Here is a 57,671-nt window from a genome sequence, read left to right as displayed (position 1 = left end):
AGGCGGCAAGGTAGTCCGAGAACCGCTCGCGAACGCCTTCGGGTGTCAGGCCGTAGTCTGCCAGGTCATAGTCGTGCGCACCGTGCGCGCCGGGCCGGTGCGTTTGGGCCCACTGCCTGACCGATCGCCGGGTCGCGTCGGTGAAACTCAGTCCGAGGAGCTCATAGCTTGCCTGTAGGGTGCGTACCGGATCGGTTTGCAAATCCGCGAACGACACATCCGCGAATCGGTCGTCGCCCGCCCGGCTGCGGAAACCCATCGCTCGCCGAACCGCTTCGACCCAGCTGTCGACCTGCTCGGCGCCCAGCTCCGCGGCGTCGTTGTGGTCGCTGCTCCAGCTGCGCACGTACCGGATCAGGCTGCATACCGACGCCATCACCTTGGCCGGATCGCGATGGCTCCACAGGAATTTCGCGTTCGGATAGGCCTCGACGAGCGCGTCGAGCGCGAACATGTGCACCGGCGTCTTGAGGTGCCACAGATCCGGTGGGCAATGCCATTGCAACACTTTGAGCACCCGGCGGTGAAAGGTATAGGTCTCGCGCATGTCACAGTCCATCAGCCACGCCAAATACCCGGGTGCGCGAACGGCGCCGTCGAAATGGAAGGTACGGAAGCTCATTCCCATCAGGTCCTGGCATTCCGTCGGGGCCGTTGGCTCCGAGTTGTACAGCGCTTTCATCAACGGAAACATCTCGTCGAGCATCTTGAGGCCGGCCTCGGCCTGGGCGATCCGCGGATCGGTGTGTTGGGTGGCCGCATCCGGTGGCGGGGTGGGTGCTTGAGATTCCCACATCCGTAGCGACCGGAACTGAGGGTCTGCAGCCACCAGTTGGCTCAGCGCGGTGGTCCCCGTGCGTGGTAAGCCGATCACAAAAACCGGGCCGCCGATCACCTCCTCGTCGATCTCCGGATGCTGGGTGTAGGTGTCCTCGATCTTGAGGCGCTGGATGAGGGCGTTGCTGATGGTGGCATGCTGGATTACCCTGCCCGTCTCGTTGAGATCCGCCTCGGTGTTCAACGCCTCGACGATGCGCTCGAGTCCCTCCCGATAGTACGGCGAGCCGAAATCCTCGAGACCGGTTGCGGCGCAGGCGCCGTCTTCCAACTCGTCAGCGTCGAACGTCATGGTCCGAACCTTTCGCGCACGGCGCGGCGGCGCGCCGCGAGGATGAATTTCCGCGCTTGGGAGGTGATCGTTGCTGTGTCCGATGGCAACTCCGCAGCCAGGTCGTCGAACGGCACCACCCGCGTCGCCGGTGTGGGGGCGGACTTGGTCCGCACGCAGCGCAGGATGATCGGACCGTTGCTGTATCCGGCGGTGTCGAGCCAGTTCGCGACACCGGGGTCACGAGCACACAGCACCACACGCACCAATCCGTCAGAATCCGCGACAGCCTGATGGGCGTTCAGGCTCGACTGGTGGCGCCCGTAGTGAATAGTCTCCCACCACGGGTTGCCGATCGAGAAGCTCCAGTAAATCCCTTCGGGCGGTTCAACTTCGACGATGAGTGCTTCATCGGGGCGCAGCTCCCACCGACCGATTACCGGCTTGTTCTCCGCGGCCGCGCCGATATCGCTGCGGTCGATCGGCGGCAGGAAACCGTTGGGTGGCGGTGCGGCACCGAACTGCAGAAAAAACGCCAGGTTGTCATGGACGAAGTCGCCGAGGGCGACCAACTGCCGCGACAGCGCCACGTCCGCGTCGACCGACGGGGCGGCCGTGCCCACCGCGTCGCCGAGGCGTTCGATGTGCAGCGATGATGCCACCTCGGCATCCCAGTCATAGAAGAAATGCCGCACCGTCAGTGTTGGATGGTCACCTTCGATGCGCATCCAATTCCCCGACCGCTCATCGGCTGACAGCACGACCTCAAAGTTTCCGTCGGCGTCCACGTCGAGCTCATCCACCAGCGCGTTCGCAGTTGCCACGATGCCATTCATCGTCTGCAGCCCGACGTAGCGTGCGGTGCCGCGATTCCCGAACAGTCGGTAACTCTCCGCCCCGCTGAGCACGGCGCGGGTGTATATGCAGTCCGGACACTCCATTCCCCAGGTCACCAGGTCATCGGTGCTGGTGCGTTGCACGCAGAGGTCCGGATCCGGATCAAACCGCAACACCTCGTCGATACCTGCGGTAAGCAACACGAGCAGGTGCCGCATACCCGCGGCGAGATCGACTCGATTTCGGTTCGCCGGGTCGGATTCGACAATCTGCGCGGCCTCGTGGAGCCGGGCCAACAGATGCGACCACGCCTGGGACAGCTCGAGGTTGCCGGGCTCGCGCGGCGAGGGCGACAGGGCCGCCTCGGCGATCGCGAACGGCAACCACGCCAGCGGCTTCGTTGCATCGCTCACGTTTCGGTCGGCCCTCTGCGGTCAGTGCCGGGGCACTCTAGGTGAAAACACGGATTTCGGTTAATGTGACGACTATTGCAGCAGAGGGTCGGAAACGTCAACGCCCCGTTCGCAAAAACCGCGGCGCACCGCACGGCATGGCCGAACGAGCCGCTCGAAGCGGCAGGTCGGCAGGCGCGCGAGCGCAAATCCTGACGGGGCCGCGCCAGGCGCGCTGCTGGAAACCGAGCGTGATCTCGAGGGCCACCCTGCCGTAGGTTTGGACCGTGACGCCCACCTTCGCCGACCTCGCCAAGTCGCAATACCTCCTGCTGACCACATTCACCAAGGACGGCCGGCCCAAGCCCACGCCGATCTGGGCCGCCGCCGATGCGGATCGTCTCCTGGTGATCACCCAGGAAAAGTCATGGAAGGTCAAGCGGATCCGCAACTCACCCCGTGTCATGCTGGCCACCTGCACAATGGGGGGCAAAGCGACCAGTGAGGCCGTCGAGGGCACCGCGGCCGTCCTCGACAAGTCGCAGACGCCCGCCGTCTACGACGCGATCGGAAAGCGGTACGGCATCGTCGGCAAGGTGTTCAACTTCGTCAGCAAGCTGCGTGGCGGTATGGACAACAATGTCGGCCTCGAGCTGCGAGTGGCCCCGGCCTGACCGATGGGCACGGTCTTGATTCCGATCCCCGACCGTGACTTCGACCCGACCGAGGTCGCGGTCAGTTGGCGAGTCCTGACCCGAAACGGCCACCGCGTGGTCTTTGCGACCGAAGCCGGCCGACCCGGGCGCGCGGACGACATCATGGTGACCGGCCGGGGATTGGACGTCTGGTCAAAACTGCCGGTGCTAGGTTCCGTCCCGGCGGTGGGGTTGGTGCTGCGCGCGAATCGGGAGGGGCGCAATGCCTACCGAGACATGCTGCAGTCGGCGGATTTTCAGCACCCGACGGCGTGGGCGCAAACCACCCTCGATGGCATCGATGCGTTGCTGTTGCCCGGCGGGCACCGCGCCCGCGGAATGCGCGGCTACATCGACAGCGACCTATTGCATCGGCTGGTCGTCGAGGCGTTCGAGCGCGGGGTGGTCGTGGCCGCGATTTGTCATGGCGTGTTACTGGCGGCCCGCAGCGTCGATCCCCGCACGGCCCGCTCCGTGCTCTATGGGCGCAGGACCACGGCCCTGACGTGGGCCATGGAGCGGCTGGCCTGGCGGCTCACCCGATTCACCCGAATGTGGGATCGCGACTACTACCGGACCCACACAGAAGCGCCCGGGCAGCCGGCCGGCTACATGTCGGTGCAGTCGGAAGTGACCCGCGCGCTTGAGCGTCCGACCGATTTCTGTGACGTCGTCCGCGGGTCCCCGCACTGGTGGCTCAAGTCTTCCGGCCTGGTGCGGGACACCGCGACCGACTCGCGGCCGGCGTTCGTCGTCGACGATGGCGACTATTTGTCGGCGCGGTGGCCGGGGGATACGCACACTTTCGCGACCGCGCTGTCGCGGAAGTTGAACGAATCCGGTTAGACGGCAAGGGTATTCCGCTCGCCCTGTCGCAGAAGCCCGGCTTTCGGCTACGCCGTCGCCCCCAGGTGCTCGCCGAAGAACGCGAAGACGCGGTCCCAGGCGTCCTCGGTGGCCGCGTGGTCGTAGCCGAACCCCGCGATCCGGGCCAGCGGCTGGCCCGGCAGGTCGTTGGCGAAGCTGTGCCCGACGCCGGGGTAGACCTTGATGTCGGCGGTGATGTTGTTGCGCGCGGTGACCTCCCGCAGGCGCTCCGGCGCGCCGCGGCCCAGGGGATCGCGGCCGCCGAAGCTGGCCACGATCGGGCACGCCCCGTCCAGCGTCTCGCTGAGGTGGCGGGGCAGGGGAGTGCCGTAGAACGGAGCCGACGCGCCGAATCCCCTGGGCGACATGACAAGCGCGTACTGACCGCCCATGCAGAACCCGGCGATGCCGACACGCCCGCTGCACTCCGGCATGGCCAGCAGGTGGTCGCGGGTGGCCAGGATGTCGTCGAGGGCGCGCCCCCGCTGGGTCATCAACTCCCGCATCACGCGGCTGATGCAGCGGATCCGGCCGCCGCGGGCGTACAGGTTCGGCGTGACCGCCAGGTAGCCCGCCCGGGCGATGCGGTCGTTGGTCGCCTGCTTGTCCGGTCCGTAGCCGATCAGGTCGTGGATCACCACCACACCCGGCCACGGCCCCGTTCCCGCCGGGGTGTTCAGCAGCGCATCGATCGGCCCGTCGGGGGTGTTGATCTGAATCGTTGTCATAGCGTCATCTAACTGCAGCGTCGGCGGGCGCCACCAGGGGAACTCGGGGCCTGGCCGCGAACGTTGGCGTGACATGGTTTGGCGGCTGTTTCTCCTTTATGCCCTCGTCGAGCTCACGGTGGTCGTCGCGCTGGTGTCGACGGTCGGGTGGGGCTGGACCCTGCTGGTGCTGTTGGCCACCGCCCTGCTCGGGTGGGGCATCCTGGCGCCCATGGCCGGCTCACACCTGATCCACCGGATCGGGCAGTTGCGCTCCGGGTTGAGTGAAAGACGGACGCTGGCGAGTGACGGCGCCATGCTCACGCTGGCCATGGGACTGGTCATGGTGCCCGGCATGGTCACCACCGCGCTGGGCCTGCTGCTGCTGGTCCCGTCGGTGCGCGCGGTCGCGGCCCCCGCTCTGGCGTCGTTTGCCATCCGCGGCCTGCGCGGGCGCGTCCCGCTGGTCACCTACGCGACCGCGTTCACGACCGCGCCCCGGCGCGGTGACTTCGGGGACCGTCGCGACTACATCGACGGCGAGGTTATCGACGTGTACGACGCCGAGCCGCCCGCCCTGCCGAATCGCTCGCCGGACCGACCCTGACGGGTGGCCCACGTAGTTTTGGCCTGTGAGCCTGATCGAGACGAGCGCCGAGACCACCCTGTTGGTCAACGGGCGGGTGCACAGCCCGGCGCACCCCGACGCGACCGCGATGGCGGTGCGCGGCGACGTGGTCGTCTGGCTGGGCAGCGACGACGTCGGCCGCGGCCAGTTCCCGGGCGCCGGTGTCGAAGACCTGCAGGGCGCCTTCGTTGGGCCCGGCTTCGTGGACAGCCACGTCCACGTCAGCGCGATGGGGCTGACGCTCAGCGGGCTGGACTTGCGCCCGGCGCGATCGCGCGGCGAGTGCCTGAGGATGCTGGCCGACCACGCGGCCGCCCACCCGGACCGACCGGTGTGGGGGCACGGCTGGGACGAATCGGGATGGCCCGAGAACTCGCCGCCGACCACCGCCGACCTCGACGCCGCGCTCGGTGACCGGCCCGCCTACCTGACACGCGTCGACGTCCACTCCGCGCTCGCCTCGACGGCGCTGCGGAGGCTGGCCCCGGACCTGCCGGCGGCTGCCGGCTTCAGCGCCGAGGAGCCACTGGCCGGCGACGCCCACCACCTGGTGCGCGCCCTCGCCCGCGACCTGCTGACGCCCGAGCAACTCGCCGACGCCCGGACCGCGGCGCTGCACGCGGCCGCCGCTTCGGGGATCGTCGCGGTGCACGAATGCGCCGGCCCGGAGATCGGCGGCCTCGAGGACTGGCGGCGCCTGCGTGCCCTCGATCACGGCGTCGAGGTCGTCGGTTACTGGGGGGAGGCGGTGACCACCCCCGAACAGGCCCGCGCCCTGCTCGACGAGACGGGCGCGCGGGGGCTGGCCGGCGACCTCTTCGTCGACGGCGCGCTCGGTTCCCGCACCGCCTGGCTGCACGAGCCCTACGCCGACGCCCCCGACCGCGTCGGCACCTGTTACCTGGACCCCGACGCCGTGGAGGCCCATGTGCGGGCGTGCACGACGGCCGGGGTGACCGCCGGCTTCCACGTGATCGGCGACGCCGCGGTCTCGGCCGCGGTTGCCGCCTTCGAGCGGGTCGTCGACGACCTGGGCGTGGGGGCCGTGGCCCGCTGCGGGCACCGCCTCGAGCACGTGGAGATGGTCAGCGCCGAGCAGGCCGCCAAGCTCGGCGCCTGGGGCGTCATCGCGAGCGTCCAACCCAACTTCGACGCCCTGTGGGGCGGTGCCGACGGCATGTACGCGCGGCGGCTGGGCGCCGAACGAGGCCTCCGGCTCAATCCGCTCGCGCTGTTAGCATCCCAAGGCGTGCCCCTCGCGCTCGGTACGGACGCCCCCGTGACAGGCCACGACCCGTGGGCGAGTGTGCGCGCGGCGGTCAACCACCGTACCCCCGGCAGCGCCGTCTCGGCGCGCGCCGCGTTCGCGGCCGCCACCCGGGGTGGCTGGCGGGCGGCGGGCGTCCGCGACGGCACCGCGGGCACCCTGGTTCCGGGCGCGCCCGCCTCCTACGCCGTGTGGGACGTCGGCCCCCTCGAGGTCAGCGCACCCTTGGACGGGGTTCAGCGGTGGTCCACCGACCCCCGTTCCCGGGTCCCGGCCCTGCCGCCGCTCGGCCCGACGGACGCCTTGCCCCGTTGCCTGCGCACGGTGCACCGGGGCGCGGTGATCTATGGCTGACGAATGGCTGCCGGGACGCACCGGCGGCGACCCGATCAGCGAGGAGGCCGAGTCCGAGCGCGACGAGGAACCCGCCGAGGTCAGGGTCGAGCCTGAACCGGACCAGGGCGATGAGGGGACGCCCAAGGATGCCGCCTCACCGGCGCGAGCGGCGCGACGTGCCGCCGCGTCCGTCAGCGCCGCGGTGATCGCGCGGCTGCCCGGGGTGTGGGCCACGCTGCGGCCGCGCCTGCCACGGTTGGTGCTGGCCGTCGGGGCCGGCTTGCTGCTGTGCGCCAGCTTCCCGCCGCTGAACTGGTGGTGGGCGGCCGTCATCGCCGCCGCCCTGCTCGCGTGGGTGCTGACGCACCCCGCCACGACCGTCGCGGGTGGCCTCGGCTATGGATTCCTGTTCGGGCTGGCGCTGTACGTCCCGCTGCTGCCCTGGATCAGCAACCTCGTGGGTGCCGCGCCATGGCTGGCGCTGTCGACGACGTGCGCGCTGTTTCCCGCGGTGTTCGGACTGTTCGCGGTCGTGGTGCGGCGGCTGCCCGGCTGGCCGATCTGGTTCGCGCTGGTGTGGGCGGCCCAGGAATGGCTGAAGTCGATCCTTCCCTTCGGCGGGTTCCCCTGGGGGCTGGTGGCGTTCGGCCAGGCGCAAGGCCCGTTGCTGCCGCTCGTGCAGCTCGGCGGCGTAGCGCTCCTGTCCACCGCGATCATGCTGGTGGGATTCAGCGTGGCGGCGATCGGCCTGGAGATCGCGAAGTGGTGGAACACCGGACACGCGGCGACGCGCGAGACCGGCGCCGCGGCCGCGACAGCCGACTCGCCGCCGCCCGCCGTGGTGCTGCCCGGCGTATGCATCTGCCTGGTGTTGCTCGCCGCGATCGTCGTCTGGCCCCAGGTGCGGCACGCCGGCATGGGAAACGGCGGGGAACAGTCGGTCACGGTCGCCGCGGTCCAGGGCAACGTGCCGCGGCTGGGCCTGGACTTCAACGCCCAACGCCGCGCCGTCTTGGACAACCACGTCCGGGAGACCCTGCACCTGGCCGAGGACGTGCGCGCCGGCGTCGCACCCCAACCGCAGTTCGTGATCTGGCCGGAGGACTCGTCGGACATCGACCCGTTCGTCAACCCCGACGCCGCCCAGCAGATCGCACAGGCCGCGGCGGCGATCGGAGCGCCGATCCTGATCGGCACGGTGCTCGACGTCCCGGGCCGCCCACCGCAGGATCCGGCGTATACCAACACCGTCATCGTGTGGAACCCCGTGACGGGGCCGGCCGACCGTCACGACAAGCAGATCGTGCAGCCGTTCGGCGAGTACCTGCCGATGCCGTGGCTCTTCAAGCACCTGTCCGGCTACGCCGACCGGGCCGGCCACATGGTGCCCGGCGCCGGCAGCGGCGTCGTGCACATCGCGGGGGTGCCGGTCGGGGTGGCCACGTGCTGGGAGGTGATCTTCGACCGCGCCCCGCGGCAGGCGGTCCGTAACGGCGCGCAGCTGCTGGCCGTGCCGAGCAACAACGCCACCTTCAACAAGACGATGAGCGAACAGCAGCTGGCGTTCGCGCAGGTGCGTGCCGTCGAGCACGACCGCTACGTGGTGGTGGCGGGCACCACCGGGATCAGCGCGGTCATCGCGCCGGACGGCGCCGAGCTGGTGCGGACCGACTTTTTCCAGCCGGCCTACCTCGACATCCAGGTGCGGCTGAAGACGAAGCTGACGCCGGCGACCCGGTGGGGCCCGATCGTGCAGTGGGCCCTGGTCGCGGCGGCCGCGGGGGCCATCCTGGCCGGGATACGGCACAATAGGTCTTTCTCGGGTTCCTCCTCGGGGTCTTTTCCGGTGTGGTTCCCGCGGCCGATTCGTCGTAGGGCCCGGCGCCGGGACGACGCCGAAGACGCCGGTGCGCCGCCCGACCAACCGCGTGCTGACGACGGTGGCACGGAAAGGGCGAACGGAACCGCGCCCGACGGGGGCGGCGCGGACGACCTGCGGGGGAGTTCGCCCGACGGCGGCCACGACGGCCTGGAGACAATGCAAGACAGCCCGCCCGAGGAGGGCGGCCGACCCGATTTCGGGCGACACGGAGGAGCTACATGACCAGCGGCAAGCCGGCACCCCGGATTCCGGGCGGCATCCCCAACCAGCCCAGCCAGCGGACCTTGGTGATCATCCCCACCTACAACGAGCGGGAGAACCTGCCGGTGATCCACCGCCGGCTCAAAGAAGCGTGCCCCAACGTCCACCTGCTGATCGTCGACGACAGCAGCCCCGACGGCACCGGCGAGATCGCCGACGAACTGGCGGCGGCCGATCCGGGCCGCACGCATGTCATGCATCGGACCGCCAAGGATGGCCTGGGTGCGGCCTACCTGGCGGGCTTCGCCTGGGGTCTGAGCCACGACTACTCGGTGCTCGTCGAGATGGACGCCGACGGCAGCCACGCCCCCGAACAGCTGCACCTCTTACTCGACGCCGTCGACGCCGGCGCCGACCTGGCCATCGGTTCGCGCTACGTCGAGGGCGGCAACGTCCGCAACTGGCCGTGGCGGCGCTGGGCGCTGTCCTGGACGGCGAACACCTACGCGCGGCTGGCGCTCGGCATCGGTGTGCACGACATCACCGCCGGCTACCGGGCCTACCGCCGCGAGGTCCTCGAGGCGATCGGCCTGGACGCGGTGGACTCGAAGGGCTACTGCTTCCAGATCGACCTGACGTGGCGCACCGTCTGCAACAGGTTCACCATCGTCGAGGTACCGATCACCTTCACCGAGCGCGAACTGGGCGTCTCCAAGATGAGCGGATCGAACATTCGCGAGGCGCTGGCGAAGGTCACCCGATGGGGTGTCGAGGGGCGGCTCAACCGCGTCCGAGCCGCCCGCGCTCACGACCACGCGTAGGCGCGGTGGGCGGCGAGGTCAGCCGCGGCGGCGGGTCCTGATGATCTCGAGGCGCTCCTTGAGCAGCTCCTCGAGCTCCTCGACCGAGCGGCGCTCCAGCAACATGTCCCAGTGCGTCCGCGGCGGCTTGACCTTCTTCGGTTCCGGCAGGTCACCCTCGATCAGGGTGCCTTCCATGCCGTTGCGGCACAGCCAGGTGCCGGGAATCTCGGCGTCGTCGGCGAACGGGACTTCGAACTCCTCGCCGTTCTCGGTGCGATACCGCGCGATCTGCCGCGGCGCGAGGTCGTGGTTGCGGTCGGTCTCGTAGCTCACGGCCCCAAGGCGACTGCCTCTCAAGACGCGATCAGCCATGTGTGCTACTCCTCTGGGTCTTTTGAGCCTGGCGGCCCCGTATTGCAAATCTTCGTTAACTCAACGTTACGACACCCTGGGTAGTTCCCAGGAAACGAGCGGTGTGTGCGACGCGACCATCGATGATACCGGGATCGAGGAGCGCTCCGGCTAAAGTCGGCGGCGTGACTCGCCGCGCCCAACCACAGCCATGCCGGTGGTGTGGTCGTGACGTGAGCGACGCCGGAATGGGGCGCCGCCGCCAGTACTGCCGGCAGTCGTGCCGGCAGCGGGCCTACGAGCAGCGGGCCTCGTTCAACCGTGCTGGAGCGACCGACCTGCCCGCCGATGCGGTGGTGTTGTCCGCCGACGACGCCGCCGACCTGTCGGACCGGGTCTACCAGGTCCGATGCGCGGCGGACGACGTCGCGACCGCGCTCGACGAAGGCGCAGGGCCGGCCGAACTCCGCGAATTGTGCGACGTGCTGGTCCGCGCCGCCCGGGCCGCCGACGGCTGGCGCCGGGCGGGTGTTTGACCCTGCCGCCGCCGCCGTCCCTCATGCGCATCATCACCGTCGATCCGGAGCCGGGTACAGTCGCGCCATGGACGACAGGCCGGGTGAACCCAGGGCTACGTGCATGGCGCCCCGCGTGTCTCGCATTCTCGAGCCGGTCCTCCTCTAGCAGCTGGGAGTATCGGGCGTTTTGAAATCGTGCCGGAGTTGGCGATACTCACCAGCGAACTTGTGTCGAAGAGCAGCATGGCGCTCGTCTCCGCGACGGCATCGCCACATGCAACAAATTCCGTGACTCGGCGAGGTCCGCACCCGGCGTTAGCAGGCAGCCAAGTTAGGCGAGGGTTAGGCGAGGTTACTGATGGTTGATCAACTCCAGCATGCGACCGAAGCGCTGCGCAAGGCGCTGGTCCAGGTGGAACGCCTGAAGCGCACCAATCGCGCGCTGCTGGAGCGGTCGAGCGAGCCGATCGCCATCGTCGGTATGTCCTGCCGCTTCCCAGGCGGAATCGACTCCCCGGAGGGCCTCTGGCAGATGGTTGCCGACGGCCGCGACGTGATGACGGAGTTCCCCACCGACCGCGGCTGGGACCTGGCCGGCCTCTTCGACCCCGATCCCGACGCGCGGCACAAGTCGTACGTCCGCACCGGCGGCTTCGTCGACGGGGTCGCCGACTTCGATCCCGGGTTCTTCGGCATCGCCCCCAGCGAGGCGCTGGCGATGGATCCCCAGCACCGGATGCTGCTGGAGCTGTCGTGGGAGGCGTTGGAGCGGGCGGGAATTGACCCGACCGGGCTGCGGGGCAGCGCCACCGGCGTCTTCGCGGGCCTCATCGTCCAGGGCTACGGCATGTTGGCCGAGGAGATCGAGGGTTACCGCCTGACCGGCATGACCTCGAGCGTGGCGTCGGGCCGGGTGTCGTATGTGCTGGGGTTGGAGGGGCCGGCGGTTTCGGTGGACACGGCGTGTTCGTCGTCGTTGGTGGCGTTGCACATGGCGGTGCAGTCGTTGCGGTCGGGTGAGTGTGACCTGGCGCTGGCCGGCGGCGCAACCGTGAACGCCACGCCGACGGTCTTCGTGGAATTCAGCCGGCATCGCGGGCTGGCGCCCGACGGCCGCTGCAAGGCGTATGCGGGTGCGGCCGACGGGGTCGGCTGGTCCGAGGGCGGCGCTGTCCTGGTGGTGGAGCGGTTGTCGGATGCGCGGCGGTTGGGGCATCCGGTGTTGGCGGTGGTGCGTGGTAGTGCGGTGAATCAGGATGGTGCGTCGAATGGGTTGACCGCGCCGAATGGTCCGTCGCAGCAGCGGGTGGTGCGGGCGGCGTTGGCCAATGCGGGGCTGTCGCCGGGCGACGTGGATGTGGTTGAGGGGCACGGGACGGGCACGACGTTGGGCGATCCGATTGAGGCGCAGGCGTTGTTGGCTACTTACGGGCAGGGTCGCACGGAGCCGCTGTGGTTGGGGTCGATCAAGTCGAATATGGGTCATACCCAGGCCGCGGCGGGGGTGGCCGGCATCATCAAGATGGTGTTGGCGATGCGCCACGAGTTGTTGCCGGCGACGTTGCATGTCGATGAGCCGAGCCCGCATGTGGATTGGTCGGCGGGTGCGGTGTCGTTGTTGAGTGAGGCGCGGGTGTGGCCGGCTGATGGTCGTGTGCGGCGGGCGGGGGTGTCGTCGTTTGGGATCAGTGGCACCAATGCGCATGTGATTGTTGAGGCGGCGCCGGAATCGGCTCGGCCGGAGGTGGGTTCGGTGCCGGTGGTGGTGCCGTGGGTGGTGTCGGCGAAGTCGGCGTCGGCGTTGGGTGCTCAGGCGTCGCGGTTGGCCGAGCATGTGCGTGGGCATGGTGGGCTGGGTGCTGTCGATGTGGCGTGGTCGTTGGCGGGGCGGTCGGCGTTCGAGCATCGGGCCGTGGTGGTCGGGGGTGAGCGGGATCGGTTGCTGGCCGGGCTGGACGAGCTGGCCGCCGACTCGCCCGTGTCGGTGATCCGCGGCACCGCCACCCCGGCGGGCAAGACCGTCTTCGTCTTCCCCGGCCAGGGCTCCCAGTGGCCGGGCATGGGCGTCGAATTGCTGGACACGGCACCCGCATTCGCCCAGCAGATCCGGGCGTGTGAAGAGGCCTTCGCCGAATTCGTGGACTGGTCGCTGACCGACGTCCTGCGCGGCGCTCCCGGCGCCCCGGGCCTGGAACGCGTCGACGTGGTCCAGCCGGTGCTGTTTGCGGTGATGGTGGCGCTGGCCGAGCTCTGGAAGTCGGTCGGCGTGCGCCCGGACGCCGTCATCGGTCATTCGCAAGGCGAGATCGCGGCCGCGTATGTCTCCGGAGCGCTGTCGTTGCGCGATGCCACGAAGGTGGTCATCCTGCGCAGCAAGCTGCTCACCGCACTGGCCGGTCCGGGCGGCATGGCCTCGATCGCCTGCGGCGCCGAGCGGGCTCGAGAGTTGTTGGCGCCGTTCGGGGACCGGCTCGCGATCGCCGCCGTCAACGGTCCGTCGGCGGTGGTGATCTCCGGCGAGGTCGCCGCGCTCGACCAGCTGATCGGCAGCTGCGCCGACCACGGGCTGCGCACCCGTCGCATCGACGTGGACTACGCGTCGCATTCGGCCGAGGTCGAGGCCATCCGCCACGAGCTGACTGAGGCGCTGGCCGGCATCGAGCCGCTCGCCTCCCGCACCGCCTTCTTCTCCACGGTGACCGGAAGCCGCGTCGACACAACGGCATTGGACGCCGATTACTGGTACCGCAACATCCGGCAGACCGTGCTGCTCGACCAGGCCGTGCGCAGCGCAGTCGAGCACGGGTATCGGACCTTCATCGAATCCAGCCCGCACCCCGCGTTGATCGCCGGGATCGAGGACACCGTCAACGACTGCACCGCGGGCCCTGCGGAGGCGCGCGTCGTCCCCACCCTAGGGCGAGACGAGGGTGGCCTGGAGCGATTCCTGGTCTCGGCCGCCACCGCGTTCGTCGCCGGGGTGGGCGTGGACTGGCGCGGCGTTTTGGACGGCGGGCGGTTCGTCGAGCTGCCGACGTATGCCTTTGAGCGGCGGCGCTTTTGGATCGCCGGCGACGGCGTCGGCGCTGACGCCGCCGGGCTGGGCCTGGCAGCCGGCGAACACCCCCTGCTGGGCGCCGTTGTCGATCTGCCGGCCTCCGGTGGGGTGGTGCTGACCGGCCGGCTGTCGCCCACCGGGCAGGGCTGGCTGGCCGACCACGCGGTGTCCGGCGTGACCGTGTTCCCCGGGGCGGGCTTCGTGGAGTTGGCGATCCGCGCCGGCGATGAGGTCGGGTGTCCGGTCGTCGACGAATTGACCTTGCAGGCGCCGCTGCTGCTGCCGTCCTCGGGAGCCGTTGCGGTGCAGGTCGTCGTCGGCGCTCCCGCGGACGCCGAGGGCGGGCGGCGCAGCGTCTCGATCTTCTCGCGAGCCGATAGCGACGCGGCGTCGGCGTGGGTGTGCCACGCCGAGGGTGCGCTGAGCCCCGGGTCGGTCGAGCCGGCGGCGGACCTGTCGGCGTGGCCGCCGGCGGGCGCGGTCGCGGTCGACGCGGCGGATGGTTATGAGCGGTTGGCGGCCGGCGGATACGGGTACGGTCCCGCCTTCCGCGGCCTGACGGCCATGTGGGTCCGCGGCGACGAGGTGTTCGCCGAGGCGAAGCTGCCCGACGCCGCCGGTGGCGCAGGCGGTTTCGGCATCCACCCGGCATTGCTCGACGCGGCGTTGCACGCGGTCGTGATGGCCAACCAAGGCGCGGCCGAGGTCGCCTTGCCGTTCGCCTGGCAGGGGGTGTCACTCCACGCGGCGGGCGCGTCGGCGGTGCGGGCACGCATCGCTCCGACGGGTCCCACCTCGGTGTCGATCGAGCTGGCCGATGGGCTGGGGCTGCCGGTGCTCTCGGTGTCGTCGATGGCGGCCCGTCCGGTCACCGAGCAACAGCTGCGCGCCGCGGTGTCGGGAACGGGACCGGACCGGTTGTTCGAGGTGATCTGGTCGCCGGCGTCGGCACCGGCGTCCTCGTCGGCGGCGGCCGGCGACTCCCAGCCGTACGAAGTCTTCGAATCCCTTGCGGGGCAGACCGACCCGGTCGCGGACGCGCACGACCGGACGCGCCGGGCGCTGGCCGCGGTGCAGTCGTGGCTGACCGAGCGCGACTCCGGGGTGTTGGTGGTGGCCACCCGCGGCGCCATGGCGCTGGCGGGGGAGGACGTCACCGACCTGGCGGGCGCGGCGGTCTGGGGGCTGGTGCGCTCGGCGCAGACCGAGCATCCCGGTCGGATCGTGCTGGTCGATTCCGATGCACCCGTGGACGATTCGGCCGTATCTGCGGTGCTCGCGGTGGGGGAGCCGCAGGCGGTGCTGCGCGGCCACACGGTCCACACCCCGCGGGTGCGGGCCAGCCGACCGGCCGGCGGGGTTCTGACGCCCCCGGCCGACGGGCCGTGGCGGCTCGGCATCGGCAGCGCCGGGACCTTCGAAAACCTGCGGCTCGAGCCGGTGCCCAACGCCGGCGCGCCGCTGGAGCCCGGCCAGGTGCGCGTGGCCATGCGCGCGATCGCCGCCAACTTCCGCGACATCATGATCACCCTCGGGATGTTCACCCACGACGCGTTGATCGGCGGTGAAGGCGCCGGCGTGGTCGTCGAGGTCGGCCCCGGTGTCACCGAATTCGCGGTCGGCGACTCGGTATTCGGGTTCTTCCCGGACGGCAGCGGCACTCTGGTCGCCGGTGACGTTCGGCTCCTGCTCCCCATGCCCGCCGACTGGTCGTACGCCGAGGCCGCCGCCATCTCGGCCGTTTTCACCACCGCCTACTACGCGTTCATCCACCTGGCCGCCGTCAAGCCGGGGCAGCGGGTCCTGATCCATGCCGGCACCGGCGGCGTCGGCATGGCCGCCGTGCAGCTGGCTCGGCATCTGGGCCTGGAGGTCTTCGCCACCGCCAGCCGCGGCAAGTGGGACACGCTGCGCGCCATGGGTTTCGACGAGGACCACATCTCGGACTCGCGAAGCCTCGAGTTCGAGGAGAAGTTCCGCACGGTCACGGGTGGCCGCGGCTTCGATGTGGTGCTGGACTCGCTGGCCGGTGAGTTCGTCGACGCGTCACTGCGGTTGGTGGCGCCCGGCGGGGTCTTCCTCGAGATGGGCAAGACCGACATCCGCGATCCCGGCGTGGTGGCGCAGGAATACCCGGGGGTGCGCTACCGCGCCTTCGATCTGTTCGAGCCCGGGCGCCCCCGCATGCACCAGTACATGCTCGAGCTGGCCGAGTTGTTCGACGCCGGCATTCTGCGTCCATTGCCGGTGACGACGTTCGACGTCCGTCGTGCGCCCGCGGCGCTGCGGTACCTGAGCCAGGCGCGCCACACCGGCAAGATCGTCCTGACCATGCCGGACGCCTGGGCGGCCGGCACCGTGCTCGTCACCGGCGGCACCGGGATGGCCGGTTCGGCCCTGGCGCGCCACGTGGTGAACCACCACGGCGCCCGAAACGTGTTGCTGCTCAGTCGGCGCGGTCCCGATGCGCCGGACGCCGCCGACTTGGCGGCGGAGTTGGGCAGGGCCGGGGCGCAGGTTCGGGTCGTCGCGTGCGACGCGGCCGACCGCCAGGCGTTGGCCGACGTGATCGCCGCCATCGATGGGCAACACCCGCTCTCGGCCGTGGTGCACGCCGCCGGCGTGCTCGATGACGGGGTGGTCACGTCGCTCACGCCCGAGCGCGTCGACGCGGTGCTGCGGGCCAAGGTGGACGCCGCGTGGAACCTGCACGAGCTCACCCGCGACCTCGACGTGTCCGCGTTCGTGATGTTCTCCTCGATGGCGGGGCTGATGGGCGCGCCCGGCCAGGCTAACTACGCGGCGGCGAACACGTTCCTGGACGGTTTGGCGCAGCACCGCCGGGCCAACGGTCTTCCGGCGGTGTCGCTGGGCTGGGGGCTGTGGGATCAGGCCAGCGCCATGACCGGCGGGCTGGACGCCGCCGATCGGGCCCGGCTCGGCCGCGACGGGGTGCTGGCGTTGTCGTCGGACGAGGCGCTCGAATTGTTCGACACCGCAGTCATGTTGGAGGAGCCATACCTCGCGGCCGCACGGATCGATCTCACCGCGCTCCGCGCCCACGCGGTGAGAGTGCCGCCGATGTTCACCGAGCTGGTCAACGCCCCGGCCCGTCGGCAGGTCGACGATTCGCTGGTCGCCGCGAAGTCGAAATCGGCCCTGGCCCAGCGTTTGCACGGGTTGCCGGAGGCCGAGCAGCACGCCGTTCTGCTGGACCTGGTGCGGTCCCACATTGCGACCGTCCTCGGCAACGTCGACCCCGAGGCCATCGATCCGGACAAGGCGTTCCAGGAGCTGGGGTTCGACTCGCTGACCGCCGTCGAGATGCGCAACCGGCTGAAGACCGCGACCGGGCTGTCGCTGTCGCCGACGCTCATCTTCGACTACCCGACGCCGGGCGCGTTGGCGCGGTACATGCGCGCCGAACTCGCCGGTGTGCCACAGGAAGTCAAGCATGTCCCCGCGGTCCGGGCCGCGGGCGACGACCCGATCGCGATTGTCGGCATGTCGTGCCGCTACCCCGGCGGCGTGAACTCGCCCGACGACCTGTGGGCCATGCTGGTCGACGGCCGCGACGTGCTCTCGGAGTTCCCTGGCGACCGCGGCTGGGACCTGGCCGGGCTGTTCAACCCCGACCCGGACGTCCCGGGTGCCTGCTACACGCGCACCGGCGGCTTCGTCGACGGGGTCGCCGACTTCGATCCCGGGTTCTTCGGCGTCGGTCCCAGCGAGGCGCTGGCGATGGATCCCCAGCAGCGGATGTTCCTGGAGCTGTCGTGGGAGGCGTTGGAGCGGGCGGGAATTGACCCGACCGGGCTGCGGGGCAGCGCCACCGGCGTCTTCGCCGGGGTGATGACGCAGGGCTACGGCATGTTCGCCGCCGAGCCGGTGGAGGGCTTCCGGCTGACCGGCCAGCTGTCGAGCGTGGCGTCGGGCCGGGTGTCGTATGTGCTGGGGTTGGAGGGGCCGGCGGTTTCGGTGGACACGGCGTGTTCGTCGTCGTTGGTGGCGTTGCACATGGCGGTGCAGTCGTTGCGGTCGGGTGAGTGTGACCTGGCGCTGGCCGGCGGCGTCACGATCAACGCCACGCCCGACATCTTCGTGGAATTCAGCCGCTGGCGCGGACTTTCCCCCGACGGCCGCTGCAAGGCCTTCGCCGGGGCCGCCGACGGCACCGGATTCTCCGAGGGCGGCGGCATGCTGGTGGTGGAGCGGTTGTCGGATGCGCGGCGGTTGGGGCATCCGGTGTTGGCGGTGGTGCGTGGTAGTGCGGTGAATCAGGATGGTGCGTCGAATGGGTTGACCGCGCCGAATGGTCCGTCGCAGCAGCGGGTGGTGCGGGCGGCGTTGGCCAATGCGGGGCTGTCGCCGGGCGACGTGGATGTGGTTGAGGGGCACGGGACGGGCACGACGTTGGGCGATCCGATTGAGGCGCAGGCGTTGTTGGCTACTTACGGGCAGGGTCGCACGGAGCCGCTGTGGTTGGGGTCGATCAAGTCGAATATGGGTCATACCCAGGCCGCGGCGGGGGTGGCCGGCATCATCAAGATGGTGTTGGCGATGCGCCACGAGTTGTTGCCGGCGACGTTGCATGTCGATGAGCCGAGCCCGCATGTGGATTGGTCGGCGGGTGCGGTGTCGTTGTTGAGTGAGGCGCGGGTGTGGCCGGCTGATGGTCGTGTGCGGCGGGCGGGGGTGTCGTCGTTTGGGATCAGTGGCACCAATGCGCATGTGATTGTTGAGGCGGCGCCGGAATCGGCTCGGCCGGAGGTGGGTTCGGTGCCGGTGGTGGTGCCGTGGGTGGTGTCGGCGAAGTCGGCGTCGGCGTTGGGTGCTCAGGCGTCGCGGTTGGCCGAGCATGTGCGTGGGCATGGTGGGTTGGGTGCTGTCGATGTGGCGTGGTCGTTGGCGGGTCGGTCGGCGTTCGAGCATCGGGCCGTGGTGGTCGGGGGTGAGCGGGATCGGTTGCTGGCCGGGCTGGACGAGCTGGCCGCCGACTCGCCCGTGTCGGTGATCCGCGGCACCGCCACCCCGGCGGGCAAGACCGTCTTCGTCTTCCCCGGCCAGGGCTCCCAGACTCTCGGCATGGGCATGGGGCTGCACGCCGCCTACCCGGTGTTCGCCGAGGCGTTCAACACCGTGGTCGCCGAGCTCGACCGGCACCTGCTGCGCCCGTTGCGCGAGGTGATGTGGGGTCACGACGAGGACTTGCTAAACACCACGGAATTCGCCCAACCCGCCCTGTTCGCGGTGGAAGTCGCGTTGTTCCGGTTGCTCGAGTCCTGGGGCGTCCGGCCCGATTTCGTGTTGGGCCATTCCGTGGGCGAGCTGTCTGCCGCCCATGTCGCCGGGGTGCTGTCGCTCGAGAACGCGGCGGTGCTGGTGGCGGCGCGCGGGCGGTTCATGCAGGCGCTGCCGCCGGGTGGGGCCATGGTCGCGGTGCAGGCCACCGAGGAGGAAGTCCGGCCGCTGCTGGACGCCTCCGAACAACTCGGCATCGCGGCGATCAACGGGCCCGCATCCGTGGTGATCTCAGGCGCAGCGGACGATGTGGCCGCGGTCGCCGAACGGCTGCGCGCCGACGGCCGTCGCGTGCATCGGCTGGCGGTGTCTCACGCGTTCCACTCGCCGTTGATGGAGCCGATGATCGACGAATTCGCCTCGGTGGCGGCCGGTCTCGCCGTCGCGCCGCCGAGCATCCCGATCGTGTCGAACGTGACGGGACAACTGGCGGCGGACGACTTCGCGTCGGTGGCCTACTGGAAGCGGCACATCCGCGAGGCGGTGCGGTTCGCCGACAGCATCCGCTTCGTGCACAACGCGGGCGCGCACCGCTTCGTCGAGGTGGGCCCCAGCAGCGGGTTGACGGCCTCGATCGAGGAGCTGCTGCCCGACACCCCGGTGACCGCAATGTCCGCGCTGCGAAAGGACCGCCCCGAGCCCTCGACGCTGACCGATGCGGTCGCGCGGGGCTTCGTCACCGGCATGAACGTGGACTGGCGCGCCGCGATCGGCGTGGGCAACTTCGTGGAGCTGCCCACCTATGCCTTCGAGCGGCGGCGGTTCTGGCTGTCCAGCGACGGCGCCGCGGCCGATGCCGCCGGCCTGGGGCTGGGCGCGAGCGAGCACGCGCTGCTGGGCGCGGTGGTGGAGCTGCCGGCGACCGGTGGGGTGGTGCTGACGGGCCGCCTGTCGCCCAGCGCGCAGGGCTGGTTGAACGACCACGCCGTGGGCGGTATCGTGCTGTTCCCCGGGGCGGGTTTCGTCGAATTGGTGATCCGCGCCGGCGACGAGGTGGGCTGCGGGATCGTCGACGAGTTGAATCTCGCGGCGCCGCTGGCGTTGCCGGCCGGGGGATCGGTCGCCGTCCAGGTCGTCGTCGGCGGCCCCGAGGAGTCGGGTTCGCGTGCGGTGTCGGTCTTTTCGCGGGCCGAGATCGGCTCCGGGTGGGTGCTGCACGCGGAGGGCGTGCTGAGTCCGGGTTCGGTCGAGCCGGGCGCGGATCTTTCGGCGTGGCCCCCGGTGGGTGCAGTCCCGGTGGACGTCGGTGACGGGTACGAGCGATTGGCCGCACGCGGCTACGGCTACGGCCCGGCCTTCCGCGGCCTGACGTCGATGTGGCGCCGCGGCGACGAGGTCTTCGCCGAGGTCGCGCTGCCCGCGGACGCCGGGGTGTCCACCGCCGGGTTCGGCGTTCACCCGGCGATGCTGGATGCGGCCCTGCACGCGGTGATCCTGACCGCCGAGAGCGGCGAATTCGCCGAAGGCTCCATCCTGGTGCCGTTCTCGTGGCAGCGGGCGTCACTGCACGCCGCGGGCGCCTCCGCGGTGCGAGCCCGGATCGCGCCGACGGGACGCTCGTCGGTGTCGATCGAGTTGGCGGACGGGCTGGGGCTGCCGGTGCTGTCGGTGGCGTCGATGGTGGCGCGGCCCGTGAGCGATCAGCAGTTGCTCGCCGCGGTCTCGAACTCGGGCCCCGACCGGCTCTTCGAGGTGGTCTGGTCGGCGCAGCCGTCGGCCGCCGTTCAGCCGGTGGCGGTGACCCGTTGGGACGCGGCCGGTTTCGACGCCGGGGCCGATCAGGGCGAGGCCGGGCCGCGCGCGTACCTGTTCGAATCGGCGCCGGCGCGCGGCGACGTCGTCACCGAGGTGTACGCGGCCACCCGTGCGGTGCTGGCGGTCCTTCAGGCGTGGTTGGCCGACGACCGGTCGGGAACGCTGGTGGTGTGCACCCGCGGCGCGGTCGCGCTTCCCGGGAAAGACGTCACCGACCTGGCCGGCGCGGCGGTCTGGGGCCTGGTGCGGTCGGCGCAGACGGAGCACCCGGGCCGCGTCGTGCTCGTGGACAGCGACGCACCCCTCGACGAGGACGAGGTAGCGGCGGTACTGGCGGTCGGCGAACCGCAGGCGGTGCTGCGAGGCGGGACGGTCCACACGGCTCGGGTGCACGGCAGCCGTGGGGTGAACGGCCTCCTGGTGCCGCCCGGCGAGGGCGCGTGGCGGCTCGGAATGAGCAGCCACGGCACCTTCGAGAACCTCAGGCTCGAGCGCATTCCCGACGCCGACGCGCCGCTGGCGCCCGGGCATGTCCGGGTCGCCACCTCGGCGATCGCCGCCAACTTCCGCGACGTGATGATCGCACTGGGTCTGTACCCCGACCCGGACGCGATCATGGGCGTCGAGGCATCCGGCGTCGTCGTCGAGACCGCTTCGGAAAAAAGTGATTTCGCCGTCGGAGACCGGGTCATGGGGCTGTTTCCGGACGGCACCGGAACGCTCGCGGTGACCGACGAGCGGTTGCTGGTCAAGGTTCCGGCCGGGTGGTCACACACCGCCGCCGCCACCACGTCGGTGGTGTTCGCGACCGCCTTCTACGCGCTGCGCGACCTGGCCGGCGTGCGGCCGGCGCAGCGCATCCTGGTGCACGCCGCCGCCGGGGGCGTCGGCATGGCCGCGGTGCAGCTGGCCCGGCACTGGGGGCTCGAGGTGTTCGCGACCGCGAGCCGCGGCAAGTGGGACACGTTGCGCGCCATGGGCTTCGACGAGGACCACATCGCGGACTCACGCAGCCTCGAGTTCGAGGAGAAGTTCCGGGCGGTCACCGGGGGCCGCGGCATGGATCTCGTGCTGGACTCGCTGGCCGGTGATTTCGTGGACGCGTCCCTGCGGCTGGTCGCCCCCGGCGGGGTATTCCTCGAGATGGGCAAGACCGACATCCGCGACGCCGACGCGGTCGCGCGCGATCACCCGGGCGTGCGATACCGCGCCTTCGACCTGTTCGAGGCCGGGCCGGACCGCATCCGGCAGATGCTCGCCGAACTCGCCGCCCTCTTCGGCGATGACGTGCTGCGTCCGTTGCCGGTGACGACGTTCGACATCCGCCGCGCGCCGGCGGCCCTGCGGTACCTGAGCCAGGCCCGCCACGTCGGGAAGGTCGTCATGGTCATGCCGGACGCGTGGACGGACGGCACCGTGCTCATCACTGGCGGCACCGGCATGGCGGGTTCCGCCCTGGCGCGGCACGTGGTGGCCCATCACGGCGTGCGCGATCTCGTCTTGGTCAGCCGCAGCGGTCCGGAAGCGCCCGGGGCGGCTGAGCTGGTGGCCGACCTCAGTGAGGCCGGCGCCCGGGTCCATGTCGTGGCGTGTGACGCCGCCGACCGCGAGGCACTGGCCAAGGTGATCGCCGACATCGGTGTGCAACACCCCCTTTCGGCCGTGATCCATACCGCCGGCGCGCTCGACGACGCGGTGGTGACGTCCCTGACGCCCGAGCGGATGGCCGTGGCGTTGCGGGCCAAGGTGGACGCCGCGTGGAACCTGCACGAGTTGACCCGCGACCTCGACCTGTCGGCGTTCGTGATGTTCTCCTCGATGGCCGGACTGGTGGGGTCGTCAGGGCAGGGCAACTACGCGGCGGCGAACTCGTTCCTGGACGCGCTGGCGGCGCACCGGCAGGCGCAGGGGCTGCCGGCGCTGTCGCTGGGCTGGGGTCTGTGGAATCAGGCCAGCGCCATGACCGGTGGCCTGGCGACCGTCGACTTCGCGCGGTTCGCCCGGGACGGCATCGTCGCGATGTCGTCGGACGAGGCGCTCCAATTGTTGGACACGGCAATGATCGTGGGTGAGCCGTTCCTGCTGCCCGCCCACATCGACTTCGCGGCGCTGCGGGTCAAGTTCGACGGGGGTACCTTGCCGCCGATGTTCGTCGACCTGATCAACGCACCCACCCGGCGCCAGGTCGACGACACGCTGGCCGCCGCCAAGTCGAAATCGGCGCTGCTGCAACGCCTCGAGGGGCTGCCCGAAGACGAGCAGCGGGCGATACTGCTGGACCTGGTGCGTTCCAACATCGCCACCGTGCTGGGCAGCGCGAGTCCGGAGGCCATCGACCCGGACCGGGCTTTCCAGGAGCTCGGCTTCGATTCGCTGACCGCGGTTGAGATGCGCAACAGGCTGAAATCCGCTACGGGCCTACCGCTTTCGCCGACGCTCATCTTCGACTACCCGAACTCCGCCGCGCTGGCCGGATACATGCACTCCGAACTCGTCGGGGCGTCCGAGCAGGCCGCCCCGGCCGCCGCCGCACCCGGGGACGCGGACATCCAGCGCGTCGTCGGGTCGATCCCGATCAAGCGGCTGCGACAGGCCGGCGTGCTGGAGCTGTTGCTCGCGCTGGCCGCCGAATCCGACGGCAGCGAGAACGGAAACGGCCACGGCCCGGCCGCCGTGAGCACCCAGAAGGACATCGCCGACATGGATCTCGACGACCTGGTCAACGCCGCGTTGATGAACGATGACGAGTGACCCGATGAGCGAGCGCCGTCAGTGAGAATCGCCATCACGGGGGCCGGCGGTGTGCTCGGCCGCGGCCTCGCCGCCCGCCTGCTCGGCCAGGGCCACGAGGTGGTCGGGATCGCCCGGCACCGACCGGACAGCTGGTCGAGCGCGGCCGAGTTCGTCACGGCGGACATCCGCGATTCCGGCGCGGTCAAGCGCTGTATCGCCGGCGCGGACGTCGTCGCGCACTGTGCGTGGGCGACGAGCCCCGGCCCGTACGACCGGATCAGCCGCGAGGTCAACATCGACGGCACGCTCAACGTGCTTGCGGCCATGGCGGACTCCGGGACGAGCCGGATCGTTTTCCCGTCTTCGGCACACGTCTACGGCGGGGGAGGCGCGGCGAGGGCCGAGGGCGACGCGACCACCCCCGGATCCGCCGACGGCATCCTGAAGGCCCGTGTCGAGCAACTGGTTTCGACCGCGGAGGTGGACTCGATCTCGGTCCGCTGCGCTCCGGTAGTCGGCCGCGGTGTCGACAACTGGGTGCTCCGGGCGCTGGCCCTGCCGGCGTTTCCCGACGGACCGGTCGATCGCGGGCTGCAGCTGATCCACGTAGACGACGCGCTGCGGCTGTTGCAGCGCGCCATCCTGGACCGCCAAATACCAACCACCACGGTCAATCTCGCCGCACCGGGGATGACGGCGTTCCGCCGGGTCGCCGCAGCGCTCGGCCGCCCGGTCATTCCGCTGGCCGGACCGTTGGCCGCGCAGGCACGCCGCCGATTCGCGGCCGAGCTGGAACTGGTGCGCGGTGCCCCGCTGATGAACACCGCGCGGCTGCGCGACGAGTGGGGATTCGCGCCGGCGTGGTCCGCCGACGAGTGCGTCGAGGACCTGGCGCTGGCCGTGCGCGGACGGGTCACGGTCGGCAGGCGCGTCGTCTCGCTGCCGTGGCGGCTGGCCAACATCCAGGAGCTGCCCGCCGTCGACGCCCCCGCCGACGACGGAGTGCGGCCCCGATTGGCCGGGCCCGAAGGGCTCAACGGCGAGTTCGACACCCCGATCGACCCGCGGTTCCCGACCTACCTGGCGACCAACCTGTCGGAGGCGCTGCCGGGCCCGTTCTCGCCGTCCTCGGCCTCGGTCACTGTGCGGGGCCTCCGCGCCGGCGGCGTCGGCATCGCCGCGCGGCTGCGGCCCGGGGGAATCATCCAGCGCGAGATCGCAATGCGCACCGTCGCAGTGTTCGCCCATCGGCTTTACGGCGCCATCACCTCCGCGCATTTCATGGCCGAGACCGTGCCCTTCGCCAAACCCGCGACGATCGTCAGCAACAGCGGATTCTTCGGCCCCAGCATGGCGTCGCTGCCGATCTTTGGGGACGAGCGCCCGCCGTCCGAGTCCGGCCGACTGCGCAAGCAGCTGCGCACCGTCCGCAACATCGGCGTCTTCGGCGTGAATCTGGTTGGGCTGAGCGCCGGTTCGCCCGCGGATACCCGCGACTTCGTGGCCGACGTCGACCGGCTCGAGCGGCTCGCGGGTGGCGACCTCACCCGGCTCGACGAGCGCCGGCTCCTCAGCCTCGTGCTGCTGGCGCGCGACCACGTCGTGCACAGCTGGGTGCTGGCCTCGGGCTCGTTCATGCTGTGCGCCGCGTTCAACGTGTTGCTGCGCGGCCTGTGCGGCAAGGACACCGCCCCGGCGGCGGGGCCCGAACTCGTCAGCGCGCGCTCGGTGGAGGCGATGCAGCGGCTGGTGGCCGCGGCGCAGCGCGACCCGAAGGTGAGCCGGTTGCTGGCCGAGCCCGGCCACCACCTCGACCGGCTGGCCGCCGACGCCCCGGAGTTCCACGCCGCGGTGCTCGACGAGCTGGCATTGATCGGGCATCGTGGTCCGGCCGAACTCGAGATGCTCTCGACCAGTTACGCCGACGACCCGGAGCTACTGATCCGGATGGTGACTCGCGCGATGAGCGCGCCGCCGGCACCGCAGCCGTGGCACGCTCGAATCCCGTTGCGCGCCAAGCCCGTCGCGTTCCTTGCCGCGCGGCAGCTGCGCGACCGCGAGGTGCGCCGGGACAAGATGGTGCGGGCGAACTGGGTGCTGCGCGCCCTGCTGCGCGAATACGGGCGCCGGCTGGTGGACGCCGGCACCTTCGACACCGCCGACGACGTCTTCTACCTCTTGGTCGACGAGCTGGACGCTCTGCCCCCGGACGTGAAGGACCTGGTGGCGCGGCGCCGCGCCGAGCAGCGCAGGCTGGCCGGCGTCGTCCCGCCGACCGTGTTCAGCGGCAGCTGGCAGCCGTCGGTGACCTCGACTCCGGCGCTGTCCAGCGGCGACACCCTGCGCGGGGTCGGCGTCTGCGGGGGACGGGTGCGCGGGCGGGTGCGCATCGTGCGGCCCGAAACCATCGACGACCTGCAGCCCGGCGAGATCCTCGTCGCGGAGGTCACCGACGTCGGGTACACAGCCGCGTTCTGCTACGCCGCCGCGGTGGTCACCGAGCTCGGCGGCCCGATGTCACACGCGGCGGTGGTGGCCCGCGAGTTCGGGTTTCCCTGCGTGGTGGACGCCCAGGGCGCCACCCGGCGCCTGCCGGCCGGGGCCTTGGTCGAGGTCGACGGCAGCACGGGGGAGATCCGTGTGCTTGAACCCGCGTCCTGAGGGCGACGCGCCAGAAATTCGGTCGCTTGGCCGCGCAGCCCGATCGTTCTCCTCGGGTTCCAACCGCCGAGATTGCTGTGACGGTCGTACTTCGCGCCGCGAATCACACTGCCCCCGCGGCAACTTCGACGACGGCAGCGCGCCGATCACCGGCCGGCTTCGGGTGTACCAGCCGGCGTCGACCGCCCGGCTTACTACGGCCAACGGCCGGCTTCGCACGAACGCACCCGCGCGTGCAACAAATCCAGGTAGCTCAGCAGCCGAACGCGATCCCGACGCCGTCGGGCGGCGGCACCGACCGCAGGCAACCGAACGGCTCGATGCCCACGGCGGCGAACCGGACCGCCGACTGGTGCGCGTAGTTCACACAGAACAGGCCTGCGTCGCCGGCGCGGCACCGGTAGTCGCCGATCGACAGCGTGTCCCCAGTGGCCAGTTCGGCGCCGTCGCCGTTGACGAACGGACCCGGGTCCCCGCGGGAGGCGCCGACCTGCAGATTTGTCCCGTCGAAATCGACCCAACCGCCCTTCCAGTCGCCGTAGGCGGTCTCGGGTCGCGGCGGGGGGCTGACCAGGCTCACCAGGCAGAGCAGCGCGCCGCCGGTGTGTCTGGCGTCCGTCATGCAGGAGGCTTGGGCGGCCTTTGCCGTGAAGGCGACGTCGTCGCCGAGTGGCGTGGTGACGCCGTCGCGCGTCGCGCTGTGGTAGCGACCGGGATCCGCGGGGCGGCCGGCCTCGATCCAGGCGATGACGTCGGGCATCGAGGCTCCGGCCGCGGGCGCGGTGGATGGCGCGGCGGGCTTGCCGGTCGAGGGCGTGGTCGTCGTCGGCGGGGCACTCCCGGACGGTCCCGTCGTTTGCCCGGACGACCCACCGCCCGGGTGGGAGCAGCCGGCAACCAGCAACGACGCTGCCATCAGCACGGCGATCCGCATTCCGCCAGGCTAGCCGCCACGGGTCCGACGGTGGCGACCCGCGGCGCCCGGCTACGCCGCGCTTGCGATCGCCACGGGTCCCGAAAAGGGACCTTGCGCGCGCGTCGCGCCGCTCATGTCGGCTACCGTCGGAATTATGCATGAGCGCACCGTTCGCGCGCGCACGACGACCGGAACCGTCGAAGGCTTCACCCGGGACGGCGTCAACCGCTGGCGGTCTATCCCGTACGCGCGCCCGCCGGTGGGGCGCCTGCGATTTCGGGCGCCGCAGCCCGCATCGCCGTGGTCGGGAGTACGGCACTGCCACGGCTTCGGCAACTGCGCGCCCCAGCAGCGCCGCTACACGATGCTCGGGGTCGGCCGCTACCAGCCGATGGGCGAAGATTGCCTCACGCTCAACGTCGTCACCCCTGAGCGAGCCGGTGGCGAACCGCTGCCGGTCATGGTCTTCATCCACGGCGGCGGATACATCCTGGGCAGCTCGGCAACCCCGCTTTACGACGGCGCCGCGCTGGCCCGCCGCGGGTGTGTGTACGTGTCCGTGAACTACCGGCTGGGCGCGCTGGGCTGCCTGGACCTGTCGTCGCTGTCGACACCAGAACACCCCATCGACAGCAACCTCTACCTGCGCGACCTCGTCATGGCGTTGCAGTGGGTGCGAGACAACATCGCCGAATTCGGCGGTGACCCGGGCCGAGTCACGATCTTCGGGGAGAGCGCGGGAGCGCACATCACGGCCACCCTGCTGGCGGTGCCCGCCGCCGAGGGGCTCTTCGCGCGGGCGATCTCGGAAAGCCCCGCGTCGGGCATGGTGCGCTCGCGCGAGACCGCCGAGGAGTTCGCGGACCGCTTCGCCCGCCTGCTGGGCGCCACCGGGCGGGATGCCGCCCAGGCGCTGATGCAGGCGTCCCCCGAGCGGCTGGTGGAGACGCAGCACCGCCTCATCGATCAGGGCATGGAGAACAGGCTGGGCGCCTTCCCGATCGGCCCGGTGTTCGGCGACGACGTCGTCCCCGTCGACCCCGTCGAGGCCATGCGCACCGGCCGCGCGCACCGGGTGCCGCTGATCGTGGGAACCAACGCCGAGGAGGGCCGCCTGTTCACCCGGTTCCTCAAGATGCTGCCGACCAACCAGACGATGATCGAGGAGCTGCTGGCCGACACCGACCCGGCGGCCCGGGAACGCATCACCGCCGCCTACCCGGATTACCCGGCGCCGTCGGCGTGCATCCAGCTCGGTGGCGACTTCGCGTTCAGCTCGGCGGCCTGGCAGATCGCCGAGGCCCACGGCACCCACGCCCCCACCTACCTGTACCGATACGACTACGCCCCCCGGACGCTGCGCTGGTCGGGCCTGGGCGCCACCCACGCCACCGAACTGCTCGCGGTCTTCGATGTCTATCGCACCAGGTTCGGCGCGCTGCTGACCGCCGCCGCCGACCGGCGCGCCGCCCTGAAGGTCAGCAACCAGGTACAACGCCGTTGGCGGTCATTCAGCCACTCCGGAGTCCCGGGCGACGACTGGCCCGCCTACACCGTCGAGGACCGCGCCGTCATGGTGTTCGACCGCAAGTGCCGCGTCGAGTTCGATCCGCACCCGCACCGCCGAATCGCCTGGGACGGCTTTTCCCTGGCGCAGTGACCTGGCACGCTGCCTTCATGCATGCCGAGACAAAGCACGTCGTCGAGCGCCCCGCCGACCTCACCGCCGCCTGGCTGACCGCGGCGGTCGGGGCCGGGCCCATCGCCGATTTTTCGGTCGAGCGCATCGGAACCGGCCAGATGAGCGAGTGTTATCGCGTTCGGCTCACCTATACCGACGCCGGGGCCCCGGGCCCGAGTCCGGTGGTGCTCAAGGTGGCGGCCACCGACCCCGTGAGCCGGCAGACGGGGCTCGCCCTGGGCCTGTATGAGCGCGAGGTGCGCTTCTACAGCGGCGTGGCGCCGCGCCTGGGCGGGCCGATCGCACCCTGCTATCACGCGGCGGTGGACACCTCGACGGGCGCCTTCGATCTACTGCTCGGCGACGCCGGCCCGGCGCTCGTGGGCGACGAAATCGCCGGGGCCACAAGCGAACAGGCCCACCTCGCCGTCGTCGAGCTGGGCCGGCTGCAGGGACCGCTGCTCGGCGACGCGGTGCTGGCGGAGGCGGCCTGGCTCAACCGGGACTCGCCGCTCAGCCAAGCGATGATCGCCCCGCTGTACGCCGGCTTCATCGACCGCTACGGCGACCAGATCGCGCCGGAGCACCGCGTGGTGTGCGAACGCCTGGTGGCCGCCTTCGACGGCTACCTGGCGCAGGAGGCGGCACCCGGCCGGGTCCGGGGCCTGGTGCACGGCGACTACCGGCTGGACAACATGTTGTTCGGCGCCGCGGGTGCCGACCGCGCGCTGACGGTGGTCGACTGGCAGACCGTGTCGTGGGGTCCGGCGCTGACCGACCTGTCGTACTTCCTGGGCAGCGCGCTCACCACACCGGACCGTCGACTTCACTACGACGCCCTGCTGCGGGCCTACCACCAAGCGCTGGGGCAGGGCGCGCCGCTGAGCCTGGCCGACGTCGCCGAAGGCGTTCGCAGGCAAAGCTTCTTCGGCGTGATGATGGCCATCGTCTCGTCCATCCTCGTCGAACGCACCGAGCGTGGTGACCGGATGTTCATGACGATGTTGCAACGTCACTGCGACCATGTGCTCGACACCGACGCGCTCGCGACGCTGCCCGCGGCGGTCGCGCCCGAGCCGTTGCGGCCCACGGAAGACGACGAACTCACCCACACCCCGACGGCCGAACCGCTGTGGAGCGAGAGCTGGTATGCCGACTTCGCCGACGCGGCACAGGGATTGGGCGGCTGGTTTCGCATCGGGCTGATCGCCAACCAGCGCAAGGCGTTGATCCATGCGCTGCTGTGCGGCCCGGACCTGCCGACCATCGCCGTCGACGCGCAGGTTCCGCTGCCGGGCGATCCGTGGGCGGTGCACGCCGACACCTTCGACATCGAGCACTCCGCGAGCGCCCCGCTGCAGGCCTACCGCGTCGACGTGCGCGCACGCGCGCAGGCGTATTCGGATCCCTCCGCCCTGTTGCGCGGTGAGCCCGGCGCGCCGGTCGAGATGGCGATGAACCTGGTGTGGACCACTGACGGCGCGCCGTACAAGTACCGGCTGACGACGCGATACGAGATCCCGTGCACGGTCTCGGGCGCCGTCACCATCGGGGACACCCGTTACGAGATCGCCGCGGTCCCAGGGCAGCGCGACCACTCCTGGGGCGTCCGAGACTGGTGGAGCATGGACTGGATATGGACCGCGCTGCACCTCGACGACGGAACGCACCTGCACGGCGTGAACATCCGGATCCCCCGCACCCCGAGCTTCAGCGTCGGGTACGCACAGCGGGACGGCGACGTCACCGAGCTGCACACCGTGGACTCGCGGGAAGCGTTCGGCGGCAACGGGTTGCCGCGGGACGCCACGGTGACCCTGGAGCCGGCCGGGATCGCCGCCGAGCTGCACCCGGCCGGCCACGCCCCGGTGCTGCTGACCGCCGACGACGGACGGATCAGCCAGTTCCCGCGGGCCTGGGCCACGATCACCACGGCGGACGGCCGGCGTGGTGTGGGGTGGGTGGAGTGGAACCGCAATCCCGCCGACCGAACCGGGTAACTGTGGCGTCACCCATCGTCGTGATGGGCGTATCCGGGTCGGGCAAGTCGACCGTCGGCCTGGCCCTCGCGCGACGACTGCGGGTGCCCTTCGTGGACGCCGAAAGCCTGCATCCACCCGACAACATCGCGAAGATGGCGGCCGGGCAGCCGCTCGACGACGACGACCGCTACCCCTGGCTTGAGAAGGTCGGCCAGTGGTTGGCAGACCACCGCGACGGCGGCGTCGTGAGCTGCTCGGCCCTCAAACGCAAGTACCGCGACCAGCTGCGCGCGCACTGCCCCCGCACCGAATTCCTCCACCTCAGCGGGTCGGCAGAGGTCATCGGCCGGCGGCTGGCCGTGCGGATCGGCCACTTCATGCCCCCGGCGCTGCTGCGGTCACAGCTGGACGTGCTGGAACCGCTCGGCACCGACGAGGCCGGCGTCACGGTCGATGTCGACCGGGACGTCGACGAGATCGTCGACAGCTTCGTGGCGGGTGCGGCGCCCCGCCGGCCGCAGAACTAGACGCCGAGCTTGCGGCGGCCGGTCTTGACCTGGTCCTCGACCCGGTAGCGCGCGGTTTCGGCCAGCTCGCTGCCGCGGGCGCGGGCGGTGTCGGCCAGGTCCTCCCCACGGGCACGCGCCTGCTTGGCCAGTTTCTCGCTGCGCTTGCGCGCCTGCTTGGCCAGTTTCTCGCTGCGCTTGCGCGCCTTCTTGGCCAGCGGCGCCGCCCGGTCGGCGGCCTCGTCGGCGAGCTCTTCGCCGCGCTGGCGCGCCTTGAGGGCCAGGTAGGCGGCCCGGTCGGCGGCCTCATCGGCGAGTTCCTCACCGCGCTTGCGCGCCTTCTTGGCCAGGGGCCTGCCGCGCTCGGCGGCGGTGCTGGCGAGCTCGCGGCCGCGTTCGAGCGCGGCCTCGGCGTAGGGGGCGCCGCGTTCGGCGGCGGTGCTGGCGAGCTCGCGGCCGCGTTCGAGCGCGGCCTCGGCGTAGGGGGCGCCGCGTTCGGCGGCGGTGCTGGCCAGCTCGCGGCCGCGTTCGGCGCCGACCTGCAACCCGTGCACGATCTTCTCGCCCAGCTCGCCGAAATCGGGATCGAACCCCGAGTCGTCGGATCCCGGCAGCGCCGACGACACGCGCTCCGAGAGCCGCTCCGCCGCTTGGCGCCCGCGCCAACCGAGTGACGGCTTGCCGGCCGTGTCCGCCGAGGCGATCAGCAGCCCGCCGAGCAGGCTCAGGTCGGTAAGGAAGGCCTGGCGCTTCTGGGCCTTGAGCTGAGGGTCGCTTTCGCTCCAGAACATGTGGGCCCCGAGGTTGGCCGGCAGCACCGTGAAGGCGAGGGCGGCGGAGGCGATGCGCGGGGCCTTCCCGGTGGCCAGCAGCAGACCGCCGCCGATCTGCACGGCCGCGTTGATTTGCGCGAAGGTCTGCGGGTCGGCGGGGATGGCGCTGCCGACCGGGTCCGGCAACGTGCGCAGACCGTCCACCGCGGGCGCCGCGGCCTCGGCCGCGGGCTTGGGATTGCGCAGTGACTCGATTCCTTGCCCGATGAACACCGCCGACAACAGGGGCCTCGCGATTCTGCGGATCAACATGGCAGCGAGATTACCCGGCATAACGGCAAACAAACCGCCCCTCGTCGTCGCCGTGCGAAGGCCCAGCTAGCGGTCCCGCCCGGCGCTAGGGTAAAGGCCGTGCGGGCGTTGATCATCGTCGACGTGCAGAACGACTTCTGCCCCGGTGGGTCGCTGCCGGTCGCTGGCGGCGCCGCCGTCGCATCGGCCATCAGCGACTACCTGGCCACCGGGCCCAGCTACGCACACGTGGTCGCGACCCAGGATTCCCACGTCGATCCCGGCGACCACTTCTCCGAGCGGCCGGACTACTCGTCGTCATGGCCCCCGCACTGCCTCGCCGGAACCGCCGGCGCCGGCTTCCATCCCGCCCTCGACACCCGAAAAATCGAGGCGGTCTTCCGCAAGGGCGCTCACGAAGCGGCCTACAGCGGCTTCGAGGGCGTCGACGAGGACGGGACTCCGCTGCTCGACTGGTTGCGCCGGCGCGGGGTGGACGAGGTCGACGTCGTCGGCCTCGCCACCGACTTCTGCGTCCGGCGCACCGCCGAGGACGCGGCACGTGCCGGCCTGGCCACCCGCGTGCTGATGAACCTGACGGCGCCGGTCGCGGCCGACTCTGCGGCGCGGACGGCCGACGAGCTGCGCGCCGCCGGCGTCGAGCTGGTCGGCGGACCCTGATGGCGATACCCGAACCGGAGTCCCTGCTCGCGGTGGTGGACCGCTCGCCGCGGGCCGCGGCCGCGCACGACCGCACCGGATGGGTCTCCCTGTTCACCGACGACGGCCGCGTCGAGGACCCGGTGGGCTCGCGGCCGCATGTGGGGCACGCCGCCATCGGCCGCTTCTTCGACACGTTCATCGGGCCGCGGGACATCACGTTCCACCGCGACCTCGACATCGTCGCCGGCACCGCGGTGCTGCGCGATCTGGAGCTCGAAGTCGCAATGGGTCCGGCCGTGACGATGCACATCCCCGCTTTCCTGCGCTATGACCTCCGAAAGGTCGACGGGCAGTGGCGGATTGCCCGGCTGCGCGCCTATTGGGAGCTCCCGGCGATGATGCGGCAATTCCTGCGGTCGGGAACGCGGGCCTGGTCGCCGGCCCTGCAACTGTCGCGGGGGCTGCTCGGTAATCAGGGGCCGCGCGGCGCAGCGGGCTTCATGGCGGGCTTCCGGCGCCCGGGCACGCGGCACCAGAAGCGGGTAGCGGTGTTCCTGGCCGCCGCCTCCGGGGGCGACCAGACCGCCGCCGCGCGGGCGTTGTCGCAGACGGCGGCAATCACTTTGGGTGACGGCGAGCCGCTCGGCGTCGCCGAGCTCGTCGAGCGGCTCGCCGGGTCCCGCCAGACCAAGACGACCAGCGCGGGCCCCACGGTCGTCGTCTCCGTCGACTCCGGCGCGCGGCGCGGGATCGTGTTCGCCGACGTGGCCCGGCCCGGCGCCACGATCGACCGGCTCCGCTACTTTCCCGCCTGATCGTTCACCGCGCGACCATCAGCGCCAGGGTGGCCGCCGACAAGGCCAGGTACGCGCCGGGGAAAGCCAGGTTGTACAAGACGCGTGCCCGCAGGTGGGTGATGACCGCACCGACGAAGAACAGCACCAGTCCCGTGGCGGCGGCAATCCCCAGGGCCCGCGGGCCTAGCAGGCCGGCAACCAGCCCGGCGGCGCCCGCCAGCTTCAGGGCGGCCAGCCCCGGCAGCCAGGACCGGGGCACCCCGACCTCCGCCGAGTTGGCGAGCACGAATCGCGCCGGGATGAGGTCGGCGACGGCGATTGCCGCGGTGACGACGGCCGTTGTCAGGGTGATCAGGACGAATACGCTGGTCACGGCCAGTCAATCCGTTGTCCGGCAGCTGGTTCCGCAGCGGCGAGCCGAATGGCAGCGCAGCGCGACGCGGCGCACAATCGAGGGCGTCATGGCCTGGGTCTCCTTCGAGGGGGTTGGTTGAATGCGGTCACGCTGTTGACGATCTCCGCGCGGGAAAGGTGACCGGTGCGCGCAAGGACGCTGTCGTCAACGCTGCTGTCCCAGGAAGATCTCAGGCCGGTCGGGTACCAAGGACGGCAAGCCGGACCGGCAGCGGCGCCGGCGCGCATGCACGATCGGACAAGGGATGCTGGATAAGCCGTTCGCGCGGCGGAGCCTTTTGCGGGGAGCCGGTGCGCTCACCGCGATGTCGATCGCGTCCTGGGCCGCCGGCTGCGCTCCCAACGATGACGCGTTGACCTTTTTCTTCGCGGCCAACCCCGACGAGCTCGACGCCAGGATGCGCATCGTCGACGAGTTCCAGCGCCGCCACCCCGACATCAAGGTGCGGGCGGTGCTGTCCGCGCCCGGCGTGATGCAGCAGCTGTCGACGTTCTGCGCCGGCGGCAAATGCCCGGACGTGCTGATGGCGTGGGACCTCACCTACGCCGAACTGGCCGACCGGGGGGTGTTGCTCGACCTCAACACCATCCTCGCCCGCGACGCGGCCTTCGCGCGGGAACTGCAGTCGGACAGCATCGTCCCGCTGTACGACAGCTTCAACTACAACGGAGGTCAGTACGCCCTGCCCGAGCAGTGGTCCGGCAACTACCTCTTCTACAACAGACGCCTCTTCGCCGAGGCTGGGCTGCCCGCGCCGCCCACCTCCTGGGAGCACCCCTGGAGTTTCGGCGAATTCCTCGAGACGGCGCGGGCTTCGACCAAGCGGGGCGGGTCTGGGCGGGCCACGCAGTGGGGCTTCGTCAACATGTGGTACTCGTACTACTCGGCCGGCCTGTTCGCGATGAACAACGGCGTGCCGTGGTCCACCCCGCTGAAGAACCCGGCCCACTTCAACTTCGACGACGACGCCTTCGTCGAGGCCGTGCAGTTCTACGCCGACCTCGCCAATAAGCACGGGGTGGCCCCCAACGCGTCGGAGGTGCAATCGATGTCCACACCGGACCTCTTCGCGTCGGGCAAAGCGGCGATGGCGCTCGGCGGCCACTGGCGCTACCAGACGTTCATCCGTGCCGACGGCCTCGACTTCGACGTCACCTCGCTGCCGGTGGGCCCGCGCCGCCAGGGACAGGCCGCGCGCTCGAATATCGGTTCCACCGGGTTGGCCATCTCCGCGGGCAGCCCGCGCAGGGAGCAGGCCTGGGAATTCGTCAAATTCGCAACCGGTCCCGTCGGCCAGGCACTGATCGCCGAATCCAGCCTGTTCGTGCCGGTGCTGCGGTCCGCGCTCGACTCCGCCGGCTTCGCCAAGGCCCATCGGCGGCTGGGGAACGTCGCCGTGCTCACGCAGGGGCCGGCGCATTCCGACGGCCTGCCCGTCACCCCGGCCTGGGAGAAAGTCGTCGCCCTGATGGACCGCAGCTTCGGCCCGGTGCTGCGAGGTTCGCGCCCCGCGACCTCGCTGCGCGCGTTGTCGCCCGCAGTCGACGAGGTGCTGCACGCTTCATGACATCGGTCGACACTCCCGCCCCGGCCGGGCCGGTCACTCGCCAGAGCGCAAATAGCTCGCGTCCCGCGCGACGACGCGCCCGGGCGGGCCGCCTGTTCGTCGCACCGAACCTGGCCGCGGTCGTGGTTTTCATGCTGTTCCCGCTCGGCTTTTCGCTCTATATGAGCTTCCAGAACTGGGACGTTTTCCGGCCGCCGAAGTATGTGGGGCTGAAGAACTTCGGGGAGCTGTTCACCTCCGACCCGTTGTTTCTCATCGCGATCCGCAACACGGTCGTCTTCACCGTCGGGACGGTCGTTCCGACACTGCTGATCAGCCTGGTCGTCGCCGGCGTGCTGAACCGCAAGGTCCGGGGCATCGGCATCTTCCGGACCATCGTCTTTCTGCCGCTGGCAATCTCGTCGGTGGTGATGGCGGTCGTATGGCAGTTCGTCTTCAACACCGACAACGGCCTCCTCAACATCATGCTCGGCTGGATTGGGATCGGCCCGATACCGTGGCTGGTCGATCCCAAGTGGGCCATGGTGTCGCTGTGTATGGTCAGCGTGTGGCGCAGCGTGCCGTTCGCCACCGTCATCTTGCTGGCGGCGATGCAGGGGGTTCCAGAGACCCTCTACGAGGCGGCCAGGATCGACGGTGCCGGTGAGATCCGGCAATTCGCGTTCATCACCGTGCCGCTGATCCGGGGGGCGATGTCGTTCGTGGTGGTCATCTCGATCATCCACGCGTTCCAGGCGTTCGACATGGTCTATGTCCTCAACGGGCCCAACGGAGGCCCGGAATCGGCGACCTACGTGCTGGGCATCATGCTGTTCCAGCACGCCTTCTCATTCCTGGAGTTCGGCTATGCGTCCGCGTTGGCGTGGGTGATGTTCGCCATCCTGCTGGTGCTGACCGTGCTGCAATTGCGGCTGACCAGGCAGCGGTCGATGGAGGCTTCCCGTGGTCTCGGGTGAGCGCGTGTTCAAGCGCAACGTCTTTCGTGCCCTGCTCGTCTACACCGCGCTGATCGCCATCGCGTGGTGCTGGCTGTTCCCGATCGCCTGGGCGGTGTCGGGCTCGTTGAAGAACGAGGGCGAGGTGACCGAGCCGAGGCTCCTGCCGGCCCACCCGCGGTGGTCGAACTACACCGAGGCGTTCACGCTGATGCCGTTCTGGCGCATGTTCTTCAACACCGTCTTGTATGCCGGGTGCGTAACGGCCGGTCAGGTGTTCTTCTGCTCCCTGGCCGGATACGCGTTCGCCCGCCTGCAATTTCGCGGCCGTGACACGTTGTTCGTGCTGTATCTGGGCACGCTGATGGTGCCGCTGACCGTCACCGTGATCCCGCAGTTCATCCTGATGCGGACGCTGGGGTGGGTCGACACGCCGTGGGCGATGATCGTCCCGGGCCTGTTCGGCAGCGCCTTCGGTACCTACCTGATGCGCCAGTTCTTCCGGACGCTCCCCACAGACCTCGAGGAGGCCGCGATCCTGGACGGCTGCTCGCCGTGGCAGATCTACTGGCGGATCCTGCTGCCCCACGCGAGGCCGGCGGTGACGGTGCTGGCGGTGCTCACGTGGGTCAACGTGTGGAACGACTTCCTGTGGCCGCTGTTGATGATTCAGCGCAACAGCCTGGCCACCCTGACGCTCGGCCTGGTCCGGCTGCGAGGTGAGTACGTTGCGCGCTGGCCGGTCATCATGGCGACCTCCATGCTGATCATGGTGCCGCTGGTGGTCATCTACGCCGTCGCGCAGCGGTCGTTCGTCCGCGGCATCGCCGTCACCGGGATGAACGGATAGCCATGGCTTCGGTGAGTTTCGAGCGGGCGACACGACGCTACCCTGGGACCGATCGACCCGCCCTCGAAGGTCTCGACCTTTTCGTCGGGGACGGCGAATTCGTCGTGCTCGTGGGGCCGTCCGGCTGCGGCAAGACGACATCGCTGCGGATGGTCGCCGGGCTGGAGACGCTGGACTCCGGACGGATCCGGATCGGCGACCGCGATGTCACCGACATCGACCCCAAGGATCGCGACGTCGCCATGGTCTTCCAGAATTACGCCCTTTACCCCCACATGACGGTCGCCCAAAACATGGGCTTCGCGCTGAAGATCGCCAAGATCCCGAAGGGGGAGATCCGCGAGCGGGTGCTCGACGCGGCGAAACTGCTTGACCTGCAACCCTACCTGGAGCGCAAGCCGAAAGACCTCTCCGGTGGGCAACGCCAACGGGTGGCGATGGGGCGGGCGATCGTGCGGCGGCCGCAGGTGTTCCTGATGGACGAGCCGCTGTCCAACCTGGACGCCAAACTGCGGGTGCAGACCCGAAACCAGATCGCCGCGCTGCAGCGGCGGCTGGAAACCACCACGGTCTACGTCACCCACGATCAGGTCGAGGCGATGACGATGGGGGACCGCGTGGCCGTGCTGTGCGACGGTGTGCTGCAGCAGTTCGCGCCACCCCGGGAGTTGTACCGAAATCCGGGCAACGTGTTCGTCGCGGGCTTCATCGGGTCACCGGCGATGAACCTGTTCACCCTGCCCATCGTGGATTCCTCGGTCTCGCTGGGAGACTGGGTCATTCCGCTACCGCGCGGCATCGCCGATTCTGCGCCCGAGGTCGTCGTCGGGGTCCGCCCCGAGCATTTCGAACTCGGCAGCCGCGGTGTCGAGATGGAGGTCGACGTGGTGGAAGAACTCGGGGCCGACGCCTACCTGTACGGCCGAATCACCGGTTCCGGCAAGGTGATCGATCAGCCCGTCGTCGCGCGCGCCGACGGCCGCCACCCGCCGGAGAAGGGTACCCGGGTGCGCCTGCACCCGGAACCCGGACACCTGCACTTCTTCGGCCCCGACGGGTGCCGGGTCTCATGACGGCCCACGTGTCGGCCGGACGGGTCGACCTGGTCTGTGAGGGCGGCGGCGTCCGGGGGATCGGACTGGTCGGCGCCGTCGACGCGCTCGCCGAGGCCGGCTGCCGGTTCCCCCGGGTGGCCGGCACCAGCGCTGGCGCGACCGTCGCGGCACTGGTGGCGGCGCTGCAGGCCGCCGGTGAGCCGATGACGCGGCTGGGCGAGGTGATGCGCTCGATCGACTACCGGAAGTTCTTGGACCGCAGCCTGATTGGCCGGGTACCGCTGATCGGCGGGGGTCTCTCGCTGCTGGTGTCCGACGGGGTGTATCGCGGTGACTATCTCGAACGGCTGCTGGCGGGCCTGCTCGCCGAGCTCGGCGTGCGCACCTTTGGCGACCTGCGCACCGGCGAGGAGCCCGACCAGTTCGCCTGGTCGCTCGTCGTGACGGCCAGCGACCTGTCACGGCGACGGCTGGTTCGCATCCCATGGGACCTGCCTTCCTACGGCGTCGACCCGGACGACTTCCCGGTGGCGCGGGCGGTACACGCGTCGGCGGCGATTCCGTATGTCTTCGAGCCGGTTCGGGTTGGTGGCGCGACGTGGGTCGACGGCGGGTTGCTGTCCGACTTTCCGGTGGAGCTCTTCGACCGGCCCGATGCGCAGCCCCGGTGGCCGACGTTCGGGATCCGGTTGTCGGCGCGCCCCGGCATCCCGCCGACGCACCCGGTTCACGGCCCCGTCTCATTGGGGATCGCCGCCATCGAGACATTGCTGAGCAATCAGGACAACGCCTACATCGACGACCCGTGCACGGTGCGCCGCACCATCTTTGTGCCCGCCGAGGAGGTCAGCCCGATCGACTTCGACATCACCGCGCAGCAGCGCGATGCGCTGTACCAACGCGGATTGCAAGCGGGTCAAGAGTTTTTGGCAACGTGGGATTACCCGGCGTTTCTGGCGGCCTGCGGCGGCCCGGTCAAGCCTTCGGGGGATGCTTCGAAAGAGCGTGTGCCCTAAGCGGTCGGGGCTTTGCGGCAATCCAGCCGGCGCTGGATCCGCGCGATGTCCTCGGGAGACGGCATCGCGTCCGTGATGCGGGTGATCGCCACGCCGACGTCCGTGGCGCTGACCGGCCAGGGCCGGTGGCCCGCGAGTTCGTCTGTCAGCGAGGCGATCTCATCGGTGGACACCCGCCGACGAGACAGGGCCGCCGCCGGCACATGACCGGTCATCGGCATGCCGCTGGGGTAGCCGGCCCGCACAAAGGCGACAATGCTGGAAACCCATTGGGTAAGGTCCATCTTCCACCTCGCTAACCGCCACACTGCGGATCGACGGCGTTGGCACCGCAGATCACAAGGTAGCAGCGCTAAGGTCACCGATCGGTTAACGCCACGCGGTTGCTGGCAAATTCTTACAATCCTTGTGCCGCAAACCGGAAAGCCGTCGGGTCACGGTTGGCCGGTCACTGGCGTGCCGTAACCACGTTTGGCCGCAACGCGTTCCTAGTATTGCCGGGTGGCCGATCGCTATGGAACCGATGTCCTCGCCGCGGGTCGGCGCAAGCCCCGCTCCACCGAGCACCCGGTGGAGTTGGGGATGGTCGTCGAGGACGCCCAGACGGGCTACGTCGGTGCGGTGGTCCGCGTCGAATACGGCCGCATCGATCTCGAAGATCGCCATGGCCGGACCCGCGGCTTCCCCCTGGGCCCCGGATACCTGCTCGACGGGCGTCCCGTCATCCTCACCGCACCGCGACGCCCGGCACCCGCCGACGCGGGCCGGACGGCGTCGGGATCGGTCGCGGTGCCCGGGACGCGGGCCCGCGTCGCCCGCGCCAGCCGCATCTATGTCGAGGGGCGCCACGACGCCGAACTGATCGCCCAGGTCTGGGGAGAAGACCTGCGCATCGAAGGCGTGGTCGTCGAGCACCTCGGCGGCGTCGACGACCTGGTCGGCATCGTGGAAGAGTTTGCGCCCGGGCCGGGACGCCGGCTCGGCGTGCTGGTCGACCATCTGGTCGCGGGTTCGAAGGAGGCGCGGATCGCCGATGCGGTGCGGCGCGGCCCGGGTGGGGCCCACACGCTGGTCGTGGGCCATCCCTATGTCGACATCTGGCAGGCCGTCAAGGCGCAGCGAGTCGGCCTGACCGTGTGGCCCGACGTGCCGCGCCACATCGAGTGGAAACACGGCGCCTGCCGGGCGCTCGGCCTGCCGCACGGCGGCCAGGCCGACATCGCCAGGGCCTGGCGGCACATCCGCGCGCGCGTGCGCGACTGGAACGACCTGGAGCCGGCGTTGATCAGCCGCGTGGAGGAGCTCATCGACTTCGTGACGGAGCCGACCGCCCCGTAGGCGCCGGCGGCCACCGCGCCGCCGGGCGCACGCCAGAAAAGATCGGTGGGATTTTATTGCCCTTCGGCGTGGCGCCCGCGCCCCTCGACCTGCCCCGCCGCCGGCCCGACGCCCGGTGCCAGCTATCGCCGCGGCACCGACGCGCCCATGAAAAGACCTCGACGTCGGGCACAGTCGGCGCAAGTGAGCAACGCCTCACCCATCCGCGCGGGCACGCGGAACCGCGATGTTTCAGGCACGTCATGTTTCGTGTCGTCCCGGTAAATCCGTGCGGCCCGCCGTCACGCACCGATGGCCGCCGAGCACTAACTCCGTGACAGATCCAATCAGCGAGAAACGGAGGAAGTTCATGACCGACGCGCTCGTCATCGACGCACAAGGGCTCGACCGGCTGTCGTGTAACGCCAAGGAGAATCCGGCCACCGGCCGCAAGACGCTGAAGGCGACGACGGTGTGTGAGGCGGGATTCCGAAACATGACCTACGTGCGCGACCTGGCGCCGATGCTGGTGGGCGAGCCGCCCGCGTTGCTGGGCGACGACTCGGCCCCCAACCCCTCGGAGACCGCGCTGGCGGCGCTGGGCTCATGCGTGTCGGTGGGCCTGCTGGCCAACGCCACGCACCGCGGCGTGACGCTGACCAAGATCGAGGTCGAAATGGAAGGCGACATCGACATTTCCGCGGTCTGGGGGGTCGGCGACACACCGGAGGGCAAGCGGCTGGGCTTCAGCGCGGTCCGCTGCCGGGTGACGCTGGCGGGGGACGCTGATGAGGCGACGCTGAAGGAGATCCACGACAACGCGATCGCCTGGTCGCCCGTGGTGAATACGTTCCGCAATCCGGTGAGCGTCGACTCGACCCTGATCACCGACTGACGATCCGACGGGAGCCCACTGTGACAACGACTTTGACCAGGGCCGACCTCGCCGAGGTGATCAAGGTGGCCCGCGTTCGGCACGGTTTGAGCTGGGCGAAGATCGCCGAATCGATTGGCAAGGACCCGGTGTGGACGGTCGCGGCGCTGCTCGGCCAGCATCCGCTGTCGGTCGACGACGCGTCGACCGTCGCTGCGCTGCTCGGCCTTGACGACGAGGCGGTGACGGTACTGCAGATGGTGCCGTATCGCGGATCGGATGCCACGATGGCAGATGATCCGACGATCTACCGGTTCCACGAGGCGCTGGCGGTCTACGGGCCGGCGATCAAAGAACTCATCCACGAAGAGTTCGGTGACGGGATCATGAGCGCGATCAACTTTCAGATGAGCGTCGAACGGCGCCCGGATCCGGGGGGCGACAGGGTGGTCGTCACGTTCGACGGCAAGTTCCTCGACTACGCATGGAAACATTCCGCCCAGCAGGCTCAGGAGGCACGGAAATGACGGCGACCATGGACCCCAGGGCGAGCCAGCTGGATGTCGGACTCGTGGAGGACATCCGGGCCCATGCCGGGCAGCTGGACCGCGGCGAGGGCCATTCCCGACGCAGCTTCGCGGCGCTGGGCGCGGCCGGAGTGCTCGGGATCGGGGCGCCGGGCAACGCGGACGGCAGGCTCCCCGAGATGGCCGATGTGATTCGCACGATTTCCGGGGAATGCATGAGCACCGGGTTCTCGCTGTGGGCCAACCGCATGGCGGTGGAATACCTGCTTACGGCGGCAACGCCTTTCTCCTTGGCCGCGGTTGAGCCGTTGCTAGCGGGCGCCACCCTGGGGGTCACTGGCATGGCTTCGGCGTTCAAGGAAGCGGCGGGCTGCGGCACCCTGGAGCTGACGGCCACACCAGTCGCCGGGGGCTACGAGGTATCGGGCCCGATCCGGTGGGCCAGCAACCTGTACCCCGATTCGACCATGGTGACCGCGGTGCGGGTCGGCGGCGGCGGCGAGAGGCTGATCGTGGCCCTGCCGTTGGACACGCCCGGCGTGGTCGTGGGCGATCACTTCGATCTACTGGCGATGGGTAGTACCGCGTCGTCGTACCTGAATCTGAAGGATGCGTTCGTCCCGGCGGATCAGGTGCTGTCGCGTGACTTCGACGGGTTCCTGCAGTCGGTTCGCCCGACGTTCCTCGTGTTGCAGTCAGCCATGTGCCTGGGGTTGACGCGTACCGCGGTGGAGCAGGCGCGCCTTGGGCTCGGGGGGGTCAACTCCGTGTTCGCGGCTGACGTCGACCGTGTCGCCGAGAGGCTCACCCGCGCCGAAGCAACGTTGGGCCGCCTGGCCGCGGCCGTCGGCGGGGTGCAGGCGCCGACCAAGAAGGACCTGCTGTCGTTGCGCCTGGCCGCCGCCGAGCTTTCCAGCGCGAGCGCGGATCTCGAGATCCGGACCGCCGGCGGAAAGGGCTATGCGAGCAGGACGGCGGCGAGCCGCCGGTATCGGGAGGCGGCGTTCATCCCTGTGCAGTCGCCGTCCGAGGGCCAATTGCGCTGGGAGTTGGCCGGATGCGCCTGAGTTCGGGTCGATGGTGACTCCGGTGGCGGTGCCACCGGAGGGCACCGAGTCCGAACGCCTGGTCGGCGGGGTTCCGCTGGCCAACCTGGTGCGCGACTTCCACCGGCCGATGGTGAATTTCGCCCGCACCATGGTGAGTTCACCGACCGTCGCCGAAGAGGCCGTGCAAGAGGCGTGGGTGCAGGTTTTGCAGTCGGCGGACTCGTTCGAGGGGCGCTCCTCGGTCAGCACCTGGTTGTTCAGCATCGTCAGGAACACGGCCTCGCGCCACCGGCGCCGCGAATCCCGCATCCGCGACCACGAACTGCTGGCCGACGCGGATGCGGAGTCGGGCGACCCGCTCTCGGGCCGCATGCACCCCGCCGGTCACCCCGATGCCGGTCACTGGAGTGTCCCGCCGTCCCAGCGCTTCCTGCCCGAGGACCGAACCGTCGAAAGCGAACTCGTCGGGTACGTCCGTGCCGCACTCGACGCGCTGCCGGAGCGCCAACGGCAGCTTGTCATCCTGCGCGACCTCGTCGGCACCTCGGCCGACGAGGCGGCGCGGATCCTCGGGCTCTCCGCCGAGGGGCAGCGAGCCCTGCTCTACCGCGCCCGGGGAAATCTTCGAAACGAATTGGAAAAGCGGTATCGACGATGACCGTCTACGACAACACAGTCCCCGCCATCGACTGCGTCGACTTCGTCCGGCTCGTCGACGATCTCGTCGATTCGGATCCGCGCCAGTGGGGGGCGGTGGTGGCCAAACACCTCGACGAATGTCCACCGTGTCTGGTCTACCTGCAACAGATGCTCGACCTCAAAGTCCTCCTCAACCACGTCTTCGAGGGGGAGAAGCTCAGCGACGAGCACATCTCCCAGGTCCTCAGCGCCATCAACACCTTTAGGAGAGGCGAACACGCATGACGATCAACGCGGAAGCGCCGCAACTGGATAGCGTGTCCGTGCCGGACACGGTCGCCCCGTCCCCGTCGGCCGGCCCCCCCGACCGCTCGGCCGAGGACCCGTTCGAACCGCTGAGCGTGGGGGCCATGGTCGACCGCGTGGCGGCCATGGCGGTGGAAAAAGCCTCGCACCCATGGGCGTTCCTCATGCGATCCCTCGTCGGTGGCGCGATGGTGGCCTTCGGCGCGCTGCTCGCGCTGATGGTGAGCACGGGAGTCAAGACGCCGGGCGTGGCCAGCCTGCTGATGGGCCTGGCGTTCGGCATGTCGTTCGTGCTGATCCTCGTGTCGGGCATGTCGCTGATCACCGCCGACATGGCCGCCGGGTTCCTCGCCGTGCTCAAACGCACGATGACGGTGCGGGTCTACGCCTTCCTCGTCGGGGTCGGGCTCGTCGGCAACATCGTTGGGGCGCTTGTCTTCGTCGCAGTCTGTGGTGCCGCGGGAGGTCCCTATCTCGGCGCGTTCGCGGAACGGGCAGCGGCGGTCGGCTCCCAGAAGGCCGGCCAGCCGGTCGGGACGGCCCTGCTGCTCGCGGTGATCTGCACGTGGTTCCTGCAGACGGCGATGTGCATGTTCTTCAAGGCCCGCAGCGACGTGGCCCGGATGGCCTTTGCGTTCTACGGTCCGTTCGCCTTCGTGATCGGCGGCACCCAGCACGTGATTGCCAATGTCGGGTTTCTCGGACTTCCGTTGTTGCTCAACCTCTTTCATCACGCCGCACCGCGCGGAGGGATCACCTGGGGTTGGGGCGAGCACGGCCTGCTGACCAACATCGGGATCACCACGATCGGTAACCTGATCGGCGGCACGCTCTTCGTGGCGTTACCGTTCTGGGTCATCGCGCGACTGCAGCAACGGCAGATCTAGCCGGCGCACTCTCGGCGAAAATCCAGAGCCTGTTTAGCGTCAGGCGGCTCCGGCGTCGTGTCGTTTGTCGCGCGTTCCGCGCGATACTTCGTCCCCCGCCCGCCGCCTCCGGTGTCCTCCCAGTGAATGCGCCGTAACGGGATCCCAAACCGGTTCGGGCAGAAGTCCTGTGACCCGAGATCTTGAGGACTAAAGCCTCACGACCGACGGCCCGCCCTCGCATAGCGTCGCTTGCGATGGAGGGAGAAGGAAATGCCGATACCGGTTAAACAACGTGGCGTCGTCGTCGCCGTCGACGGCTCGCCAGCATCCGATGCCGCCACCCAGTGGGCGGCGCACGAGGCGGCAATGAGGAACGTCCCGCTCACCGTGGTTCACGCGGTGGCGACCCCCACCTCGACCTGGCCGCCGGTCGCCTACCCGGAAGCCCTGGCGGTGCGGCTGGAGGACGAGGGCAAGAAGGCCATCATGCACGCCATGAAGCTCGCCGAGGAGGCGATGCCGCCTGGCCACAAGGCCACTATCAGCAGGGAGATGGTGTACGCGACGCCCACGCTGGCCCTGGTGGAGATGTCCGACCACGCGGAGATGATCGTCATGGGCACCGCCGGGCGGGGGATACTCGCGCGCGGCGTGCTCGGTTCGGTCAGCTCCGGGGTGGTGCGGCACGCGAACTGCCCGGTCGCCGTCATCCACGACGAGAAGCTGCCCGACGCGCACGCGCCGGTTCTCGTCGGCATCGACGGCTCGCCGACTTCGGAAGCCGCGACGGCGATAGCGTTCGACGAGGCATCCCGTCGCGGCGTCGACCTGATCACCTTGCACGCGTGGAGCGATGTGACGACGATCGAACTGCCGGCTCTGGACTGGGCGACGGTGGAGGAGGAAGCGCAGCGCAGCCTCGCCGAAAGTATGGCGGGCTGGCTGGAACAGTATCCCGACGTGACGGTGCATCGGGTGGTCGTTCGCGACCGGCCGGCGCAGAACCTCATCGAGGCCTCGGAGTCCGCACAGCTCCTCGTCGTGGGCAGCCACGGCCGGGGCGGTCTGACCGGCGTGCTGCTGGGCTCGGTGAGCAACGCGGTCCTACACGGTGTCCGGATTCCGGTGCTCGTCGCCCGGGCGCACTCCGCTTCCGGCTAGTACTTCGCGTCCCAACCACGAGATAGCCGTGCGGGTCGTGCTTCGTTAACGATGACGACCACGCGGCGATCTCGGCGCCAAGTCAAGCGGTGGGGTGCACAACGGTGCAGGCCCACGCGCACAGCACGGCGGCATCACGTCCCGCCCGCGCGACCGTCCGGTCCGGCCGGACGAGCGCGGCGGTGGCGTGCCCCCGCCGCAGCCACGCCCAAAGCGCACTTTCCGGCTCGGCGATCAGCACGACGATGCCGCGCCGGTGCAGCGTGGCCTCGGTCGGGGCGTCCACCGGGGCTGCGCTGATCAGGCCGAAACTCGCCCCGAGCATTTCGTCGAGCCGCCGGCCGTTGGCCAGGAGCGGGTTTGGGCACAGCGTCCCCGCGAGTCGCCGTAGCCCGTGGGAGCGGCACACCAGCGCCGACGAACGTAGGGCAGGTGTGGTCGAATCGACGACCTTCGATCGGACACCGGGGATCAGCCGCAGCCCGGGCAGCACAACGCGGCGAGCCGCATCGCCCGCCCGACCGCCGCCGGTCATCGCGCGCCCGACGCCCAGCGCGAGCCGGATCATGTGCCGGGCGTGTGGCTTTCGTTCCCGCTCGTAGCTGTCCAGAACGTCGGCGGTCAAGGTGCCGTGCCGGACCCCGGCGATCTTCCACGCGAGATTCGCGGCGTCGCGCACCCCCGCCCCCAAGCCCTGGCCGATGAACGGGGGAGTGAGGTGCGCCGCGTCACCGAGGATGAAGACGTTCCCCACCCGCCACCGGTCGGCGATCTGGGCGCGGAAGGTGTATTCGGTGACGCGCAGCAGGGTCAGTTCGTCGTTGCCGAGCTCCCCGGTCCACGGTTCGATCAGGGGGCGCAGGGCATCGAGCGTGCCGAAGTCGTCGGCGCTTTCACCGGCCAGCAATCGGAACTCCCACCTGTAGCGGCCCGCCCCGATGCGCATGTACGTCCCCGCGCGGACCGGGTCACACACCTGATGCACGCCGTCCCACTGGTGCAGCTCGGCGTCTGCTGCCACATCGGCGACCAGCCAGCGCTGATGAAATCCCAAGTCCCGCATGGTCGAACCGATCCGGTCGCGAACCAGGCTCTTGGCGCCGTCACAGCCCAGCACGTAGTCGGCGTCGATTAGATGCGTACTGTGGTCGGTGCGGTCGACGAAGGTGACGCGGCTGCGGTGCGCGCCGACTCGGACCTCGCCGACCTCGGCGTTGCCGCGCAGCACGGCATCTGGGTAGCGCTTGAGGTTGGCGCGCAGCAGGGTTTCCAATTCCGGCTGGTCGAACATGTTGGCCTGAGGGAAGCCGTTCGCTCCCCGCGACGGATCGCGGTGGAACTCCCCGAGCACCGTAAAATCCTTGTCCAGCAAGCGCAATCCCAGCGTGGGCCGTGAAATCGCGGCGAACTCGTCGGCGATACCGAGGCGGGCGAGGATGCGGTAGATCTCGTCGTCGAGGTGGACGGCGCGCGGCTGCGGATACACGCCGGGCCAGCGGTCGAGCAGCGTGCATTCCACGCCATGTTGTGCCAACAGTGTCGCCGCCACGACGCCGGTGGGCCCGGCGCCGACGATCGCGACGGGGACGTGCGGGATGGGGTCCTCGGTCACGCGAATCGGACTGCGGTGCGCTGTGTTCCGAGGTCGACGGCGCCGTCGTCGGTGGCCACCGTGGCTTCCACCACGTCGCCGTCCTGCAGGTAATCGGGGTTACCGGCCTGGCGCGTGAAGAACATCTTCCACTTGAGCGCCGGCGGCAACAGGTTTCCGATGAGCTGGACCGGCTTCGGCGGGGCGCTCAGGGCGGTGCCGGCAGGGGTCCCGGTGAGGATGAGGTCACCGGGCGCGAGCTCCTGGAATTGGGTGAGTGATTGCAGCGCCTGCAGCGGTCGGTACAGCATGTCCCCGTCGACCAGTGCGTTCTGCCGTTCGCGGCCGTTGACGCTCAGGCGTAGCCGCAGGTCGCCGTACCGCTTGAGCTCGTCGGCGCTCAGCAGGACCAGCTCGGGCCCGACCGGGGTGAACGTCGGGTAGGACTTGGCCTCGTAGAACTGTGTCTGCGGAAGCTGGATATCGCGCGCGGACACGTCGTTGCTGACGACGAGCCCGGCAACGAAGTCGGCCAGGTTCGTGTCGGAGATCGTGGTGCCGACCGGAACACCGCGTCCGATGACGAGACCGATCTCCACCTCGTAGTCGAGCAGCTTGACGTGGGCGGGCTTGACGATGTCGTCGAAGGGGCCGGTGATCGATGCCGACGCCTTGCGGAAGAAGGTGAGCGGCACCGTTGCCGGGTCCATGCCTGCGTCTTTGACGTGCGACGCGAAGTTCGTCATCTGGGCGATGACCCGGCACGGCCGCGTCACGGGTGAGACCAGCGCGAGGCTGTCCACGGCGACGGGCTGCGCGCGGGCCCCGTCCATCGCGGCTTCGATCGCGGCCCGGTCGGCCAGCAGCGCGCCGGTGGTGGCGGCGGCGGTGTCGATCTTCGTGGCGCCGCCGGTGGTCTTGACCCACCAGGCGTCGGCGGTTCGTAGCACGGTAATGGTCATGAGGCAGGCACTTTCAGTAGGCCGACGAGGCGGTTGATGTCGAATTCGTTGTGTGCACGCAGCGCGCCGGCGATCGAGACCAACTCGCGGCGAGCCGATTTCAGGTCGGTTCCCAGGAAGTCCCGGGTCGCCGGCGGCCCCCACTGGGCCAGACCGGACGCGGTGAAGGGCGCCCAACCCGGTTCGACGGTGTTGTCGAACAGGTCGCCGTCGGCGAAGTGCTCGACCAGGAAGCCGTCGGGATCGCGCCAGTAGTCGAAGATCTGGCTGCCCTGGATGTGCCTGCCGATACCCCAGGATCTGAGATAGCCGCGATCCCTGAGGTATTCACCACCGGCCGCCAGCGCGTCGAGATCGCTGACCTGATACGCCGAGTGGACGTAGCGGTTGGCCGGCCCGAGCGCCATCGCGAGCGTGTGGTGATCGGCCGGCATCGACCCTCGATCGCAGCGGATGAAGCTCATGGTGGGTCCCCGCCGCCGCTGGCCGGGAAAGAACAGGAAGTCGCTGACGATCATCCCGAGGTTGTCCAGGTACCAGTTCAGCGTCTCCCGGTATTTGGTGGACTGCACCACCAGATGACCCAGGCGCTGGACGCTCGCGGGCACCCGCGGGGGACGCTGGCCGGAGTTGATACGCGCCACGTCATCGCCGAAATTGAAGTGGTGGGCGCGCTGGCTGGGCAGTTCCGGGAGTTCGTGGGTGCCGGCGACCACCCGCACCGGCATTCCGCTCGGATCCATCAGTCCGACCGACTGCCCGCCGATGTTCTCGGGCAGCGGGCGTGCCGGGGCGTTCCATCTCTCGGCCAGCCGTCGCACGTCGGCGGTGTCGCCCGCGCGATACGCCACGCCGGTGAATCGGGTGCGGGGTCCGCGCCGCAGGATCACGCAGGGGCCCGCGGCGCGCGTGCCGCGCAGCTGCAGCTCGTCGGGACCGCGCCGGGCGGTGTGGAAGCCGAACGCCTGGGCGAAGGCTTCGGCGCGCTCCAGATCCGGCTTCTCGAACTGCAGCCACGCGATGTCGACCACCTTGATCACCGGATTCCGCGACCGCCCGGGATGTTCCCCGCGCAGCGCACCCCGTTCGCTGTGCAGCCCTTCATGGGCATTCTTCGTCAGACTCAAGATCAGCTCCCCTAGTAACTGACGAAATCGTCACATACTAGGGACCCTGTGGTCAACACTTCTGACGAAATCTTCAAAAGTGATGCATACTCGGGGAGTGAGCGCGACGGTGGAGCCGGCCAGCCGCCTGGAGCGGCGCAAGCAGCGCACCCGGGCGGCACTGGTCAAAGCCGCGCAGCGGCTGATTGCGGAGGGAAAGATCAACGTGCCGGTCCTGGAGATCACGCGGGTCGCCGACGTCGGCATGGGGTCCTTCTACAACCACTTCGACAGCAAGGAGGAGCTGTTCGCGGCTGCGGTGGCCGACGTGCTGGACGCGCACGGGGCCATGCTCGACCGGCTTACGGCGTCGATCGAGGATCCCGCGGAAACATTTGCCGCGAGTTTCCGGATGACGGGCCGGCTGTTTCGTCGGCGCCCGCAGGAGAGCGAAATTCTATTGGCCAATGGGTTGTCGCTGCTGTCGTCGGACCGCGGCCTCGCTCCCCGGGCGCTGCGCGACATCGAGGCCGGCGTCGCGGCCGGGCGCTTCCACATCGACGACCCGGAACTGGCTCTAGCGATGGCCGGCGGCGCGCTACTGGGGTTGGGAAAGCTACTTCGCGATGACCCGGGCCGCGACGATGCCCTCGCGTCCGACGCCGTCACCGAAAGCGTGCTGCGGCTGTTCGGGCTCGGCGCCGCCGACGCGCACGCAATCTGCCAACGGCCGTTGCCCGACGACGCATTCGGGGAGGCGTGAAATCAAGCCGCCGGGTCACCCGGTGGTGTGGACGATCAGGACGTCGATCTTGGCCTTGGTAGCGATGCCGCCGGGTACCGAGAAGACCCGACCGATGAGCGCGGATCGCGCATCGAGTCCCACGTGGCCGACGACGAGGAGATCCGCGTCGACCTGCTCGGCGAGTTCCACCAGCGCGTGTACCGGAGCATCCTGAATCGGTCTTTCCTCGATGTCGGTCGCCCCGGCCGCCTTCGCCCGTTCGTGTGCTTCCCGCAAGATCGCGTAGATCGGTGCGTTGCCCTTCACCTTGTAGCCCTCGTTCCCGAGGACGTCGGCCGCGCGCGAATCATCCTTATGGGGAAAGTATCCCGTTGCGATGATCAGCTTTGCGTTCGACTCGGCGGCGATCGCGCCCGCACGCTCAACCGCACGCAGCGACGATTCGGAGCCGTCAGTGCCGACGACCACGGTTCGATAGGCCTTCATCTGACCTCCCGGCCTCGTAGAGCGATTCCTATGGGAGACCGTAACGCGCCGGCGCGCGCTAGCCTACTGCCGCGGCTTTCCGAAGTCGCTGCCGCACGCCGAATACCCGACATTCGACGGCGTGCTACTCGATCGGCGGCGGAACCGTTACGGCGACGGCCGTTGCGCAACGGGCGGTGGCACGCCGACGCCCATGGCGTGATCGCGGTTGTCCCGCAACCCTTTTCAAGGCGGTGGCCGTCGTCTCGGCGTCGCTTCCGGCGGCCGAGACGATCCGGGCGACGAGCTCGCCGCCGCGAGTCACCTCGATCGTCTGTCCGGCCGCGACGGTATCGAAATAACGCCCGGCGCGCTTTCGCAGTTCGTCGAGCTCGATCCGTCCACCGGCGTTCGCCGGGATCGCGGCCGCCTCCGAGTCACCGGCAGACACGATGCTCGCCAGCAGTCTGCCGTCGCGGACGATGTAAATCGTCTCGCCGCCGGCGACCCGGTCGAAGCACCGCCCGGCGCGCGTCCGCAGTTCGTCCAGGCCGACCCAACCGCCGGGGTCCGTTGCGGCCTTCACCGTGCGTGCGGGCACCGGAGCCACCCTCCACGCCCCGACCGGGCCTATTCGCGCCACCAACTTGCCCCGACGGACGACGTCGAGCGTCTCCCCGGCGGCAACCCGCTCGAGATACGCGCAGGCGTGGCTTCGAAGCTGGCCCAGCCCAATCGCTTCCGGCATCTCGCTCCGATCTCTGCGCGTCGGCGGGACAGTGGCTCTCAGGCTCCGTCGGCACCGGCCTCAGTATATGACTGTACGTGCGGTCAGTGTCAATGCATCGACCCTCGACTCGGCGCGCTCGCGCTGCGCTCGCGAGGAAACTCCGTGAGCCTCAGCGAGCGGGCGCCAGCATGTCCTTCCAGCCGTCGTCTCCCGTCCTGGTCGAGTTTTCGACCGCGTATCGGACACCGTCGGGTCCCACCAGTTCGCCGCTTTGTGGGTTGTAGACGGCCGGGGGAGGGCCGCCGGGGGTGTAGACGCAGGGATTCGGTTGTTGGCCGTTGCACTGGACGGTCCCCGATCCGGGCCGCTGCAGCACGTCGCTGACGGGCGGGGGCGTCCCCGCCACCCGATCGGCGGGCGCCGGGTTCATGCCGTTGTCGACCGACGGCGCGGGGATCACGAGACCCGGCTTGACCGGCTGATCGCAGCGCGCCGCCGGTGCCGGGCACGTCAGGATCTGGTTGGGATCGCCGTACCACGGGTTCGTGCCCAGCGGGACATAGGGTTTCGGGTCGCGGCACTCACGCGGCGTGGCGGCGCGCTTGCCCGGGACATCGACGCACGGGACATTGCGAGCGCCGCGCACCGCATTGGACGGGGTGTCCTGTGGGATCTTGCAATACGTTCCGGAGGGCATCGGCGCGAGGCTGGTGTCCGCCGGAGAGCGCCATTGCGGCGCCGGGAGGAAGCCGGTCAGGCACGGCGGGGGTTGGTTGATCGTCAGCGAGGTGCCCAGGGCGGCATAGCCGGGGAAAGGCGTCGTCACCGTCTGGCCTTCCGAGGCGCCCTGGGGATAGGCGACCAGCAGTTGCTCGACGCCCTTGTGGTAGCGCTTGAGCATCTCCAGTAGGACCTCGAGGTTCGCCAGCGTCTGCGGCAGCGCGTCGCGGACGTCGCCGAACACAGCGTTGACCTGATCGGCGGTCGGCGCCGCCTGCGCCAGGATGCTGCGCAGGTGCTGGTCGTTCGCCGCGCTCTGCGTGGCCAGGATGTCCAGATTGTGCGTCCAGCGCTCGATCGAGTCAGCCGAGTCAACCTGGCTGTCGATGATCGGTCCGGTGTTTTCGATGATGTCGTCGACGTCGCCGATGTTGGTCTTGAAGTCGCCGGCGATCGCCTGCGTCGCATCGACCAGCCGTTGCAGCGCGGGACCCAATCCGCCTACGGCTTGGGCCGTTTCGTCGAGCAGCGAGGCGATCTTCTCCTTGGGCAGCACGGCCAGCCCGCGGTTCGCGGCATCCAGCGCCGGCCCGATATCGGTGGGCACGGTACCCTTGGTGACGGTCTGGCCTGAGGACAAGTACTTGCCCGGGTTGCCCGCCGACACCAGGTCCAGATACTGCTCGCCGACCGCCGACACCGAATGCACGTTCGCCGAAGCGTCGATCGGGATCTTGTAGCGGTCGGAGATGCTCATGGTCACCCGCGCCCCCATCTCGGTCGGCTCGACGCCGGTGACCGTCCCGATAGTCTCACCGCGATAGGTCACGTTGGCCGTCTGGTACAGGCCACCCGAGGCGGGCAGGTTGGCGTGCAACGTGTACTGGCCGATCCCCGCCGCGGTGGGCAGTCGCAGGTAGTACCCGCCCAACACCACCGCGGTGATCGCGGTCAGGATGCCGAACAAGATGAGCTGGCGCTTGATGAATGGGGTCAGCATTGCCGGTCCGCCCGCTCCACCAGCGGTCCGCCCGGGGCGTCGTTCGGGTTCGGTGTGTACCGGACATCGGGGATCATCGTTTCGGGATCGCGGCCCCACGCCTGTTCGAGCGCGCGCAGCGCTCCGGAGAATCCCGTCCCGGTGAGGACCGCGTTGTCGACCGCGCTGAGGGTAAGGTCGAGCGTCAGCGACAGGTTGAAGTAGTCGCCCCGGAACGCCTTCGGCACGGCATCGATGTCGAACGGCCGCACCAGGATCAGCTTGAGTGCCCGGATCAGGTACGGCGAGGCACGGCCGAGTTCTCGTAACGGGCACTGCAGCGAGAGCAGATCCTGGTGGATGTCACCCCGCGAGGGGGACAGGTATTGGTCGGCGACTCCGCTGAGCCGCCCCGTCGCATCGACCGCATCGATCAAGAGGTTCTGCTTGTCGGCGAAATGCTTGAGTAGTGGCGGGAATTCGGTAAGGACGCGATCCAGAACGTCCGAGCGGGGACCGACGTACGCCAAGAGCCGGTCGGTGGAGTCGATGGCTCTTGTGATGTCCTCGCGCTGCTCGTTGAGCCGGGTGACGAACGTATCCAGCTTGCCGAGGAACGCACGGATCTGGTCGGCGCGCCCGTTGAAGATGTTGTAGACCTCGTTCTGCAGCACTTCGAGATTCGGGATACCGCCCCCTCGCACGATCATGGCGAGGCCGGCCAGCGTCTGCTCGGTCGTGGGGTAAGCGGACGCATTGCTCAACGGGATCGTGTCGCCATCCCTCAGCAATTCCGGCGACGGGTTGGGCGGTGCGGCCAGCTCTATGTGCTGAGAACCCAGCAGGCTCGTCTGCCCGATCTTGGCGGTGGCGTTCTGGGGTAATTTCACCCCCTTGTCCAGACGCAGCGTGAGCGTGGCGACCCAGTTCTTCAGACGGATCGACCGGACCGTGCCGACAAAGACGTCGGCCACCCGCACTCGGCTGTTGTCGTTCAGGGCCAGGGTGTCGGGCATCTGCACGTAGACGGTGTAGGAGCCGGCTCCGCTGCCCGGGCCTCCGGGCATCGGCACGTTGGCGATCCCCTGCCACTTCGCACACGAGGTCAGCGCCACCACGACGCTCAATAGGGCCACCGCCTGCCAGGCGCGGCGCCGGATACGAGAACCAAAGGCGCGCAGGGAGATCACGATCCCAGTCCCGTCGACGCGGCCGCCGGCGTGGGAGCGACAGGGCCCGGCACCACACCGGGTGCCGGTGGCGGCGGGGGGATCGGTACCTGCGCGGCGCGCACGCCGATGGGCGGCACCACCGGGTACTCGTCGTACGCATTCGGGGGCCCCGGTGGCGTCTGTAGGCCCGCGGCAGGTGGCGGGCTGTCGGGTCCGCCCATCAGCTCGCCCAGTGAGTCGGGGGTCATCAGCCCGGCCGTGATCGGCCCGACTTGGGTGCCCTGCATACCGGGCGCGGCGATCCAGCCGGGCTGGGTGTTGCGGTGCGACAACGGGGTGTCGGGCACCCAGATGCCGGGCACCGTGGTGTCCTTATACCCGTTCGGCGGCTGCAGCCGGGGCTCCGAGTAGGCGACTTCCTTGGGTAGCGTCTCGGCCGTGCTGAACAGGTTCAGCCCGAATGGCAAATAGTTGAATTTGATCGCGTCGAGGACCGGCGCCAGGTATTGCGCACACAGTTCGGCGGATTCCTGATAACCCAGCCGGCTGCCGGCCTGAATCATGCTGCACACGAACTGCATGGGGTTCGCGAAGTTCGGGATCGCCGGGATGGACATGACCGCGCCGTGCGACGGGTGGTAGATCTGGCTGAGGTTCGTCTCGAGCGTCGGCAGGACGTGCAGGGCCGTTTCCAGGCCGTTGAGCGGATCGGGTTGGACCAGCGTGGTGGTCACGGTGGCGAGGTTGTCGATGTCGTGGGCGAGCACTGCGCGGTTCTTGTCCAGGAACGGTCGCAGGGTGGCGAGCAGGCTGTCGAATCGCTGTATCGCGGTGGCGAGTTCGGAGTCGGACGTGGTCAGCTTGTCGGTGAACTGGGCCAGGTTGGTGTTCAGCGCCACGAACTGCCGGTCGTCTTTGTGCAGGGCGTTGACGAACAGTGCCAGGCTGTGCACCACCGCGAAGAAGTCGCCTCGTCCCTCGTTCAACGCGGTCAACGCCCGCGACAGACTGTCCAGCGTGGTGTTGATCTGTTTGCCTTTGCCGGCCAGTCCGTCGGCGAAGGCCTCGATGACGTCACCGAAGGGTCCCTTGGGCTGTTCGGGTGTCGGACCGAGTTTGGAGATGACGTTGGCGACGCTCTGGCTCAGTTGGTCCCACTCCGTCGGAACCTGCGTGCGCTCGAGGGGGATCACCGCGTTGTCGGCCAGCACCGGACCGCCTTTGTAGGGTGGTTCGAGCTGGATGTTCCGCGATGCCACGAGGGTGGGGTTGACGATCACGGCGGACGCGTTGGCCGGCACCTTGTATTTGTTCTTGTAGTGGAACGTCACTTTCATCTTGTCGCCGGCCGGTTCGATCTTGTCGACCGAACCGACCCGAACGCCCATGATCTGGACCTTGTCCCCGGGATAGAGTGCGTTCGCCTCCGGGAAATATGCGACCACGGTGTTGGTGGTCAATTTGTTGTAGAGGCGCAACCCGACAAACCCGGCGACAATCGCCAGCGCAACCACCAGAGTCCCAATCACCTTCCGGGAACGCAACTTACGAGAATTGACGACAGCGCTCAATTCTGGTTACCTCCCGCCACTCCACTGCCTCCTGTGCCGCCTGGGTTGATGAACGGCGCCGGCAGCGTAGGCCCGGGCCCGGGTGGCGCGGGGGAGCCCGGCGGCAGACCGGGCGCGAACGTCGACGGCGGTGGGACGGGGCCGGCGGGTTGGAGGTTTTCGGTTCGCGCCCCGGGCGGCGCGTTGGCCGGCAACGGTACCGGGGTGCCCGGAACGTCGGGAGGCGGTTCGCCCGGCCGGCCGGCGATCGGGATGCCCGGTGTCGGCGGCAGGCCGTCCGGGTTCGGCGGTGACGTTTGTACGTCGATCGGTGCGGGGAAGCTGCCGCCGAACGGTCCGACGTCGACACCGGCGCACGGCAATGGGTTCCACGGCCGCGGCGGCGCGTCACGAGGCGGCGTGTACGAGCACGCCGTGCCCGGGGGGACGGCTGGCCCCGGGTGATCCGGGGTGCCTTCCAGCACCGGGGGTGCCGGCGGCGGCGCGCCGTTGGGGAATCGGGTGCCGTTGGGGTCGGGCCAGCGGAACTCGGGCAGGCCTGCGCTGCGCCAGAAGTCCTCCGGGTCGATGCCGCGCTTCTTGAAGGCGGCGTCGACGAATGGTTGCAACATCCAGTAGGGCAGCAGGTTGGACAGGACGATCTTGAAGTAGGGTCCCGACGCGACGGATTCGCCCAGCGAGGCCGCGAATTGGCTGACGTACGTGAGCGTTTGGGCGAGGTCGTCTTTGCGTGCCACCAGTACGTCGCTGATGGAGCGCAGCTGCTCCAACACCGGGTTCAGGTTGGGGTTGTCGTTGATGAACCCCTGCACCTGGACCGAGAAGGCGGAAACGTTCTGCAGTAGGGCGTCAATGGCCCTCCCGCGTTCGTTGAACGCGGCGAGCAGCGTCTTGGCGTTGACCAGCAACCGGTTGACTTGTTCGCTGCGGTCACCGAGCACGCTGGCCACCTGATGGGCTTGTGCGAGCAGATGCTTGATCTGCTCGTCGCGCTTGCCGATGGTGTCGGAGAATCTCGCCAAGCCGTCGAGTGCGGGGCTCAGGTGCGGATACGTCTGATCGATGGTCTGCGACAAGACGTTCAGCGACCGCTTGACGGTGTCGATGTCCCAGCCCGAGGCGGCCTTGGTGATGTCGGAGTTCGCGTCGTAAAGCTGATAGGGGGTGGTGCTCTGCCCGAGCGGCAACACGCCCCCGGGCCGCAACGTCCGGCCGCCTCGCGGCTCGATCTCGAGCACTTTCTTGCCGAGGATGGTGTCGGTCTTGATCGCGAGCCGGCTCTCGGTGCCGATCGTGTTGGCACCGATGGTGAACTTGATCACCACGTGGTCGCCGTCGATG

The 57,671-nt window shown here is 69.6% G+C and carries 43 protein-coding genes and 1 pseudogene (2 of these 44 running past the window's edge); 27 read left to right on the top strand and 17 right to left on the bottom strand.

Annotated elements, in window-relative coordinates; all coding sequences use genetic code 11:
- Positions 1-1,129, bottom strand: the 5' portion of a protein-coding gene (locus G6N56_RS04950; protein ID WP_085257370.1) for a sulfotransferase family protein. Its footprint begins 17 nt before the window's first position; only the first 1,129 of its 1,146 coding nucleotides appear in the window; its start codon is at positions 1,127-1,129; its stop codon lies beyond the left edge, outside the window.
- Positions 1,126-2,358, bottom strand: coding sequence for a DUF1214 domain-containing protein (locus G6N56_RS04945; RefSeq protein ID WP_180150478.1), 1,233 nt, complete (start codon positions 2,356-2,358; stop codon positions 1,126-1,128). The genes G6N56_RS04950 and G6N56_RS04945 overlap by 4 nt, the downstream gene beginning before the upstream one ends.
- Positions 2,359-2,624: 266 nt before the next feature.
- Between G6N56_RS04945 and G6N56_RS04940 the strand changes: the two genes are divergently transcribed.
- Together G6N56_RS04940 and G6N56_RS04935 are read left to right on the top strand one after the other, a co-directional pair.
- The gene (locus tag G6N56_RS04940; RefSeq protein WP_085257369.1) at positions 2,625-3,011 is read left to right on the top strand and encodes a PPOX class F420-dependent oxidoreductase; all 387 of its coding nucleotides are present in this window, start codon (positions 2,625-2,627) and stop codon (positions 3,009-3,011) included.
- A gap of 3 nt (positions 3,012-3,014) precedes the next feature.
- The gene (locus G6N56_RS04935) at positions 3,015-3,878 is read left to right on the top strand and encodes a type 1 glutamine amidotransferase domain-containing protein (protein ID WP_085257368.1); all 864 of its coding nucleotides are present in this window, start codon (positions 3,015-3,017) and stop codon (positions 3,876-3,878) included.
- Positions 3,879-3,925: 47 nt separating this feature from the next.
- Here the strand turns inward: G6N56_RS04935 and G6N56_RS04930 are convergent, their stop codons facing one another.
- A complete protein-coding gene (locus G6N56_RS04930; protein WP_085257367.1) occupies positions 3,926-4,627 on the bottom strand; it encodes a dienelactone hydrolase family protein in 702 nt (233 codons plus the stop codon).
- A gap of 73 nt (positions 4,628-4,700) precedes the next feature.
- On the opposite strand from G6N56_RS04930, the gene G6N56_RS04925 reads away from it, so the two are divergent.
- The 3 genes and pseudogenes from G6N56_RS04925 (at position 4,701) to lnt (ending at position 9,782) form a co-directional block, all read left to right on the top strand.
- A complete protein-coding gene (locus G6N56_RS04925) occupies positions 4,701-5,213 on the top strand; it encodes an FxsA family protein (protein WP_085257366.1) in 513 nt (170 codons plus the stop codon).
- Positions 5,214-5,322: 109 nt separating this feature from the next.
- On the top strand, positions 5,323-6,855 hold the full coding sequence (locus G6N56_RS04920) for an amidohydrolase (protein WP_085257403.1): 1,533 nt from the start codon (positions 5,323-5,325) through the stop codon (positions 6,853-6,855).
- Positions 6,848-9,782 (top strand): annotated as a pseudogene (gene lnt / locus G6N56_RS04915) (apolipoprotein N-acyltransferase). Before G6N56_RS04920 ends, lnt begins: the two are co-directional and overlap by 8 nt.
- On the opposite strand, the gene rbpA reads toward lnt, so the two are convergent.
- A complete protein-coding gene (gene rbpA, locus G6N56_RS04905) occupies positions 9,760-10,095 on the bottom strand; it encodes an RNA polymerase-binding protein RbpA (RefSeq protein WP_007170328.1) in 336 nt (111 codons plus the stop codon). The pseudogene lnt and the gene rbpA sit on opposite strands and share 23 nt — an antisense overlap.
- 122 nt (positions 10,096-10,217) lie before the next feature.
- Between rbpA and G6N56_RS28520 the strand changes: the two genes are divergently transcribed.
- From G6N56_RS28520 to G6N56_RS04890, 3 genes are all read left to right on the top strand, one after another.
- Complete coding sequence (locus G6N56_RS28520; RefSeq protein WP_085257363.1) at positions 10,218-10,610, top strand: hypothetical protein; 393 nt, start codon at positions 10,218-10,220, stop codon at positions 10,608-10,610.
- 340 nt (positions 10,611-10,950) lie between these two features.
- Positions 10,951-23,457 carry a type I polyketide synthase gene (locus G6N56_RS04895; protein WP_085257362.1) on the top strand — a complete coding sequence of 4,169 codons (12,507 nt, stop codon included), beginning with the start codon at positions 10,951-10,953 and terminating at the stop codon, positions 23,455-23,457.
- A gap of 21 nt (positions 23,458-23,478) precedes the next feature.
- Positions 23,479-26,100, top strand: coding sequence for a sugar epimerase family protein (locus tag G6N56_RS04890; protein WP_085257361.1), 2,622 nt, complete (start codon positions 23,479-23,481; stop codon positions 26,098-26,100).
- Positions 26,101-26,353: 253 nt separating this feature from the next.
- Here the strand turns inward: G6N56_RS04890 and G6N56_RS04885 are convergent, their stop codons facing one another.
- On the bottom strand, positions 26,354-27,034 hold the full coding sequence (locus G6N56_RS04885) for a hypothetical protein (RefSeq protein WP_085257360.1): 681 nt from the start codon (positions 27,032-27,034) through the stop codon (positions 26,354-26,356).
- Between the two features lie 136 nt (positions 27,035-27,170).
- Between G6N56_RS04885 and G6N56_RS04880 the strand changes: the two genes are divergently transcribed.
- Genes G6N56_RS04880 through G6N56_RS04870 form a run of 3 tightly spaced genes read left to right on the top strand, consistent with a single transcriptional unit; the run spans position 27,171 to position 31,206 of the window.
- A complete protein-coding gene (locus G6N56_RS04880) occupies positions 27,171-28,676 on the top strand; it encodes a carboxylesterase/lipase family protein (RefSeq protein ID WP_085257359.1) in 1,506 nt (501 codons plus the stop codon).
- 17 nt (positions 28,677-28,693) lie between these two features.
- A complete protein-coding gene (locus tag G6N56_RS04875) occupies positions 28,694-30,697 on the top strand; it encodes a DUF7064 domain-containing protein (RefSeq protein WP_085257401.1) in 2,004 nt (667 codons plus the stop codon).
- A gap of 23 nt (positions 30,698-30,720) precedes the next feature.
- A complete protein-coding gene (locus G6N56_RS04870; protein ID WP_085257402.1) occupies positions 30,721-31,206 on the top strand; it encodes a gluconokinase in 486 nt (161 codons plus the stop codon).
- On the opposite strand, the gene G6N56_RS04865 is transcribed toward G6N56_RS04870, so the two are convergent.
- Positions 31,203-32,270, bottom strand: coding sequence for a DoxX family protein (locus tag G6N56_RS04865; RefSeq protein ID WP_163645085.1), 1,068 nt, complete (start codon positions 32,268-32,270; stop codon positions 31,203-31,205). The genes G6N56_RS04870 and G6N56_RS04865 overlap by 4 nt on opposite strands.
- A gap of 99 nt (positions 32,271-32,369) precedes the next feature.
- Between G6N56_RS04865 and pncA the strand changes: the two genes are divergently transcribed.
- Positions 32,370-32,930, top strand: a complete 561-nt coding sequence (gene pncA / locus G6N56_RS04860) for a pyrazinamidase PncA (RefSeq protein ID WP_085257357.1) — start codon at positions 32,370-32,372, stop codon at positions 32,928-32,930.
- Entirely contained in the window at positions 32,930-33,727 is a 798-nt protein-coding gene (locus G6N56_RS04855) for a ketosteroid isomerase family protein (protein ID WP_085257356.1), read from the top strand. Before pncA ends, G6N56_RS04855 begins: the two co-directional genes overlap by 1 nt.
- A 4-nt stretch (positions 33,728-33,731) precedes the next feature.
- Here the strand turns inward: G6N56_RS04855 and G6N56_RS04850 are convergent, their stop codons facing one another.
- Positions 33,732-34,082, bottom strand: a complete 351-nt coding sequence (locus G6N56_RS04850; protein WP_085257355.1) for a DoxX family protein — start codon at positions 34,080-34,082, stop codon at positions 33,732-33,734.
- A gap of 286 nt (positions 34,083-34,368) precedes the next feature.
- Between G6N56_RS04850 and G6N56_RS04845 the strand changes: the two genes are divergently transcribed.
- Genes G6N56_RS04845 through G6N56_RS04825 form a run of 5 tightly spaced genes read left to right on the top strand, consistent with a single transcriptional unit; the run spans position 34,369 to position 39,547 of the window.
- A complete protein-coding gene (locus tag G6N56_RS04845; RefSeq protein WP_085257354.1) occupies positions 34,369-35,691 on the top strand; it encodes an ABC transporter substrate-binding protein in 1,323 nt (440 codons plus the stop codon).
- Complete coding sequence (locus tag G6N56_RS04840) at positions 35,688-36,647, top strand: carbohydrate ABC transporter permease (RefSeq protein WP_085257353.1); 960 nt, start codon at positions 35,688-35,690, stop codon at positions 36,645-36,647. Before G6N56_RS04845 ends, G6N56_RS04840 begins: the two co-directional genes overlap by 4 nt.
- A complete protein-coding gene (locus tag G6N56_RS04835) occupies positions 36,634-37,476 on the top strand; it encodes a carbohydrate ABC transporter permease (protein ID WP_085257352.1) in 843 nt (280 codons plus the stop codon). The genes G6N56_RS04840 and G6N56_RS04835 overlap by 14 nt, the downstream gene beginning before the upstream one ends.
- 2 nt (positions 37,477-37,478) lie before the next feature.
- Positions 37,479-38,549: an ABC transporter ATP-binding protein gene (locus G6N56_RS04830; protein WP_085257351.1), complete on the top strand. Its 1,071-nt coding sequence runs from the start codon at positions 37,479-37,481 to the stop codon at positions 38,547-38,549.
- Positions 38,546-39,547 carry a patatin-like phospholipase family protein gene (locus G6N56_RS04825; protein WP_085257350.1) on the top strand — a complete coding sequence of 334 codons (1,002 nt, stop codon included), beginning with the start codon at positions 38,546-38,548 and terminating at the stop codon, positions 39,545-39,547. Before G6N56_RS04830 ends, G6N56_RS04825 begins: the two co-directional genes overlap by 4 nt.
- Here G6N56_RS04825 and G6N56_RS04820 read toward each other — a convergent pair.
- Positions 39,544-39,831 (bottom strand): DUF3349 domain-containing protein, encoded by a 288-nt coding sequence (locus tag G6N56_RS04820; protein ID WP_085257349.1) that lies wholly within the window; start codon positions 39,829-39,831, stop codon positions 39,544-39,546. The genes G6N56_RS04825 and G6N56_RS04820 overlap by 4 nt on opposite strands.
- 217 nt (positions 39,832-40,048) lie before the next feature.
- Here G6N56_RS04820 and G6N56_RS04815 point away from each other — a divergent pair, with 217 nt between their 5' ends.
- The 8 genes from G6N56_RS04815 (at position 40,049) to G6N56_RS04780 (ending at position 46,289) form a co-directional block, all read left to right on the top strand.
- Positions 40,049-40,885: a DUF3097 domain-containing protein gene (locus tag G6N56_RS04815; RefSeq protein WP_085257348.1), complete on the top strand. Its 837-nt coding sequence runs from the start codon at positions 40,049-40,051 to the stop codon at positions 40,883-40,885.
- A gap of 349 nt (positions 40,886-41,234) precedes the next feature.
- Positions 41,235-41,759, top strand: coding sequence for an OsmC family protein (locus tag G6N56_RS04810; protein ID WP_085257347.1), 525 nt, complete (start codon positions 41,235-41,237; stop codon positions 41,757-41,759).
- A 20-nt stretch (positions 41,760-41,779) separates the two neighbouring features.
- Positions 41,780-42,265, top strand: a complete 486-nt coding sequence (cynS, locus tag G6N56_RS04805; RefSeq protein ID WP_085257346.1) for a cyanase — start codon at positions 41,780-41,782, stop codon at positions 42,263-42,265.
- Complete coding sequence (locus G6N56_RS04800) at positions 42,262-43,332, top strand: acyl-CoA dehydrogenase family protein (protein ID WP_085257345.1); 1,071 nt, start codon at positions 42,262-42,264, stop codon at positions 43,330-43,332. The genes cynS and G6N56_RS04800 overlap by 4 nt, the downstream gene beginning before the upstream one ends.
- 10 nt (positions 43,333-43,342) lie before the next feature.
- Positions 43,343-43,972, top strand: coding sequence for an RNA polymerase sigma factor (locus G6N56_RS04795; RefSeq protein WP_085257344.1), 630 nt, complete (start codon positions 43,343-43,345; stop codon positions 43,970-43,972).
- Positions 43,969-44,238: an anti-sigma factor gene (locus tag G6N56_RS04790; protein WP_085257343.1), complete on the top strand. Its 270-nt coding sequence runs from the start codon at positions 43,969-43,971 to the stop codon at positions 44,236-44,238. The genes G6N56_RS04795 and G6N56_RS04790 overlap by 4 nt, the downstream gene beginning before the upstream one ends.
- Positions 44,235-45,146 carry a formate/nitrite transporter family protein gene (locus G6N56_RS04785; protein ID WP_085257342.1) on the top strand — a complete coding sequence of 304 codons (912 nt, stop codon included), beginning with the start codon at positions 44,235-44,237 and terminating at the stop codon, positions 45,144-45,146. The genes G6N56_RS04790 and G6N56_RS04785 overlap by 4 nt, the downstream gene beginning before the upstream one ends.
- 252 nt (positions 45,147-45,398) lie before the next feature.
- On the top strand, positions 45,399-46,289 hold the full coding sequence (locus tag G6N56_RS04780; protein ID WP_085257341.1) for a universal stress protein: 891 nt from the start codon (positions 45,399-45,401) through the stop codon (positions 46,287-46,289).
- An 82-nt stretch (positions 46,290-46,371) separates the two neighbouring features.
- On the opposite strand, the gene mhpA is transcribed toward G6N56_RS04780, so the two are convergent.
- From mhpA to G6N56_RS04765, 3 genes are read right to left on the bottom strand one after another with little or no spacing between them, the layout of a single operon-like run.
- Positions 46,372-47,901 (bottom strand): bifunctional 3-(3-hydroxy-phenyl)propionate/3-hydroxycinnamic acid hydroxylase MhpA, encoded by a 1,530-nt coding sequence (gene mhpA / locus G6N56_RS04775; protein WP_085257340.1) that lies wholly within the window; start codon positions 47,899-47,901, stop codon positions 46,372-46,374.
- Positions 47,898-48,842, bottom strand: coding sequence for a fumarylacetoacetate hydrolase family protein (locus G6N56_RS04770; protein ID WP_085257339.1), 945 nt, complete (start codon positions 48,840-48,842; stop codon positions 47,898-47,900). Before G6N56_RS04770 ends, mhpA begins: the two co-directional genes overlap by 4 nt.
- Entirely contained in the window at positions 48,839-49,969 is a 1,131-nt protein-coding gene (locus tag G6N56_RS04765; RefSeq protein ID WP_085257338.1) for a VOC family protein, read from the bottom strand. Before G6N56_RS04765 ends, G6N56_RS04770 begins: the two co-directional genes overlap by 4 nt.
- A gap of 82 nt (positions 49,970-50,051) precedes the next feature.
- Between G6N56_RS04765 and G6N56_RS04760 the strand changes: the two genes are divergently transcribed.
- A complete protein-coding gene (locus G6N56_RS04760; protein WP_408632661.1) occupies positions 50,052-50,711 on the top strand; it encodes a TetR/AcrR family transcriptional regulator in 660 nt (219 codons plus the stop codon).
- A 15-nt stretch (positions 50,712-50,726) separates the two neighbouring features.
- Here the strand turns inward: G6N56_RS04760 and G6N56_RS04755 are convergent, their stop codons facing one another.
- The 6 genes from G6N56_RS04755 to G6N56_RS04730 all read right to left on the bottom strand — a co-directional run.
- Positions 50,727-51,179 carry a universal stress protein gene (locus G6N56_RS04755; RefSeq protein WP_085257336.1) on the bottom strand — a complete coding sequence of 151 codons (453 nt, stop codon included), beginning with the start codon at positions 51,177-51,179 and terminating at the stop codon, positions 50,727-50,729.
- Between the two features lie 124 nt (positions 51,180-51,303).
- Positions 51,304-51,906 (bottom strand): type II toxin-antitoxin system Phd/YefM family antitoxin, encoded by a 603-nt coding sequence (locus G6N56_RS04750; RefSeq protein ID WP_085257335.1) that lies wholly within the window; start codon positions 51,904-51,906, stop codon positions 51,304-51,306.
- 151 nt (positions 51,907-52,057) lie between these two features.
- Positions 52,058-53,608, bottom strand: coding sequence for an MCE family protein (locus G6N56_RS04745; RefSeq protein WP_085257334.1), 1,551 nt, complete (start codon positions 53,606-53,608; stop codon positions 52,058-52,060).
- A complete protein-coding gene (locus tag G6N56_RS04740) occupies positions 53,602-54,768 on the bottom strand; it encodes a virulence factor Mce family protein (RefSeq protein ID WP_408632690.1) in 1,167 nt (388 codons plus the stop codon). The genes G6N56_RS04745 and G6N56_RS04740 overlap by 7 nt, the downstream gene beginning before the upstream one ends.
- A gap of 5 nt (positions 54,769-54,773) precedes the next feature.
- Positions 54,774-56,330 carry a virulence factor Mce family protein gene (locus G6N56_RS04735; RefSeq protein WP_085257333.1) on the bottom strand — a complete coding sequence of 519 codons (1,557 nt, stop codon included), beginning with the start codon at positions 56,328-56,330 and terminating at the stop codon, positions 54,774-54,776.
- Positions 56,327-57,671: the 3' portion of a virulence factor Mce family protein gene (locus G6N56_RS04730; RefSeq protein ID WP_085257332.1), read on the bottom strand. 215 nt of this gene lie beyond the right edge of the window; 1,345 of the gene's 1,560 nt are visible here — the last part of the coding sequence; its start codon lies off the right edge, out of view; its stop codon occupies positions 56,327-56,329. Before G6N56_RS04730 ends, G6N56_RS04735 begins: the two co-directional genes overlap by 4 nt.

This window comes from Mycobacterium saskatchewanense (genome assembly GCF_010729105.1).
GTDB classification, from domain to species: domain Bacteria; phylum Actinomycetota; class Actinomycetes; order Mycobacteriales; family Mycobacteriaceae; genus Mycobacterium; species Mycobacterium saskatchewanense.
This window is presented reverse-complemented; position numbering and strand designations above follow the sequence as displayed.

Bases quoted from the DNA above. Each gene is read 5' to 3' on its own strand.
- G6N56_RS04935 (WP_085257368.1), top strand. From the start codon at position 3,015: ATGGGCACGGTCTTGATTCCGATCCCCGACCGTGACTTCGACCCGACC.
- G6N56_RS04930 (WP_085257367.1), bottom strand. From the start codon at position 4,627: ATGACAACGATTCAGATCAACACCCCCGACGGGCCGATCGATGCGCTG.
- G6N56_RS04925 (WP_085257366.1), top strand. From the start codon at position 4,701: ATGGTTTGGCGGCTGTTTCTCCTTTATGCCCTCGTCGAGCTCACGGTG.
- G6N56_RS04920 (WP_085257403.1), top strand. From the start codon at position 5,323: ATGGCGGTGCGCGGCGACGTGGTCGTCTGGCTGGGCAGCGACGACGTC.
- rbpA (WP_007170328.1), bottom strand. From the start codon at position 10,095: ATGGCTGATCGCGTCTTGAGAGGCAGTCGCCTTGGGGCCGTGAGCTAC.
- G6N56_RS28520 (WP_085257363.1), top strand. From the start codon at position 10,218: ATGATACCGGGATCGAGGAGCGCTCCGGCTAAAGTCGGCGGCGTGACT.
- G6N56_RS04895 (WP_085257362.1), top strand. From the start codon at position 10,951: ATGGTTGATCAACTCCAGCATGCGACCGAAGCGCTGCGCAAGGCGCTG.
- G6N56_RS04885 (WP_085257360.1), bottom strand. From the start codon at position 27,034: ATGCGGATCGCCGTGCTGATGGCAGCGTCGTTGCTGGTTGCCGGCTGC.
- G6N56_RS04880 (WP_085257359.1), top strand. From the start codon at position 27,171: ATGCATGAGCGCACCGTTCGCGCGCGCACGACGACCGGAACCGTCGAA.
- G6N56_RS04875 (WP_085257401.1), top strand. From the start codon at position 28,694: ATGCATGCCGAGACAAAGCACGTCGTCGAGCGCCCCGCCGACCTCACC.
- G6N56_RS04870 (WP_085257402.1), top strand. From the start codon at position 30,721: ATGGGCGTATCCGGGTCGGGCAAGTCGACCGTCGGCCTGGCCCTCGCG.
- G6N56_RS04865 (WP_163645085.1), bottom strand. From the start codon at position 32,270: ATGTTGATCCGCAGAATCGCGAGGCCCCTGTTGTCGGCGGTGTTCATC.
- G6N56_RS04855 (WP_085257356.1), top strand. From the start codon at position 32,930: ATGGCGATACCCGAACCGGAGTCCCTGCTCGCGGTGGTGGACCGCTCG.
- G6N56_RS04845 (WP_085257354.1), top strand. From the start codon at position 34,369: ATGCTGGATAAGCCGTTCGCGCGGCGGAGCCTTTTGCGGGGAGCCGGT.
- G6N56_RS04840 (WP_085257353.1), top strand. From the start codon at position 35,688: ATGACATCGGTCGACACTCCCGCCCCGGCCGGGCCGGTCACTCGCCAG.
- G6N56_RS04830 (WP_085257351.1), top strand. From the start codon at position 37,479: ATGGCTTCGGTGAGTTTCGAGCGGGCGACACGACGCTACCCTGGGACC.
- G6N56_RS04825 (WP_085257350.1), top strand. From the start codon at position 38,546: ATGACGGCCCACGTGTCGGCCGGACGGGTCGACCTGGTCTGTGAGGGC.
- G6N56_RS04820 (WP_085257349.1), bottom strand. From the start codon at position 39,831: ATGGACCTTACCCAATGGGTTTCCAGCATTGTCGCCTTTGTGCGGGCC.
- G6N56_RS04810 (WP_085257347.1), top strand. From the start codon at position 41,235: ATGACCGACGCGCTCGTCATCGACGCACAAGGGCTCGACCGGCTGTCG.
- G6N56_RS04800 (WP_085257345.1), top strand. From the start codon at position 42,262: ATGACGGCGACCATGGACCCCAGGGCGAGCCAGCTGGATGTCGGACTC.
- G6N56_RS04795 (WP_085257344.1), top strand. From the start codon at position 43,343: ATGGTGACTCCGGTGGCGGTGCCACCGGAGGGCACCGAGTCCGAACGC.
- G6N56_RS04790 (WP_085257343.1), top strand. From the start codon at position 43,969: ATGACCGTCTACGACAACACAGTCCCCGCCATCGACTGCGTCGACTTC.
- G6N56_RS04785 (WP_085257342.1), top strand. From the start codon at position 44,235: ATGACGATCAACGCGGAAGCGCCGCAACTGGATAGCGTGTCCGTGCCG.
- G6N56_RS04780 (WP_085257341.1), top strand. From the start codon at position 45,399: ATGCCGATACCGGTTAAACAACGTGGCGTCGTCGTCGCCGTCGACGGC.
- G6N56_RS04770 (WP_085257339.1), bottom strand. From the start codon at position 48,842: ATGACCATTACCGTGCTACGAACCGCCGACGCCTGGTGGGTCAAGACC.
- G6N56_RS04760 (WP_408632661.1), top strand. From the start codon at position 50,052: ATGCATACTCGGGGAGTGAGCGCGACGGTGGAGCCGGCCAGCCGCCTG.
- G6N56_RS04755 (WP_085257336.1), bottom strand. From the start codon at position 51,179: ATGAAGGCCTATCGAACCGTGGTCGTCGGCACTGACGGCTCCGAATCG.
- G6N56_RS04750 (WP_085257335.1), bottom strand. From the start codon at position 51,906: ATGCCGGAAGCGATTGGGCTGGGCCAGCTTCGAAGCCACGCCTGCGCG.
- G6N56_RS04745 (WP_085257334.1), bottom strand. From the start codon at position 53,608: ATGCTGACCCCATTCATCAAGCGCCAGCTCATCTTGTTCGGCATCCTG.